At 44.8% G+C, this 57,671-nt stretch carries 51 protein-coding genes and 1 riboswitch (1 of these 52 running past the window's edge); of the genes, 29 read left to right on the top strand and 22 right to left on the bottom strand.

Annotated features, from left to right (window positions below; translation table 11 throughout):
- Positions 1-265, bottom strand: the 5' end (the start) of a protein-coding gene (locus tag VKA52_RS11000; protein ID WP_326315691.1) for a serine hydrolase. Its footprint begins 809 nt before the window's first position; the window shows 265 of its 1,074 coding nt (coding positions 1-265); it begins with the start codon at positions 263-265; its stop codon lies beyond the left edge, outside the window.
- Positions 266-574: 309 nt separating this feature from the next.
- Between VKA52_RS11000 and VKA52_RS10995 the strand changes: the two genes are divergently transcribed.
- The 8 genes from VKA52_RS10995 (at position 575) to VKA52_RS10960 (ending at position 10,516) form a co-directional block, all read left to right on the top strand.
- On the top strand, positions 575-2,086 hold the full coding sequence (locus VKA52_RS10995; protein ID WP_160910553.1) for a malate:quinone oxidoreductase: 1,512 nt from the start codon (positions 575-577) through the stop codon (positions 2,084-2,086).
- A 212-nt stretch (positions 2,087-2,298) separates the two neighbouring features.
- Positions 2,299-2,703: a VOC family protein gene (locus VKA52_RS10990; RefSeq protein ID WP_160910554.1), complete on the top strand. Its 405-nt coding sequence runs from the start codon at positions 2,299-2,301 to the stop codon at positions 2,701-2,703.
- 136 nt (positions 2,704-2,839) lie between these two features.
- The gene (locus tag VKA52_RS10985; protein WP_442788844.1) at positions 2,840-3,037 is read left to right on the top strand and encodes a hypothetical protein; all 198 of its coding nucleotides are present in this window, start codon (positions 2,840-2,842) and stop codon (positions 3,035-3,037) included.
- Positions 3,038-3,198: 161 nt separating this feature from the next.
- Positions 3,199-4,461 (top strand): MFS transporter, encoded by a 1,263-nt coding sequence (locus tag VKA52_RS10980; RefSeq protein WP_326315689.1) that lies wholly within the window; start codon positions 3,199-3,201, stop codon positions 4,459-4,461.
- Positions 4,427-5,038 carry a TetR/AcrR family transcriptional regulator gene (locus tag VKA52_RS10975; protein ID WP_326315688.1) on the top strand — a complete coding sequence of 204 codons (612 nt, stop codon included), beginning with the start codon at positions 4,427-4,429 and terminating at the stop codon, positions 5,036-5,038. The genes VKA52_RS10980 and VKA52_RS10975 overlap by 35 nt, the downstream gene beginning before the upstream one ends.
- Positions 5,039-5,125: 87 nt before the next feature.
- The gene (locus VKA52_RS10970) at positions 5,126-6,112 is read left to right on the top strand and encodes an aldo/keto reductase (RefSeq protein ID WP_160910558.1); all 987 of its coding nucleotides are present in this window, start codon (positions 5,126-5,128) and stop codon (positions 6,110-6,112) included.
- Between the two features lie 369 nt (positions 6,113-6,481).
- The gene (locus tag VKA52_RS10965; protein WP_326315687.1) at positions 6,482-8,320 is read left to right on the top strand and encodes a cell wall-binding repeat-containing protein; all 1,839 of its coding nucleotides are present in this window, start codon (positions 6,482-6,484) and stop codon (positions 8,318-8,320) included.
- A gap of 198 nt (positions 8,321-8,518) precedes the next feature.
- Entirely contained in the window at positions 8,519-10,516 is a 1,998-nt protein-coding gene (locus VKA52_RS10960; RefSeq protein WP_326315686.1) for an acyltransferase family protein, read from the top strand.
- 201 nt (positions 10,517-10,717) lie between these two features.
- On the opposite strand, the gene VKA52_RS10955 is transcribed toward VKA52_RS10960, so the two are convergent.
- The 3 genes from VKA52_RS10955 to ahpC all read right to left on the bottom strand — a co-directional run bounded on the left by VKA52_RS10955 (position 10,718) and on the right by ahpC (position 14,980).
- The gene (locus VKA52_RS10955) at positions 10,718-12,595 is read right to left on the bottom strand and encodes an LTA synthase family protein (protein ID WP_326315685.1); all 1,878 of its coding nucleotides are present in this window, start codon (positions 12,593-12,595) and stop codon (positions 10,718-10,720) included.
- A 271-nt stretch (positions 12,596-12,866) separates the two neighbouring features.
- Complete coding sequence (gene ahpF / locus VKA52_RS10950) at positions 12,867-14,402, bottom strand: alkyl hydroperoxide reductase subunit F (RefSeq protein WP_326315684.1); 1,536 nt, start codon at positions 14,400-14,402, stop codon at positions 12,867-12,869.
- 14 nt (positions 14,403-14,416) lie between these two features.
- Positions 14,417-14,980, bottom strand: coding sequence for an alkyl hydroperoxide reductase subunit C (gene ahpC, locus VKA52_RS10945; RefSeq protein WP_146814671.1), 564 nt, complete (start codon positions 14,978-14,980; stop codon positions 14,417-14,419).
- Positions 14,981-15,366: 386 nt separating this feature from the next.
- Between ahpC and VKA52_RS10940 the strand changes: the two genes are divergently transcribed.
- From VKA52_RS10940 to VKA52_RS10915, 6 genes are all read left to right on the top strand, one after another.
- Positions 15,367-15,597: a hypothetical protein gene (locus VKA52_RS10940; protein ID WP_326315683.1), complete on the top strand. Its 231-nt coding sequence runs from the start codon at positions 15,367-15,369 to the stop codon at positions 15,595-15,597.
- Entirely contained in the window at positions 15,527-16,111 is a 585-nt protein-coding gene (locus VKA52_RS10935; protein ID WP_326315682.1) for a hypothetical protein, read from the top strand. Before VKA52_RS10940 ends, VKA52_RS10935 begins: the two co-directional genes overlap by 71 nt.
- Positions 16,112-16,197: 86 nt before the next feature.
- Positions 16,198-17,028, top strand: coding sequence for a PRD domain-containing protein (locus tag VKA52_RS10930; RefSeq protein ID WP_326315681.1), 831 nt, complete (start codon positions 16,198-16,200; stop codon positions 17,026-17,028).
- A gap of 205 nt (positions 17,029-17,233) precedes the next feature.
- Positions 17,234-18,607, top strand: a complete 1,374-nt coding sequence (locus VKA52_RS10925; RefSeq protein WP_326315680.1) for a sucrose-specific PTS transporter subunit IIBC — start codon at positions 17,234-17,236, stop codon at positions 18,605-18,607.
- Positions 18,608-18,708: 101 nt separating this feature from the next.
- Positions 18,709-19,665: an aminoimidazole riboside kinase gene (locus tag VKA52_RS10920; protein WP_326315679.1), complete on the top strand. Its 957-nt coding sequence runs from the start codon at positions 18,709-18,711 to the stop codon at positions 19,663-19,665.
- 3 nt (positions 19,666-19,668) lie between these two features.
- The gene (locus VKA52_RS10915; RefSeq protein WP_326315678.1) at positions 19,669-21,120 is read left to right on the top strand and encodes a glycoside hydrolase family 32 protein; all 1,452 of its coding nucleotides are present in this window, start codon (positions 19,669-19,671) and stop codon (positions 21,118-21,120) included.
- 76 nt (positions 21,121-21,196) lie between these two features.
- Here the strand turns inward: VKA52_RS10915 and VKA52_RS10910 are convergent, their stop codons facing one another.
- A complete protein-coding gene (locus VKA52_RS10910; protein WP_326315677.1) occupies positions 21,197-22,696 on the bottom strand; it encodes an esterase/lipase family protein in 1,500 nt (499 codons plus the stop codon).
- 196 nt (positions 22,697-22,892) lie between these two features.
- On the opposite strand from VKA52_RS10910, the gene VKA52_RS10905 reads away from it, so the two are divergent.
- Positions 22,893-23,261 carry a hypothetical protein gene (locus tag VKA52_RS10905; RefSeq protein WP_160910569.1) on the top strand — a complete coding sequence of 123 codons (369 nt, stop codon included), beginning with the start codon at positions 22,893-22,895 and terminating at the stop codon, positions 23,259-23,261.
- 55 nt (positions 23,262-23,316) lie between these two features.
- On the opposite strand, the gene VKA52_RS10900 is transcribed toward VKA52_RS10905, so the two are convergent.
- On the bottom strand, positions 23,317-23,658 hold the full coding sequence (locus VKA52_RS10900) for a hypothetical protein (protein WP_160910570.1): 342 nt from the start codon (positions 23,656-23,658) through the stop codon (positions 23,317-23,319).
- A 239-nt stretch (positions 23,659-23,897) separates the two neighbouring features.
- Here VKA52_RS10900 and VKA52_RS10895 point away from each other — a divergent pair, with 239 nt between their 5' ends.
- On the top strand, positions 23,898-24,590 hold the full coding sequence (locus tag VKA52_RS10895) for an LppM family (lipo)protein (protein ID WP_326315676.1): 693 nt from the start codon (positions 23,898-23,900) through the stop codon (positions 24,588-24,590).
- 15 nt (positions 24,591-24,605) lie between these two features.
- On the opposite strand, the gene VKA52_RS10890 is transcribed toward VKA52_RS10895, so the two are convergent.
- Entirely contained in the window at positions 24,606-26,066 is a 1,461-nt protein-coding gene (locus VKA52_RS10890; RefSeq protein ID WP_326315675.1) for a DASH family cryptochrome, read from the bottom strand.
- A gap of 313 nt (positions 26,067-26,379) precedes the next feature.
- On the opposite strand from VKA52_RS10890, the gene VKA52_RS10885 reads away from it, so the two are divergent.
- On the top strand, positions 26,380-27,288 hold the full coding sequence (locus VKA52_RS10885; RefSeq protein WP_326315674.1) for a hypothetical protein: 909 nt from the start codon (positions 26,380-26,382) through the stop codon (positions 27,286-27,288).
- 74 nt (positions 27,289-27,362) lie between these two features.
- Here VKA52_RS10885 and VKA52_RS10880 read toward each other — a convergent pair whose 3' ends face one another.
- From VKA52_RS10880 to VKA52_RS10860, 5 genes are all read right to left on the bottom strand, one after another.
- A complete protein-coding gene (locus VKA52_RS10880) occupies positions 27,363-27,983 on the bottom strand; it encodes an NUDIX hydrolase (protein ID WP_160910574.1) in 621 nt (206 codons plus the stop codon).
- Between the two features lie 61 nt (positions 27,984-28,044).
- Complete coding sequence (locus VKA52_RS10875; RefSeq protein WP_326315673.1) at positions 28,045-29,988, bottom strand: ABC transporter permease; 1,944 nt, start codon at positions 29,986-29,988, stop codon at positions 28,045-28,047.
- Positions 29,978-30,739, bottom strand: a complete 762-nt coding sequence (locus VKA52_RS10870) for an ABC transporter ATP-binding protein (RefSeq protein ID WP_326315672.1) — start codon at positions 30,737-30,739, stop codon at positions 29,978-29,980. The genes VKA52_RS10875 and VKA52_RS10870 overlap by 11 nt, the downstream gene beginning before the upstream one ends.
- A gap of 99 nt (positions 30,740-30,838) precedes the next feature.
- Positions 30,839-31,843: a sensor histidine kinase gene (locus VKA52_RS10865; protein WP_326315671.1), complete on the bottom strand. Its 1,005-nt coding sequence runs from the start codon at positions 31,841-31,843 to the stop codon at positions 30,839-30,841.
- Positions 31,840-32,523, bottom strand: a complete 684-nt coding sequence (locus VKA52_RS10860; RefSeq protein WP_326315670.1) for a response regulator transcription factor — start codon at positions 32,521-32,523, stop codon at positions 31,840-31,842. The genes VKA52_RS10865 and VKA52_RS10860 overlap by 4 nt, the downstream gene beginning before the upstream one ends.
- 190 nt (positions 32,524-32,713) lie before the next feature.
- Between VKA52_RS10860 and VKA52_RS10855 the strand changes: the two genes are divergently transcribed.
- Positions 32,714-33,781, top strand: a complete 1,068-nt coding sequence (locus tag VKA52_RS10855) for a branched-chain amino acid aminotransferase (RefSeq protein ID WP_442788843.1) — start codon at positions 32,714-32,716, stop codon at positions 33,779-33,781.
- Positions 33,782-33,818: 37 nt separating this feature from the next.
- Here VKA52_RS10855 and VKA52_RS10850 read toward each other — a convergent pair whose 3' ends face one another.
- Positions 33,819-34,004 carry a hypothetical protein gene (locus VKA52_RS10850; protein ID WP_160910580.1) on the bottom strand — a complete coding sequence of 62 codons (186 nt, stop codon included), beginning with the start codon at positions 34,002-34,004 and terminating at the stop codon, positions 33,819-33,821.
- Positions 34,005-34,165: 161 nt separating this feature from the next.
- Between VKA52_RS10850 and VKA52_RS10845 the strand changes: the two genes are divergently transcribed.
- The gene (locus tag VKA52_RS10845) at positions 34,166-34,822 is read left to right on the top strand and encodes a sigma factor-like helix-turn-helix DNA-binding protein (RefSeq protein WP_326315668.1); all 657 of its coding nucleotides are present in this window, start codon (positions 34,166-34,168) and stop codon (positions 34,820-34,822) included.
- A 15-nt stretch (positions 34,823-34,837) separates the two neighbouring features.
- Entirely contained in the window at positions 34,838-35,419 is a 582-nt protein-coding gene (clpP, locus tag VKA52_RS10840) for an ATP-dependent Clp endopeptidase proteolytic subunit ClpP (protein ID WP_326315667.1), read from the top strand.
- 28 nt (positions 35,420-35,447) lie between these two features.
- Here the strand turns inward: clpP and dapA are convergent, their stop codons facing one another.
- A complete protein-coding gene (gene dapA / locus VKA52_RS10835; RefSeq protein ID WP_326315666.1) occupies positions 35,448-36,344 on the bottom strand; it encodes a 4-hydroxy-tetrahydrodipicolinate synthase in 897 nt (298 codons plus the stop codon).
- A gap of 120 nt (positions 36,345-36,464) precedes the next feature.
- Positions 36,465-36,643, bottom strand: a riboswitch (Lysine riboswitch).
- A gap of 892 nt (positions 36,644-37,535) precedes the next feature.
- Between dapA and VKA52_RS10830 the strand changes: the two genes are divergently transcribed.
- Both VKA52_RS10830 and VKA52_RS10825 read left to right on the top strand, forming a co-directional pair.
- On the top strand, positions 37,536-37,958 hold the full coding sequence (locus VKA52_RS10830; RefSeq protein ID WP_326315665.1) for a hypothetical protein: 423 nt from the start codon (positions 37,536-37,538) through the stop codon (positions 37,956-37,958).
- 154 nt (positions 37,959-38,112) lie between these two features.
- Positions 38,113-39,372, top strand: a complete 1,260-nt coding sequence (locus VKA52_RS10825; protein WP_326315664.1) for an MFS transporter — start codon at positions 38,113-38,115, stop codon at positions 39,370-39,372.
- A gap of 284 nt (positions 39,373-39,656) precedes the next feature.
- Here the strand turns inward: VKA52_RS10825 and VKA52_RS10820 are convergent, their stop codons facing one another.
- The 3 genes from VKA52_RS10820 to VKA52_RS10810 all read right to left on the bottom strand — a co-directional run bounded on the left by VKA52_RS10820 (position 39,657) and on the right by VKA52_RS10810 (position 42,518).
- The gene (locus VKA52_RS10820) at positions 39,657-40,268 is read right to left on the bottom strand and encodes a response regulator transcription factor (protein ID WP_206946428.1); all 612 of its coding nucleotides are present in this window, start codon (positions 40,266-40,268) and stop codon (positions 39,657-39,659) included.
- A gap of 2 nt (positions 40,269-40,270) precedes the next feature.
- Positions 40,271-41,401, bottom strand: a complete 1,131-nt coding sequence (locus tag VKA52_RS10815; protein ID WP_160910588.1) for a sensor histidine kinase — start codon at positions 41,399-41,401, stop codon at positions 40,271-40,273.
- A gap of 67 nt (positions 41,402-41,468) precedes the next feature.
- Complete coding sequence (locus tag VKA52_RS10810) at positions 41,469-42,518, bottom strand: fatty acid desaturase (protein WP_160910589.1); 1,050 nt, start codon at positions 42,516-42,518, stop codon at positions 41,469-41,471.
- A 255-nt stretch (positions 42,519-42,773) separates the two neighbouring features.
- Here VKA52_RS10810 and VKA52_RS10805 point away from each other — a divergent pair, with 255 nt between their 5' ends.
- Entirely contained in the window at positions 42,774-43,208 is a 435-nt protein-coding gene (locus tag VKA52_RS10805; RefSeq protein WP_160910590.1) for a universal stress protein, read from the top strand.
- Between the two features lie 135 nt (positions 43,209-43,343).
- On the opposite strand, the gene VKA52_RS10800 is transcribed toward VKA52_RS10805, so the two are convergent.
- Complete coding sequence (locus tag VKA52_RS10800; RefSeq protein WP_160910591.1) at positions 43,344-44,042, bottom strand: bacteriorhodopsin; 699 nt, start codon at positions 44,040-44,042, stop codon at positions 43,344-43,346.
- A 351-nt stretch (positions 44,043-44,393) separates the two neighbouring features.
- On the opposite strand from VKA52_RS10800, the gene VKA52_RS10795 reads away from it, so the two are divergent.
- The 3 genes from VKA52_RS10795 to VKA52_RS10785 all read left to right on the top strand — a co-directional run bounded on the left by VKA52_RS10795 (position 44,394) and on the right by VKA52_RS10785 (position 48,360).
- Entirely contained in the window at positions 44,394-45,311 is a 918-nt protein-coding gene (locus VKA52_RS10795) for a proline dehydrogenase (protein ID WP_326315663.1), read from the top strand.
- Positions 45,312-45,343: 32 nt separating this feature from the next.
- Positions 45,344-46,891, top strand: a complete 1,548-nt coding sequence (gene pruA, locus VKA52_RS10790; RefSeq protein ID WP_326315662.1) for an L-glutamate gamma-semialdehyde dehydrogenase — start codon at positions 45,344-45,346, stop codon at positions 46,889-46,891.
- Between the two features lie 161 nt (positions 46,892-47,052).
- Positions 47,053-48,360, top strand: coding sequence for a PucR family transcriptional regulator (locus VKA52_RS10785; protein WP_160910594.1), 1,308 nt, complete (start codon positions 47,053-47,055; stop codon positions 48,358-48,360).
- A gap of 127 nt (positions 48,361-48,487) precedes the next feature.
- Here the strand turns inward: VKA52_RS10785 and VKA52_RS10780 are convergent, their stop codons facing one another.
- Positions 48,488-50,137 carry an FAD-dependent oxidoreductase gene (locus VKA52_RS10780; RefSeq protein WP_326315661.1) on the bottom strand — a complete coding sequence of 550 codons (1,650 nt, stop codon included), beginning with the start codon at positions 50,135-50,137 and terminating at the stop codon, positions 48,488-48,490.
- 199 nt (positions 50,138-50,336) lie between these two features.
- Here VKA52_RS10780 and VKA52_RS10775 point away from each other — a divergent pair, with 199 nt between their 5' ends.
- Positions 50,337-50,687, top strand: coding sequence for a YidH family protein (locus VKA52_RS10775; RefSeq protein WP_160910596.1), 351 nt, complete (start codon positions 50,337-50,339; stop codon positions 50,685-50,687).
- 63 nt (positions 50,688-50,750) lie between these two features.
- Here VKA52_RS10775 and VKA52_RS10770 read toward each other — a convergent pair whose 3' ends face one another.
- From VKA52_RS10770 to VKA52_RS10760, 3 genes are all read right to left on the bottom strand, one after another.
- Positions 50,751-52,145, bottom strand: coding sequence for a DHA2 family efflux MFS transporter permease subunit (locus VKA52_RS10770; protein WP_160910597.1), 1,395 nt, complete (start codon positions 52,143-52,145; stop codon positions 50,751-50,753).
- 163 nt (positions 52,146-52,308) lie between these two features.
- Entirely contained in the window at positions 52,309-53,703 is a 1,395-nt protein-coding gene (locus VKA52_RS10765) for a sodium/glutamate symporter (RefSeq protein ID WP_326315660.1), read from the bottom strand.
- Between the two features lie 495 nt (positions 53,704-54,198).
- Positions 54,199-55,413 carry a dicarboxylate/amino acid:cation symporter gene (locus VKA52_RS10760; RefSeq protein WP_326315659.1) on the bottom strand — a complete coding sequence of 405 codons (1,215 nt, stop codon included), beginning with the start codon at positions 55,411-55,413 and terminating at the stop codon, positions 54,199-54,201.
- Between the two features lie 356 nt (positions 55,414-55,769).
- On the opposite strand from VKA52_RS10760, the gene VKA52_RS10755 reads away from it, so the two are divergent.
- Together VKA52_RS10755 and VKA52_RS10750 are read left to right on the top strand one after the other, a co-directional pair.
- Positions 55,770-57,188 (top strand): NAD(P)H-binding protein, encoded by a 1,419-nt coding sequence (locus VKA52_RS10755; RefSeq protein ID WP_326315658.1) that lies wholly within the window; start codon positions 55,770-55,772, stop codon positions 57,186-57,188.
- Between the two features lie 61 nt (positions 57,189-57,249).
- Positions 57,250-57,417 carry a hypothetical protein gene (locus tag VKA52_RS10750; RefSeq protein ID WP_202412326.1) on the top strand — a complete coding sequence of 56 codons (168 nt, stop codon included), beginning with the start codon at positions 57,250-57,252 and terminating at the stop codon, positions 57,415-57,417.
- Positions 57,418-57,671 lie beyond the last annotated feature (254 nt).

Below are 57,671 nucleotides of genomic sequence, written 5' to 3'. Positions count from 1 at the left end.
TTTCATCAATTGTGTTATCACTCACTTGTTTTGCAAATGCAATAGCGATGATAACTTTCATGGTACTTGCTAACGGTAAAACACTATGTGGATTGATGGAAACGATTGGTTTATCGTTACGTTTGATGATTAGTGAAACGTCTTCTTTTTCTTTCCTTTTCTCTACATAATTCATGACAACTTCCATGTTGTTATAAAAAATTTTCCAAAGAACAATGGCAGTCAGTGCAATGGCTACTCCTGTTGGAACGAATAAGTCGTTCAACGAAATCCCCCCTCTAATGTAGTTTTTCAGTTCGTATATGTAATCTGTTATATGTTTACGTTTGCTTTTGAGATTTGTTTCATTTTTCCACCTTTCAGCAGGGGAGTTAAGTCCAGCTCATATCCTGCTACCATGCCTTCGATCATGAACGTCACGGAGTCCCTTTGAATAGGCTGGTGGTGCAATGTTTTTCAAAACGTCTCCTGGAACTTCACTTTCGGAAGGGCTTCCAAATATTTTAATTTTTCAACAATAATGATACACTGAACATAGATAAAAATATCTGATAATAGGGAGAATGAAAGGGAAATGAGCAAAAAATACTCGAAGACAGACGTGATTTTAATTGGTGCAGGGATCATGAGTGCGACATTGGGATCTTTGCTTAAAGAGTTAGTGCCGGACTGGAATATTCGTGTTTTTGAAAGGCTCGGAAGTGCTGGGGAAGAAAGTTCGAATGTATGGAACAATGCAGGTACAGGCCATGCTGCCCTTTGTGAGCTGAATTACACGAACGAAAAGCCTGACGGATCGATTGATATGACAAAAGCCATTAAAGTAAATGAACAGTTTCAAGTCTCCAAGCAATTTTGGTCTTATCTCGTAAAAAACAACCGAATCAGTAACCCGAATGATTTCATTATGCCATTGCCTCACATGAGTTTCGTTCAGGGAGAGAAAAATGTGGACTTCCTGAGAAAGCGCTTTAACACGATGTCTCAGAACCCGTTGTTCAAGGACATGGAATTTTCTGATGATCCGGATAAACTGGAAGAATGGATTCCGCTAATTATGAAGAACCGCACGATTACTGAACCCATTGCTGCAACGAAGATTGATGCGGGAACAGATGTGAACTTCGGTTCGTTGACGCGGAAGATGTTTGATCATCTTGAAAAAGAAGACCTTGAAATCAACTATAAGCATAGTGTGGAAGATATCAAACGTGCGGAAGACGGTTCTTGGGAAGTGAAAGTACGCGATCTTCAAAACGATAAGATTGAATTTCATAAGTCCAATTTTGTCTTTATCGGTGGCGGGGGCGGAAGTCTGCACTTGCTTCAAAAAACAGGCATTCCAGAATCCAAACAGATCGGCGGATTCCCTGTCAGTGGTTTGTTCATGGTGTGCAACAATCCGGAAGTGATCGCCGAACACCGCGCGAAAGTGTATGGTAAAGCGAAAGTCGGTGCCCCACCGATGTCCGTGCCGCACTTGGATACACGCTTCATAGATGGCAGGGAGAGCTTGCTTTTCGGACCTTTCGCCGGCTTCTCACCGAAGTTTTTGAAAACAGGATCACTGCTTGATTTAATTACATCTGTCCAAAAGGATAATTTAGCGACAATGGTCGCAGCAGGTGTGAAGAACGCTTCCTTGACGAAATATCTAATTGAGCAGGTCATCCAATCTAAGGAAAAACGTTTGGAAGAACTACGTGAATTCATCCCTACAGCGAAAGCAGAGGATTGGGATCTCGTCACCGCAGGTCAACGTGTGCAGGTGATCAAGGATACCGAAGGTGGAGGAAAAGGAACACTTCAATTCGGAACCGAAGTTGTCAGTTCCGCAGACGGCTCCATTGCTGCCCTCCTCGGTGCCTCTCCAGGAGCATCGACAGCTGTTTCAGTCATGCTTGAGCTGATGGGGAGATGTTTCCCAGAGCAGCTGAAGGAATGGGAACCGAAAATCAAAGAGATGATTCCTTCTTACGGGCAGCCACTAGTGGAAAATCCAGAATTAATCCGTGAAATTCATGCGACGACTGAAGATACGCTTGAGCTGACGGAAGAACAGGAAGAGAGTCCTGTGAACATTTAAAGGGAGTTAAAAGTGCCTTTTTCCATCAAAATGGAAAGGCACTTTTTTTATGATCTATTGGTAAATGTCCTAGCATTCTTCAGTCCAAAGTTGTACACAGACTTCATTCTTTCCGCTAATGAGCTTTTCCTTCTGAATCAGTTACGATTGGTTTTAAAAGAGGGCTTTCCAGTTCCTATCAAGGAGTGCTCGTTATAATGGGAGGAAGATGAATGAAATTCACAAGATTTGAAGCATCACAAATAAGAATGGCGAGACCAACGGATCAATTCGAAAAAGTAATCGATTTTTATGAGTCTGGACTGGGGTTAGAGAGACTGACAGACTTTTCAGGGCACCGAGGATACGAGGGAGTGGTTTATGGATTACCTGGTCTTCCCTATCATCTCGAGTTTACTAGACATGAAGCGGGCAGCCCCTGCCCTGCGCCCACGAAAGATAATTTGCTGGTATTTTATATAGAAAATCGTGATGAGGTGTTGAATACAGCTGAACGACTACAGGATATGGGGTACAAGGAAGTAGAATCTGAAAATCCTTATTGGAAGGAAAAAGGGATAACCATTGAGGATCCAGATGGTTGGAGAGTCGTTTTGATGAATACGTTAGGGATTTAAAATGGGAATGAGAGCAAGGATGAAGAAACTGCTATGCTTTCCTCTTTCTTTATTACTGCCCGATAATTCTAGCTTAAATGGATTGTTTTACAAGGGATCGGTTTGAAATAATGAAAATCTGTAAGGAGGGGTGTGCTTGTTATTTTTCATTGTTCTCGCCTGCATGTTATTAGGTTGGTTGATTATGATGACTGGGCCATTAATAGGAGGAATAATCACTTTTGGTATTGTTGTAGGCTGTTTACTCAGGGGATTGTATCTCATTAGTGACATACATAAACAACTAGTCAAAGGTGAAAGAGAAGGAGAATCAGCTGAGAAAAAGACTCCGTAATTTAAATGGGAAGGATAAAGCATGGAAGTGGAAACACTCTATGCTTTTTTGTTGGGCGATTTCCTTCTTTTTTAAAAAGAAGTTGCAAAACGACACCAGTGTCGATATAATGAAATTAACATAACGACATCAGTGTCGTTTAATTGAGAGGGGCCCAACCTATGGAACGCTTATGGAAAAACAAAGGATACATGACCTTGATGTCTGCTCAAGCCATTTCGAGCATTGGCGACTGGCTTAGTATTGTCGCGATTATCACGTTAGTTGGATTGAAGTGGGATGCATCACCTCTTGAAGTATCGTTCATCTTCTTGTGTCTGGCTGTGCCGATGGCCTTGTTTGGGCCGATGGCTGGAATGGTGGCTGACCGCTTCAGCCGGAAAACGCTTATGATTATCTCTGATGTTGTCAGGGCAGCCCTGATTTTAATTTTGACGGTTGCGACATCGCTCTGGATGGTCTATGCAACCCTCCTGACGATTGGGATTTTCTCTGCGGTTTTCGTACCTGCGAAAAATGGGAAACTTAAAGAAGTAGTACCAGAAGAAGATATGAAGGGGGCCATGTCCATTACTTCGATGATTGATTCCTCTACGAAAATCCTCGGTCCTCTCGTCAGTGGATTGCTTGTTGCGATCTTTGGGGCGCAGCAGGTATTCATCATCGACTCGGCCACGTTTGCTGTGTCCGCGGTTATCCTAATGTTTGTTCCGAACGCGATCCAGTTAGACACTAAGGAGAAAGAAAAAGAAGGCACTTCATTCAAAGAAGAGTTCGCCCTTGGTTTTTCATTCATCAAAACCAATCGCTTCATGATTACAGGTTTGGTCCTTGTCGGGCTCAGCCTACTGATTCTTCAATCCGCGGATTCGCAGTTAATCGTCTTAATCCGTGAGCTGACGAACGCTTCTCCGGACCTGTTTGGGTATCTTGTCACAGGTTCAGGACTCGGCATGTTTGCAGCTGGTTTTTTACTAGCGAAGAAAACCGACTACCGCTCTTATCCGCTTATGCTTCTAGGCGTTTGTGGAATAGGCGCCAGCTTCGGTATTATGGGAGTCCTAACCTATTATGACCTCGGTTATTCCATCCTTTGGGGACCCGGACTTGGATTCACGGCTGGTTTCTCGGCAAGTTTGATTTTTGTTCCATTCCAGGCGACGGTCCAGGTGAACACACCTGTTCATATGACAGGCCGCGTGTTTGGGGTTATCAATAGTGTCATGACAACGGCTACGATCATCGGTCCACTTGTCGGAGGGTGGATCGCAACAATAATCGGTGTCATTCCGACGTTTACGATTACGGCAAGTCTCCTTGTCCTAGTATCCATGATTGGATTTGTAACAAAAAGAAAAGTAGAGAGAGGGAATGTGCATGTCTCCGCGAGTGAGCAAGGAACACCTGAAGCAACGCCGAGCTGATATTTTGAAAGCAGCAAGAAACGTCTTCATCGAACATGGCTATGAGCACACGACGATGAAGCACGTTATGGAGGCTGCTGGTGTCAGCCGGGGTGGGCTGTATCAGTATTTTTCAAATAAAGAGGATTTGTTTGAAGCTCTGCTTGAAGAAGGACTCACGGACGAAGCGGGAGCGACAGAGGCTTCTCTTGGGAACGTAGAATCTTACTGGGATTCGCTTATGCAGCTTTTGTTCGGAGAAGACGGAAGTCCCGATACAGAAATGGATCCACTCGCACCAAGTAAGTTAGAGTTTTTTATCACGGGACGGAACGATGAACGCAGGCGTACCTATGGGGAAAAGAGGTATGAAATGGGACTGCGTATGTATGAGGAACTCATTAAAGCAGGACAACGTTCCGGTGAATTTAGTGACCGCTATGAAAGTAATCTGATTGCTCGGTCGATCATCACTTTTGTTGATGGTCTTGCCCTCGACCATGCGATGCTGCCGGAAGATAAGGTGAAGCTGAAAGAGCAGTCGGCTATGTTTGTGGAATATTTGAAAATGGCATTGGATGTATCCTCCTCACGATGAGGGGGATTTTCTATGTTTGTATGCATGTTTGATTTGCAGAATAGTTGGATATACAACTATATGATTCGACCAAAGGAGGAATCACATATGAAATCACTGGAGAATGCATTGAAACATAAAGTAGGGCTCGGCACAGCGCCTTTAGGAAATATGTTCAGGGATGTTCCGGAAGGAGAAGCTCGTGAAACAATCCAAACCGCCTGGAATCAGGGTGTCCGCTATTTTGACACCGCCCCATTCTATGGAGCTGGTTTAGCAGAAATGCGTGTCGGTGACGTGTTATCGAAGTACAACCGTGATGACTATGTGTTAAGCACAAAAGTAGGCCGTTATATGACGGATGAAACAGAAAAGAACGAAGGGCTTTTTGAACATGGGCGGAACAATAAAGTCATTACCGACTATACTGAGGATGCAACGAAGAGGTCCATTGAACAGAGCCTGGAACGATTGAATACCGATCGTTTAGATATGGTCTTCGTACATGACGTTTCTCCTGATTTCCACGGTGACGAATGGGTAGCCAAATTCGAAGAAGCAAGGACAGGAGCATTCCGTGTATTGTCACGTCTTCGCGAAGAAGGCGTCATCCGCTCGTGGGGCCTCGGTGTTAACACGACAGAACCGATTGAACTTGCCATGGAACTTGAGGAAACAAGGCCGGATGTCTGCTTATCCGCAACACAATATACGCTTCTGCAGCACGACCGTGCACTGCAGCGCATGATGACAATGGCTGAAGAGAAGGATGTAGACATCGTAGTGGGCAGTCCTTATAATTCCGGTGCCTTGTTTGGTGGAGAGCACTACAACTATGAAAAAGCCGGAGCCGATATCATTGGACGAGTGAATCAATTGAAAGAGATTGGCGATAAGTACAATGTGCCCTTAAAAGCAGCTGCGCTTCAATTTTCAACTGCTCATCCAGCTGTGAAATCTGTTATTCCTGGGTCGACGCGACCGGATCGGATTAAGGAAGATCTGGAGATGATTCAGCGGGATATTCCGAAAGCGTTTTGGGAGGAACTTGTGGAGAGAGGGTTTGTTTCGACGCTTGCACCTCTGCCTTTCTAATTAAGATAATTTAAAGGAAAATGGAGGCCTTAGCATCTTCTCTCTTTCTTTGGACTTAATTACAAGTTCTGGAGAAGAAGGAACTTCTACAAATGAATATTTGAGTGACGAGCTAAATTTTTAAGATGGAGGCACAATTAAAAGAAGTGCCCACTCATATCCAAAGCATAGTCCCCCTATTTGTAAGGGGGTGACTATGCTTTTTCTTTATTCTCTACCACATCTATAATAGTTTCTTTCTGTACATATTCAACCACGAATGATAGTAATATTATGGGTATTTATAGTATAAATGTCTGGCCTATACTTCCATTTTTAAGTAGAAATGGTAGTATAATAGATGCGTATATTAGCTCAAGGAGGATTTTAATGAAAAAAATAACCGGGTTATTTCTTACACTAACACTTGCGTTTAGTTTATTTCCTTACCAGGCGTTTGCTGCGGTTGGAGACTCTGTAACACTAGCGTCCAATGAAAATTATCCATGTGCGAAAAGTGATGCGGAGGTAACATGCAGTGATATTAATGAGATGTTAACAGAGGGCGCTTTAGAACGTGGCATCCCGCCGGAAGTAGCCAAAGCTGTTGCATTTGCGGAATCTACTTGGAAGCAATGGGTAGATGAGGATCAAACGGAACCGAATATTCAAGACGATGGTGGTATTGGCATCATGCAGGTAACCGACGGCGGATATGATGTAGGGAAATTGAAAAACGATATTCAATACAACATCAACGTTGGTCTTGATATCCTGAATGATAAATGGAATCTTGGTGTCCGTGGTGTAATTCCAACAGTCAACGATAACTCCAAGGACACTATTGAACATTGGTACTTCGCCGTTCTCGCATATAATGGAGTGAAAGAAGTGAACAGTCCGATTAAGCGTGAGGATGGAGAAGTAAACGAGTCCGCTTATCAGGAAAAAGTATTTGGCGTAATTGAGGAATATAATAATGGACTGGAGTTAAAGACGCTCCCTTTAGAAAAAGACGACTTTACATACGACCCGAATGACAAAGATACGACTCTAAACTTCAATAAAATGCTCTATCAAGTGCCGGCCCCTTTAACAGCTTCAAGGCAGATGTATAAAGCCGAAGATAAAGCTTTGACGATTGAAGGAACAATGCTGAGAGATACAAAGAATGGGCAAGGCGGAGAGAAGCTTGAACAACGGGAAGTCGTAGACATTAAAGATGCGACCATTTACTATGATACTTCTGATCAATCACCGGGACGTCACTGGGTTCGCTATCATGTGAAGCTTGAAGACGGACGTGAAGGTTTTGTCGCTTCGGGTGCAATTGAGCCAGTGACTTCACGTTTAAAAGGGGAAACACGAATTGAAACAGCTATCGATATTTCTGAGAAGGGATGGCAGAACGGCGCCGATACGGTTGTGTTAGCCAAAGCCTTCGATTTTCCAGACGCACTGGCTGGTGCTCCGTTAGCCTATAAATATGATGCCCCTATCCTTTTGACACGTACCGGTTCATTGAATCCTTCAACAAAAGAAGAGATTGAAAGACTTCATGCTGATCGAGTAATTATTCTTGGCAGCGTAGGAGCTGTAAGCAAGGACGTAGAAGATGAATTAACAGCAATGAATCTGGATGACGTGACCCGAATTGGTGGAAAAGATCGCTATGAAACGGCACAAATGATTGCAGATAAGCTCGGCTCTGATAAAGGCGAAGTCGTGTTGACTACAGGCCTGAATTATCCGGATGCCCTGGCGGTTGCTCCATATGCTGCTCGTCAAGGTCTTCCAATACTATTGACCCGTCCCCAATCTGCTCCTGCCGCAACGAAGGATGCTCTTAAGGACCAATCCCAAGTATATGTAATTGGTGGGGATGATGTGGTCAGTGATGCTGTCCTTGAAGAATTTAATGGCAGGGTGGACCGGATTTCTGGTCCTACACGTTTTGAAACGGCTGCTGACATCATCGATACCTTTGATCTTGGTAATCAACAGGCGCTTGTGGCAACGGGATACAACTATGCGGATGCTTTAACTGGTTCGGTGCTTGCTGCAAAGAAAAACGCACCACTTTTATTAGTAAGAGAAAATAATATACCTGCCGCAATGGAGAGGACGATTAGTACGAGACAGATTCACAACTATATCCTCCTTGGAGGGTCTGACGTTGTAGACGTGGCCGATCCATTGGCTGAATTAGCTGAAAACATGATGCAGTAATGAAAAAGAACCGGAGCTGACTCCGGTTCTTTTTGTTGAGTAGAAGATTTACAATCCATATGGAATAAATGTAAATTCATTCTAAAAAACTAGTCGGAAAAGCACGAATCTAGTAAATCCATGTTAAGATTGTTCAAGGTACATAAAGAACGCAGGGTCTGAGTCAGTCCCATAGAAAGATAGAAGGAGAGTGTACAAGTGAACGATTTAAGAGCACCTGAAAAAAGATTTCGTCCAGAAATCGAAGGAGTAAGGGCAATTGCAGCACTGTTGGTGGCGGTTTATCATATTTGGCTAGGGTCCGTATCAGGCGGAGTAGATGTCTTTTTCATCGTTTCCGGGTACTTGATTACGACTTCTTTGTTATCGAAGATGGTGAAAGAAGGACGGATTCATATTGGAGAGTATTTATTAGGACTTGGGAGAAGACTCTTCCCTGTAGCGTTTACGGTTATTTTAGTCATTATGGTTGGATCCATTTGGATTATGCCTGAAGCTCAGTGGAAACAGATTATTGCGGAAGGTTTCTCATCTGCTTTCTATTTTCAAAACTGGCAGCTGGCTTTCAGCTCTGTCGATTACTTATCCCAAAATAATCAGGCCAGTCCTTTTCAACACTTTTGGGCTTTGTCTATCCAAGGTCAGTTTTATATCACATGGCCATTGGTGATTATGATTGCCTATTACATAGCCCGGAAGCTTTTGAAAACCCCTGTCCGTAAGACGTTACTCGGGGTACTCGTAGTGATGTTTATGTTTTCTTTCACGTATTCCATATACAAAACCGCTGTTAATCAGCCTTGGGCGTACTTTGATACCTTTGCTAGAGTTTGGGAGTTTAGTCTTGGCGGAATGTTGGCGCTTTTGATTCCTTATCTCTCTTTTAAAAAGACTGTCTCTGTGGTGATGGGCTGGCTGGGGCTTGCGATTATCGTGTTCACTGGAATCGTGTTACCGGTTTCGAGTGTTTTTCCTGGTTATGTAGCGCTTTTGCCAACAACCGGTGTTATTCTAATTATCATTTCGGCCGAGAACAGTGGCGGTTTTGGTGTGGATCGATTGCTTGGCTCAAAACTGCTGCTTAAATTTGGCGGTATATCCTATGGCTTTTATTTATGGCACTGGCCATTGCTTATCTTCTATTATACTTACTTTGACACCGATACAATTACGACGCTGGCGGGACTTAGCATTATTATGATTACTTGTGTTCTCGCTTATTTATCTGTTCGTTTCATTGAAACCCCCGTACGGAGCTTAAGTGTTAAAACATCCAAGAAGCGGATTGGGATGGCTTTGACGGTGTTTATGCTTCCCGTTCTTATTGTCAATTTGGGCTGGGAGGTTTACAGCAGTCAAGTTCAAAGTAAATCGTATGAGGTAGAGGACTATCCTGGGGCGCGTATGATATCTGATAATGTTCAACCGGCTGCTGGAAAAGAACCATTCCCGTCGACGATCCAAGTGCAGGAAGAATTGCCGGCCTTCTATGACACGCGCGATTGCTTCACTTATACGAGCGAGCAAGGTATGAAGACATGTTCCAGGGGGGAAACTGAAAACCCCGACTATACGATTGCCCTTGTTGGGGGTTCACATTCCGGTCACTGGTTCCCAGCGCTAAAGGAAATATCGGATGACTTGAATCTTCAAATCAATATATATAATAAAGATGCTTGCCGCTTCTCGGCGGATGATTTTGATGGTCTTTTAAATGAAACGTGTATGGAGTGGAATGAAGAAGTCTTAAACGACTTAATGGAGGAACCTCCTGATGTGGTATTTACAACATCGACAGTTAATAGTGAACCTTATGTTCCAGAAGGATACATTAAACAGTGGGAAAAACTTGAAGGATTAACTGAAATCCTCGCCGTTCGTGATAATCCACGGATGGAAAAAGACGCGCCCCTTTGCTTGGATGAAAAAGATGATATCGAAGACTGTGCCGTCCCACGAAGTGAAGCTCTATCGGAAGAGATTCCATGGGAGCAAACCGATGGAATTCCGGATCATGTAACATTTGCTGATCTATCTGAATACTTTTGCGGGGAAGACCTTTGTAAACCAGTCGTAGGCAATGTGATAGTCTATCGTGACGAACACCACCTGAGTACAATATATTCAAGAACGCTCGCTCCAGCTGTCGAGGAGCACTTACAAAAGGTATTAGAAAAAGTGGACCAAAAATCATAAATCTTAGACAAGGCGGGTGGAATTTCACCCGCCTTCTTTTATAAAAAAACACGGTTACTCCATTTGTTTTATAATATATGACCTTTCAAGTGTCTTGGGCATTCGCTTCATATCAAGAAGTTTTGTTCTCTTCTAAAATAGAAGGAACTTATGCGTGTGAAAAAAAACAACCCCGCACCTCTAATTGAGGAGCGGGATAAATCATCTTAAACTTTCAAAGTAGGCGTCAGACCACTGAAGGAGTTTAAGAATATCTTTACGTTCACTTTCAAATTGCGAGGATGGGTTCTCAAACTCATTTTCAATCCTCTCATTCGATGTTAAATCAAGTATGCGTTCATCGAAACGACTATTTTTAGCGATAAAGAATGTATCTTTATTAAAGAACGAGCTTGTAGGTACGTAATAGCGCATCCCCAGAAGGTTATCGGAATAATGCCAGAGGTTATGCCCGAAGTAAAGGGTATTCGGCTCAACTCCCAAAAGGTTAAGGAGTGTCGGCATCATATCAATTTGTCCGCCAATATGATCTACAACTCCTGACACTTCCTCTTTTCCTGGCACACCTACGATGAACGGGATATTGAAGCGATTTAATAACGAATAGCGATCACCGATAAAGTCTTCCAGTAAATCCTGATCTTCACTTTTCAGTAATTTTCCGTGTAAACCAGAATGGTCTCCATAAAGGGCTATGACAGAATTATCCCATAACCCTGAATCTTTGAGTTCTTGGAAAAAATCACCCAGGGCTTGATCTGCATAATGGACCGACTGCATGTAGTTTCCGGTCAATGTACCTTCATAAGCGGCAGGAAGATCGAGTCCCTCTTTATCCTTTGGCATTTCGAACGGAGTATGGCTGGTTAAACTCAATACATGAGCATAGAAATTCTTATGATTGGAAGAGATCTCTTTTATAGCATCCATAGATCTTTCGTAAAACAAACCATCCGAAGGACCAAAGCCAACGGTGTCTTTTTCTCCATAAAATTCTTTTGCATAATAGTCATCAAACCCAAGAGCAGGGTACAGTTCGTCACGATTCCAGTAGGTCACATCATCTGCATGCATCGTTACAGAGTGATAACCTTGATTTCCCAGCATACGCGGAAGGGAAGGAAGCTGCATGCCGCCTACCTGCTCCGTAGTTGCTTGATTTCCAAGCGGATACAGGGACGTGTTCATCAAGAATTCCGCATCGGATGTGTTTCCTGAACCAATTTGTTGATACACATCGGTGAAATATAGACTTTCCTCAAGCCATTGATTAATCGTCGGTGTGATTTCCTGGCCATTAATGGATTTTCCAATCACGAAATCCTGAAGAGATTCAATTTGAATCACGATAAGATTACGGTCTTTGGCAATCCCAAAATGTTCGTGTTCCTTCATTGGTACATAATCATTACCTTTCAGTTCCTGGATGCGTTTGAGTGTTACATTTTGTTCTTCACCAGTAAAGGCAAGGGCCGTTTCACTTTTTGAATTCTCATGGTAATACTGAATGAATTGGGTTTGGAAAAATCCATTTTCCTTAGCAAATAAAGCATTATCCAAAACCATTTCACTTTTATTCATCTGGAAATTCACTATGGTCACAATTAAACTCATCACCAGGACACCGGTCATTGCTAATTTTGAGGTTTTAATTGATGGGTAAGACCACTTTCTTGAGAAAAACCATAGAACAACAAGAAGGAGGAAATCTGAAAAGAAAATAAGGTCTGTTTTGTCAAAGAGCATCCACATACTCTCATTTACACTGCCTACCTGATTCAACTGGGATAGATCATAATAGGTAGGGATGGTACTGAAGTATCTTTCATAAATAAGCATACCTACAAACAATGCGGATAAAAGGAAATCAAGGAATATATACAGAACAAGCTTTCCGCGTTTGAAAATTAATTCAAATATAGACATAACGATCAGGATCAGGCTCATTTCAAACCATAAGCTTGCAAAAGGATTGAAGTCGTATAGGAGCCAGTACCTTAGAAGAATAAACTTTAATGTAAGGACAACTGTAAAAAAGAAGAAGTAACTCTTTATAAATCTTTTAAATGATTCTTTCATAGTAGACACACCTCTACACTAGTTTATCTAAATGTTAAGTTTATGTAAATATTTTGTAAAGTTTAACGTTTCGAAAGGAGGAAAGGTGTAGGGGATAAGGGAGATTTAATAAAAGACAGATACAAAAGGAGGTGACCATCGGCCCTCCTTTTGTATCTGTCTTTTATTTTTTAAATGAAAATACTTAGGGAAAATTGAGAATACAAACGTATCTATAATTCCTTAATATAAAAAAAGAGGTAGAGGGTTTCCCTCTACCTCTTTTTTTATATTAATTACGAATCAAGTAATCAAACGCTCCAAGCGCCGCGTTTGCACCATCACCCATAGAGATGATGATTTGATTGTACGGGCTGTCGGTGACGTCACCAGCAGCAAACAAACCAGGCACATTTGTAGCCCCGTTTTTATTTGTGATGATCTCACCAATGCGGTTCTTTTCAACAGATTCGTCCATCCATTCGGTGTTCGGTACAAGTCCGATTTGAACAAAGACACCTTGAAGATCGATGTGCTGCTCTTCCCCGGATTCACGGTCGATGTATGTGATTCCGTTCACATTGTCATCACCGGTGATTTCTTTGGTTTGAGCATTTGTTTTCACTTCAGCATTTGGAAGACTGTTCAAGCGTTCTTGTAAGACTTCATCTGCTTTTAGTGAGTCTGCGAATTCCAGCACAGTTACGTTTTGCACGATACCGGCAAGGTCGATCGCTGCTTCGACACCAGAGTTTCCTCCGCCGATGACGGCAACGTCTTTGCCTTCAAACAATGGTCCGTCACAGTGTGGGCAGTAGGCGACACCTTTGTTCTTGTACTCGTCCTCACCAGGTACGCCTAGTTGACGCCAGCGTGCACCTGTGGAGATGATGACGGTTTTACTTTTCAGCACCCCGCCATTTTCAAGCTCAAGTTCAAACAAGTTGTCGTCGTTCTTCTGCAAGCTTTTCGCACGTTGAAGGTTCATGATATCGATCTCATAATCTTTCACGTGTTCTTCAAGGCTTGCCGCGAACTTCGGACCTTCTGTACTTTTCACACTGATGAAGTTTTCAATTGTCATCGTATCAAGGACTTGTCCGCCGAATCGTTCAGCAACGATTCCGGTACGGATGCCTTTTCGTGCAGAGTAGATCGCTGCACTTGCGCCTGCAGGGCCACCACCGATGACAAGAACCTCATATGGCTCACGGTTAGTGAATTCCTCTGGAGATGGGCCTTCACTGATTTTCGCAACGATTTCTTCAAGCGTCGTGCGTCCACCACTGAAGAATTCTCCGTTAAGGTGTACAGAAGGAACAGCCATGATGTTTTTCTCTTCTGCTTCTTCTTTAAACGCCGCACCATCAATCATCGTGTGCGTAATGTTCGGGTTCAGCACGCTCATGATATTCAGGGCCTGAACAACATCCGGGCAGTTGTGACAGCTCAAGCTGACATATGTTTCGAAATGAAACTCACCGGAAATGTTAGTGATTTGGTCGATCATCGTATCATCGATTTTCGGAGCTCTACCGCTCACTTGCAGCAAAGCAAGAACCAAGGACGTGAATTCATGACCAAGCGGAACACCGGCAAACGTAACGCCTGTTTCTTCTTGAGGGCGGTTCACGCTGAAGCTTGGTGTGCGTTTTAATTCTGTGTTTTGTGCTGTGATTTTCGGTGACATGGATGCAAGCTCATCCGTGAGAGCCAGCATGTCACGGGAGACCTTATCGTCCCCCGCGCTGACTTTCAGTTCGATGTCACCTTCTAAAAGCTTTAGATACTCTTCTAATTGTGCTTTTATTTGTGCATCGAGAACCATTTATTTTCCACTCCTTAAATTTTGCCGACTAGGTCAAGGCTTGGTGTTAGTGTTTCTTCGCCTTCTTCCCATTTTGCTGGGCAAACTTCGCCAGGATTGTTGCGTACATATTGAGCTGCTTTGATTTTGCCGATCAGGCTGCTTGCATCACGGCCGATTCCGCCAGCATTGATTTCTACTGTTTGGATAACGCCATCTGGATCGATGATGAATGTACCGCGCTCAGCTAGTCCATCTTCTTCATTCAGAACGTCAAATTGACGGGAGATCTGCTGAGAAGGGTCACCGATCATGGAGTAAGTGATTTTGTTGATTTTTTCAGAAGCATCGTGCCAGCCTTTGTGTACGAAGTGAGTATCTGTAGAAACAGAGTAAACTTCAGCACCTAGTTCTTTTAGTGCATCATAGTTGTTTTGTAGATCTTCAAGTTCTGTTGGGCAAACGAAAGAGAAGTCAGCTGGGTAGAAGCAGACAACGCTCCATTGTCCTTTGAAGTTTTGTTCTGATACGTCAACGAAATCACCGTTTTTGAATGCTTTCGCCTGGAATGGTTGTACTTCTTTACCGATTAGAGCCATAGTAGAATTCCTCCTGTAAAGTATGTTTGATTAGCTGCTGTGATGTTGCAGCTTTTTATAATAATTCTAATTCAGTAGCTATTATTATATAAAATCGAGTATTTGTCAACAAAGACAAAAATCTGTCGAAATTTAATATCAGCTAGCTGAATGAGAATGATTATACAAAAATTTCTCACGTTTTCTAGTGTAACAAGAAATTGAGAAAGGGTTTAGTAATTAGCCTTCCCGATTTTCATTTAATATAGAATCATATTGAGGAAATAATTTCATGTAAACATCTTTTTTCTTTTGTTCGGGTTATGTAAAGGATGGAAGGGAAATACAGGGGATTGGCAGATGGTGTCGAATCGTATATAAGCAGTCTAATAAAGAGGAGGATGAGAATGACCGAGGATAAGAGAAAGGTAGTGACTTTTGCGCAGCCTTCCAAACAGACGGCTCCTTTTCGTCATGGACAACCGTTAACAGAAGAAGTCGTGGATGCATTTTTGCCTGAGCTATACAATGAATTTGTTTCATTTATAGTGGACAGGGTGGGGGGAAGTGTACCGACCGTTATTGATGGAGTTCGTGGAGGATCACGATCCCCCGGAAGACAAACGCCTCGTGCTTGAGTTGAACTTATTTTGGTGGAGGGTCCTCTATGATGTTTCTGAAAATGAGAGCGTAAGCTTTGTGGAAGATTTTTGTGGTGAACGGAAGCAAGGTTTAAAGCAAAACCCTTTGATGAAATCATGGCTTGGAGAATGGGAGAAAGCGACTCCTAAACTCTACTATATCGGAGAAAAGTTCGGAGCCAATGCTTTTGCAGCTGTGGATATGATGACAGATGAAACGGTGGATGTGGTCCTTATCGATAGAAAGGTGAAGGAGCCTGAACAAGGCAGCATCGCCGTAGGTACGCTCATTCCAATGGGAGATGCTCTCTATTTTCCAGTTACCGGCTTCTATTGTTTTGACCCAGAAGTGAGTAAAGAAATAGCCCGGCCGCTTTTATACCATTATAAAAAGGAGCTGGTAGAATCGCCCGTGCTTGAGGGATTCGTCCATGTCCTCTCCATTGCTTTACAAATGGAACGTATAATTTTAGAAAAAACCACACCTTCTTCTCCTCTTAAGAGCCCCTAATTTTACTCATCACCCATTCCTGTGTCATAGAAGACTCTCTTCGTGGTAGTATTGAAGGAGTAACCATTTGAGCGGAGGAGCTTACTATGCGCATTTTCAGAATTCTGAACAACAACGCGGTCGTTGTTTATGATGGTCCACAGGAGAAGATCGTCATGGGGAAGGGCGTCGCTTTTCAAAAGAAGCGGAATGATATTGTACCGAAAAATAAAATCGAGAAGATCTTCCTCTTACGAGACCAGTCCTCAGAAAAGTTCCAACAACTATTATCCACGTTACCGGAAAAGCATATTGAAGTGGCTGAGCGAATCATCAGTCATGCGGAAGGATATTTAGAAGCCCCTTTAAATGATCATATCCATATCGCGCTCACCGACCATTTGTCGTTTGCGTTGGAACGCCTGGAGCAAGGGTTTCCGATCCAGAACAAATTGACAAATGAAATTAAGTTTTTATATAAGAAAGAATTCGAGGTCGGGATGTGGGCGAAAGAAGAGATTAAGCGCGAGCTTGGTGTAGAAGTTCCAATGGATGAGGTCGCGCACATTGCCCTTCACGTTCATACCGCCAAAATGGATGCGCCGTCGATGAGTGAATCGTTGCAGACGGCGACCATTTTGCGTGATATTGTTGAGCAGGTCGAAGCGATTGCTGGACTTACCATCGAAGAGACGAGCATCAACTATCAACGTTTAATCACCCATCTTCGCTTTGCGTTGAATCGTGTGGAAGAGGGCAGCAACTTCGAACCGATTGATGAAGATATGTTGGAGCTGATTCAAACGAAATATAAGGAAGCTTATGAAACATCAGAGAAGGTGGCAGGCTTTTTAAAGGAAGAGTATGGGGTTGATTTTCCAAATTCTGAAATTGCCTACATTGCTTTGCATATTCAGCGGCTTTTGAATGTAAATTAATTTTATTAAGGGATTGACGATAGCGTTTTCATTGGTTAGAATGAAGTTGTTCAAAGTTGAATAAAGCAGGATTGTTACTGGTAAAGCAGGCAAGACCTAAAATGTGTAGAGTTGGCTAGGTGACTCGTGTATGCGAATGACCTACCCACACTGTGCGCGTTTTAGGTCTTTTTTATTTTCTGAAAAATGACAAGGAGGAAGGATTATGAATCATAAAGAAGTAGCTGAACAATTAGTTTCGTTGCTCGGTGGCAAGGATAATGTAGTCAGCGCCACTCACTGTGCCACACGTTTACGGCTCGTCATTGACGATGAGAGTCAAATCGATAAAGCAGCCATTGAAGAACTCGATGGGGTCAAAGGGGCGTTTTCAAGTTCCGGTCAGTTCCAAATCATTTTTGGTACAGGAACCGTCAACAAAGTATTCACCCATTTCGGTCCAATGGTAGGGGCTTCAGTGGAAGAAGAGGAAAATGATAAATCCGTGTCTCACAAGGATGCGGCGAAAAGTAAAATGAACCCACTGGCGCGTTTTGCCCGGACGCTTTCGAACATATTCGTTCCAATTATCCCGGCGATCGTTGCTGCGGGTATGTTGATGGGTCTGCTCGGCCTGATGAACACATACAACTGGGTGGATCCAGAGAGCGGCATGTTCGTCATGCTTGATATGTTCTCATCTGCCTCCTTCATCATTCTACCGATCTTAATCGGTTTTAGTGCTGCGAAGGAATTTGGAGGGAACACGTATTTAGGTGCCGTTATCGGTGGAATTATGACCCACCCAAACCTTTTGAATCCGTGGGGACTTTCTGATGCTCAGCCGGAAACACTGGATTTCCTAGGCTTTGGTGTAGAAATGCTTGGATATCAAGGGACGGTTATCCCTGTTCTATTGACGGTTTATGTGATGGCGAAAATGGAACAAGCCTTCCGTAAGGTTGTTCCGAATGCCATTGATCTATTGCTTACACCGTTCTTAACGGTTATTTTCACAGGTTTTGTTGCTTTGCTTGTCGTAGGTCCACTTGGTCGTACGCTTGGTAATGGCCTGACTTCCGTGCTCGGCGTGGTGTATGACACGGCTGGTCCGATTGCCGGACTGATCTTCGGTGGTTTATATTCCACGATTGTACTGACAGGGGTGCACCACAGTTTCCACGCCATTGAAGCAGAACTGTTGAATGTTGGCGGAAACTACCTGCTTCCGATTTGGGCGATGGCGAACGTAGCTCAAGGGGGAGCGACGATTGCGGTCTTCTTCAAGACGAAAAGCAAGAAAACGAAAGAGATTGCTCTTCCGGCAGGTATCTCTGCTTTTCTTGGAATTACGGAACCTGCGATTTTCGGTGTGAACTTGAAGTACCGTCGTCCGTTCATCGGAGCGGCCATTGGTGGTGCGCTGGGTGGCGCTTATGTTGTGTTCACAAAAGTGATGGCGAACGGAATCGGTCTGACTGGTTTACCGATGTTCGCGATTGCCCAGGACCCAATTAATTATGGAATCGGCTGTTTAATTGCAATCGGTGGATCCATCATTGCGACGCTTCTGCTCGGATGGAATGAAGATACGAAATAATAGCAGCGGATCCTTACTAGTCTTACGGCTGGTAAGGATTTGTTTTGCATTGGTGAATGAAAGATAATATAGCTAGAGAATATTTTTGAGGAGGATGAATGATGAAAAAAGGTGTCATTTCGCTTGGGGAAGCATTGATCGATTTTATCCCGTTAGATCAAGACAATACGAACTATCAAAAGAGTCCAGGAGGAGCGCCGGCGAACGTTTCTGTCGGTGTCGCGAGACTTGGGGCGACGTCTACATTCTTAGGGAAAGTCGGCGATGACGTGCTCGGTCGATTTATGAAAAAAACGCTGACAGACTATGGGGTGCAGACCCACCGTATGTTTCTGACGCCGGAGGTCAGGACTGGCGTTGTTTTTGTAACGAATGCCGAGGACGGGGAACGAAGCTTTGACTTTTACATCCATCCGAGTGCCGATCAGTTCCTGGAAGCGGGGGAGATCGACGTTTCAGATTTCGATACCCATAAAGTGCTTCACTTCGGTTCGATCTCCATGATTGGTGAGACGGTCAAAGAGGCGACGCGCCATGCGGTTTCCTTGGCGAAAGAAAAAGGGATGGTCGTCTCCTATGATCCGAACTTACGCCTCCCTCTATGGGACTCAGAGGAACAAGCGAGAGAGACGATTCAGTCGATGCTTTCAGAAGCAGACCTTTTGAAAATATCGGAGGAAGAACTGGAATTCATCACAGGCGAAACGGACATTGAGCGTGGGCTTGAAAAGCTTGCGGGTTACGACATTCCTTTGACCCTGATTACGATGGGTGGAGAAGGCAACTATGTGTGCACATCTGATGGAATACAGCATGTCCCTGCAATGAAAGTGAAAGCGGTCGATACGACAGGCGCTGGCGATGCGTTTGTTTCGGGTATGTTGTACTCCTTGAATGAGTATGAAGGCGATATCGCTGCCATCACACTACCGGAAGCAGTGAAGATGGCGAGATTCGCAAGCGTATCCGGGGCGCTCGCGGCATCGACGAAAGGTGCGATGACGGCCCTTCCAACAAAGGAAGAAGTGATGAAACACCTTGAAGAGGCAGGCGAGTAAGTGATGAGTAAAGATCAGGAATTGCGCCGGTCCGCCTTTGAAGAAGTGGAAAAGTACCAGAACCTTGTGAAATCGGACCCTTATCGTCTGCACTATCACATCATGCCACCCGTCGGTTTGTTGAATGATCCAAACGGCTGGATTCAGTGGAACGGGACCTATCATTTGTTTTATCAGTGGATGCCTTTCAAAACCGGTCATGGGGCAAAGTACTGGGGTCATTATTCGTCCGAGGATCTCGTCAACTGGAAACATGAAGATATTGCTCTTACGCCCTCTGAATGGTTTGAGAAAAATGGCTGTTATTCAGGATCTGCGATTGAGCATAATGGCGAGCTTTATGCTTTTTACACAGGGAATGTGAAGGATGAGGAAGGCAATCGCGAGTCGTATCAATGCCTTGCTGTGTCCAAGGACGGCATTCATTTTGATAAAAAAGGGCCGGTTGTACACCTGCCGGAAGGGTACACGGCACATTTCCGGGACCCGAAAGTGTGGGGGCAGGATGGTTCTTACTTTATGGTCGTCGGCGCTCAGACGGAAGATTTAAAAGGGGCAGTTGCCCTGCTTCGAAGTGAGGATTTACGTGAGTGGACCCATATGGGTGTCTTAGCCGGCGGGGGAGAAGGACGTCTTGCCCAGTTCGGCTATATGTTCGAATGCCCGGATTTGTTTGAGCTGGACGGAGGGGATGTCCTTGTTTTTTCACCTCAAGGGCTGGAACCTGAAGGGATGAAATATCAGAACGTCTATCAGGCAGGATATGTGGTCGGAACGTTTGAGTCTCAGAATGGAGCTTATGAGCATGGTGATTTTTATGAGCTGGATCACGGTTTTGACTTTTATGCACCGCAGACGACGGAAGATGAACACGGCCGCCGGATGATGTTCGGCTGGATGAGCGTGCCGGACCAGGATGAACAGGAGCACCCAACCATAAAGCATCAGTGGCTCCATAATATGACCCTTCCGCGTGAGATGAAGCTCGTGGATGGACGAGTCTATCAAACACCGGTAGCGGAACTTGAGGAATTGCGTAATGGTGGTGTGGTGGAACATGAAGTTCAGATTAACCAGGAGACGCTTGTGGTGGACGGTGTCAAAGGTAAAGCCGTAGAGCTTAAACTTGAAGATATCGATGTTTCTGAAGGTTGGTTCGCCCTTGAAGCCGGAGGTGCTGCACGTCTCGTTTATTCCCGTGAGCAAAGAATTTTCACATTGGAACGAGAAAGTTACGTCAATGGTGTCGTTGAGAAGCGACAGACAGAAGTTGCTGACTTGAAGGACATGCACGTCTTTATCGATACATCATCTGTAGAAGTGTTTGTTAACGGAGGCGCCCAGGTCTTTACCGCCCGCTTCTACCCAGCACCCAACAACGACAGGATCCAATTCACTGCATCAGGCAAAACATCCCTCAACCTCAAAAAATGGGATTTAGGGAAAGTGTTTTAACTTCCATTATCTGTATGACCTGGTACACCAATAAAAGTAAAAAGACGGCCCGCGATATGTGGGCCGTCTTTTTTGGTTATGGGGTGTACAGTTTTCCTTTGTCGTCGATATAAACGGACTGGATGATGGTGCGTTCGAGAGGAGTACCATCGTAGGTTCCTTTCACGTCAATGGTCATGTTATAGACCCCTTCCCCAAGACTTGGAATCTTAAAGTCTTTCCCATTCTTCTTGGCCTGCATCTTCTTCTCTTTCAACTTCCCATTTTTATCATAGTACTCGATGATCATATCGGTGTTGACGTTCAGCTTTTTGTTTGCTTTCACCTTCATTTGGTTTCCTTCCACTTCACTACTTAGCATGGCATCAACGGGACTTTCGAAGGCTGTGTTCAGGAGGTAGCTTTCTTTTTGGTCGGCTTTTGTTTCGAGTGTCCATTTCCCGGATTCCGGATTTTTAAGGGTGATGCTATGGTGATACGCCCCGTCGAAAAATTCCGTATCGTCTGCCGTTACATCGAAGGCGGCATACGTTTTATTACTCGGTGATTGGAGTGTTAAGGAGGTATCTTTATGGTCACTGATCCAGTCGAAAGTGACCGATGACACTCCTTTTTCAACCGCAATCCTTTCCTTGTGTGTCCCCACATATTCCCCACCGGTAACGTAATGCCCGGCAGAAGTCTCCACTTCTTCCGTGGCGGCAGCTGTCTCGAAGCTTGCTATAGAAGGCGAATAGGCCATACTTTCATTCAGATAATCTTTAAAGAGGTTAAAGGTGGACGACCCTTCTTTGATGGTCGTGTGATCCCATCTTCCTACACTAATTTCAGTAGCATAAGGAAGGCGGGAGCTTTGGACAGTGACAGCGCCGTCATTACTTCCATAGGAGCTTAAATAAAGACCACCCCAATAGAGAGCGCTTCCGAAACTGCCCCATTTCGTGCCACCGAATGTGTAAAAAGGAGTATTGTACACATTGGCCTGATTATCGGTAACGGAGCGGTAATAATCCATATAGCCGGTTTGGAGCGAGTAGGTCCCATCATTTTTACTTCCTATGATGCCGGCAAGCCACCCCGCCCAGCTGCTGTAAGCAAGGTCTGCAAGTTGTGAGCCCCGATGAGGGGAAGATAATGTAATGACACGTTCGATATACGGATCGGCACCGTAATGGACGAGGGCAGATTGGGTATCCACCCCGCCTTTACTATGGGCGACGACGACAACTTTTTCACCGAAGTAATTATAAATCTCCTTGACCTTTTCTGCTAAAAGGGCGCCGTTATCCCACATGCTCTTGCCAGCATTAAGGTCGATGAAAGCTGTTTCGTACCCGTTTTGGTAGGCGGTTGTGTACATATTATTGTTCACATACCAAGTGTCTGAGGAGCTGTTCAATCCGTGTACAAAAAGAATGGGGTGTGAGTTAGCAGCGATTGTAGAGGGAGTTTCTCCGACATACCATTCACCTGGGTTACCCGAGGTACCATCCTTAATCGACCCAGCTAAACTGACAGATGGTACGGAGAGAAAAAAGGCTGTGAAAACGATGAACCACTTCTTAAAATTAAGCATTGATTGTCTCCTTTAAAAAGTTTTTGGGAGTCGTGAACGTGATCTGTGAGGTGTCTCCTTTTATACCATTCGGTGCTGGAAGTTCATTTCCTCCATTTGGAAAATGGGAAGTTTTGTTGAAATATGTTTCTTAGACCTTCCGCTTTCTAGTTGGCTCACATAGGATATACCATGAGTAAATGGGGGAGGAATGAGGATGTCCCACAGAATCACTTCAGGAAACCGTCTTCTTTTCGTCACAGAACCAGGCGGGCAGGTCGTCGAGGAAGGACAAACGGTCGATTTGACGGAAGAATATCCGGCGGGCATCGATGTCAGCCCTTTTTATACGATCCGGGTGGCTGGAGGAAACCGGGTGGTCTCAGAGGGAGCCGTCACGTTCAAGTTACTTATGAAAGTCAATCAGGTCAGTTTTTTGACCCTCGATCAGATTACGGTTTATCCGGGAGAAAGGTTCAACCGTACCTATAATGTTCCGGGGATCGGCCTTGGAATTAAAGCGGAAGCAGAAAACGGCTCTGGCGTAGATGCCGTTGACTTAGTGGTGATCGGGTTTAAATTTTAGAATACAAAGAACGACCTGAAAAAAGGACGCCTCTACTAAAAGACGTCCTTTTGCTTTATTCTTTTTCAATGGTGTAAGTCCCTCGTGAGGTTTCCAAAGTGAAGCGGTCGTTCAAATACTGGTATCGAGTCGAATCCTCCAGGGGAATTTCATAATAGGCGGATGGTAGCGGCTGGGCGCTTTGCGCATCGGTTTCTGTTTGACCTTGGCCATGTAAGTATAGGGCATGCATGGGGGTGTAATCGTCCAGCCGGCGTGTGTGGGTCTCATATGAGATATGATCAAGGTTCATGGTGATGGTATCTTCATCACGTAGTTCGTGTTTCTGTATGCGTATGTCTTCTCCCTGCCATTGTTGCAAGCGCTGATTGAATTCCTCAATAGTTAAATCGTTCATGATGATCCCTCCTGCGTTTATCTTTTCCACCAGGGTTGTAAACATGCAGGTGATACTTTCTATATCATGGTAAAATGAAGGCAGACCAGTCATACCAGTTCAGATATTCCCCCATTTTGAGGATATCTCCATTCAACAGAGAATATATCAATAAAAGGCAGGAACGTATAGCTGCATTTGGAATTTACCAATGAAAGAACGTTTGCTTACATATCATTCAGATGAAGGAGGCGTCCACCTTGAGGAAAACAGGACATGTTTTAGCCGTGATCCTTTTGCTCACTTTTCTAACGGCGTGCGTGGAAGGGGATCTGAAATTGAAGATCGATAAAGATGGAAGCGGCGAACATACGATTACGGCAGGCGTCGAAGAAGAAACGTTGAGTCGCTTCGGAGACCGTGCTGAAAATATGATGGATTCCGTTACTGAGGAGCTTGAGTCAAAAGGTTACGAAGTGGAATCCTATAAGAAGAATGGCTTCACTGGTTTTCGGGCCAAAAAGCACTTTGAGGATGTACAGGAGATGGAAGTACTGCCTGTGTCCACTGGTATGAAAGAAGCAGGTGTTTCGCCTGCAATCGGCGATGTTCCTGTTGAAATGACGACAGAAGGCGGGATTTTCACTAAGACCTATAAAGTAGAGGCAGCGCTTGACCTGTCCAATTCAGGTGTCATCGGAGGCATGCAGTCACTCGTGGCCGATCAGTTGGATCTTACGTTCACCCTTGACCTTCCTATAAAACCGAAGTCACATAATGCGGATCGTGTGGATGGCGACGTTTTGCAATGGGACATCCGGGCAGCCGGAGAAACGAACATGATGGTGGAGATGGTTGTGCCGAATGTGAAAAATATCATCATTGCAGCGGTTGCAGCAATCATCGTCTTAGGTCTGGTCTTCTTTCTCATTCGAAAACAACGCCGCAAATAGAAAAAAACTCCCGGATTAACGGGAGTTTTTTTGTGCTTGGGCAAATTCTTGTTTTCTTTTTTTCATGGATTCGTACAAATCTACAACGGGCAGCGGATAGTCTTCTCCCAGAATAACTCCGTACTGTTCCTGTTCAATCATCCCCATCTCTCTAGGCTGATGGATCCATGGTGCTGAAAGCTCCCTTAATTCAGGCACCCAGTGGTGCAAATAGGAACCATCTGAATCGTAGTCGAGGGACTGCTTTTCTACATTGAACGCTCGGAAAGGCACAGCATCATTTCCTACTCCTGCGATATAAAGCCAGTTTCCGTAGTTGCTGGCAACATCATAATCCACCAGTTGCGATTCAAACCACGCCGCCCCGATGCGCCAATCCAATCCGAGATTTTTTGTGAAAAAGCTGGCGGCGTTCTGCCTTGCGCGGTTGGACATAAATCCTGTTTTCTTCAGTTCTCTCATAGCGGCGTCGACGAGTGGGTACCCAGTCGTGCCATCCATCCAGCGGACCAGAAGCTCTTGGTCGTCATGCCAGGGAATACGTGCTTTTTTAATCCCCGCAGCATGGAAAATTTGATCGCCATATTTACGGTGCACCAGATGAAAGTAATCACGCCATAACAGTTCAAAGTAAAGCATGTACGTGGACTCATTTTTTCCGTATTTCTTTTCATAGGTGCGAATCTGGTCAAGGACGACCTTTGGGGACAGACATCCGTTCGCAAGGTAGGGGGAAAATTTAGAGGAGTCATCTTCCCTCAGCATCCCATTCCTCGTCTTCTTGTAGACCCTCAGCCGGTCGGCATTGAAAATATAATGAAGCAGACGTTCTTTGGCTTTAGACGATCCTCCAGGGTAACGAGGAGGCCGGTCCAACTCCCCTAAACCAAGCTCCCGCAAAGTAGGAATCTCCCCTTCAGGAAAATCCGAAGGCAAAGTTACACCACGCACAGATGCCGGTATGGATATTTCTGTAAGACCTGGTACACCACTTTTTTCTAAAACCTTACGAAATTGTGAAAAGGTGTCTGGGAGTTCGCTGGTGTTAAAGGGCAGGTCTTTTGGTGGATAGAGGTTATGGCCGTGGTCAACGGTAAAGGTGGTATGCGGAAGTCGTTCACGGACTTCTCGCTCAACGGAAATTTCTTCACTGCCGATCTCTTCATGGAGGAACACCTGTTGTATATTGAAACTCTTTGATATGGATGTGAAAACTTCTTCAGGAGCGCCATGCCTCACGAGGAGGGGCACACCTAATTGAATTAAGTTCCGCCGCAAGTCTGCCACACTTTCCCTGATGAATTGAGCACGGTGTCTACCGGTTTTCGGAAATCCATAGGGAAGCTTTCGGTATAAGGTTTGATCAAATACGTAAACAGCGAGAACCGGAAGTCCTTGGGCAGAGGCGCGTAACAATGGGCGGTGGTCGTGCACGCGTAAATCGTTACGGAACCAGACGATGACGCAGGATTCCATTCAATCGCCTCCTTTTTTGTCTAGTGTACCCCCTCTGTGATGGAGCGATAAACTTATAATCGGCTCCAACAACCGCCAAATGTACGCCATGTGGAAACGAATAACATAGAGTGACACCTTCCCTTAGTGGTCCCTTTCTCATTGAGAATTTTGAAAAGTTTGTAAAAGATTAAGTTATCGCTTTCCTTTATTCGACAATAACATTATAGTAAAAATAGATAAGAGCAGCGTAGACGAAGCTTTTCCAGAATCCTGTCACATCCCCGGCGTCTACATTGAGAACCCGCAGCAAAACAGTCATGGAGGGTACACAATGTTCAAGTGGTTGAAGAAAAAGAAGAAGAAATCGATGACCATGATGACAGTATTGTCTCTTTTCATCTTAGGGGCTTGTACTGTTGGACCAGGAGGGGTAGAGGCGAAAAGCTGGAAGCACGAGCTGAAGCAGGCGGAGGATTTGAAGTATTCAGAAGAGGTCACAAACGGCCTTTATAAACAGCTTCGTAAAAAGGCAGAAGGACCGCTTCCTTTTTCGGATGCTTTAGTTAAGATTCAATCATTGAGTAAAGTCGAGGCTATGGATTTATACTTAGATCGTAACAACAAAAAAGTGAGACCGAGTGAAATCCGTGCGATCGTCGATGGTGTGTTCGGCATTGACCTTGAAGCGGTTTCTGAACTGGGTGTTGGAAAACAGACAAGTACCTACTCTGATGACGTGCTTCAAAGAGTAAGAGAAGCGCTGGAGGAGCAAGTCAGTGACGAAGCGATCATTGATATGGCAAAGGTAGAGGTGATGGACTTATACTGGGAGACCTATAATGGGAGAATGACCGGAGAGGAGATGCGCACGATGATTAATGCCATTTTTGGAATTAATTTATCGGGCATATCGGGACTTGAAGGTACAGGAGTTGCTCTTTTCTCGAAAAATCAGTGGATTTCACGTTATGAGCATGATTTGTTTGTCGTCCATACAGGAGCAGATGATGTAGATGTTTGGATTTATCCGACAGATTATTATAAAAATCAGACAGGCATGGAGGAGATCCCTCAGGAATTGGAAACATCCCTGACCGCTTTAGGCTTTGGCTATAGTGAGGAGAAAGACGCGCTGTATTATGCGAACCCTAAAGGGGAGTCGGTACCTGACAACTTCAAAGGGAAGACCATGGGAACGGTTATAGGTTTCATTAAAATGAATGATGAAGATTTCCGGTAATGAAAAAGCTCTGCGTCATGACGCAGAGCTTTTTTTTACTGCCTGTTTTTCTGTAGATAAACAGGCTGAAGGATTTATTTTTTCAGAATATCCACGAAATGGGAAAGGATTCTTGCTGTCATCCCCCAAATCACTTTATCACCGTATATATAAAAGTATTCCTCAAGCTGACGCGTCCGCCAGTTGTATTCTTCTCCGCCGGGAATCAAATCGAATGGGAAATTCGCTTCCGGCTGTGCTTCGAAGTGGACGTAGTGAATGCGCGGCCCATTTTCCATGAAAAAGGAAAGCGGCACGGTAAACACTTCACGGACTTCATCAGGGTTACGGACAAGGTCACCTTCGCTCACATTCAAATATCCTGCAAATGTGTAGACGATCATACCGAAAGGTGAAATCAGGTAGTCGAGCGGATGGACTTCTGTGAACTGCCCTGATTTCACGCCTAATTCTTCTTCCGTTTCACGGATTGCCGCTTCTTCTGCAGAAGGGTCCTCGGGGTCAATTTTTCCACCTGGAAAACAAATCTCCCCCGGTTGTCTTCTCAGCTGATGGGAACGCACTTCGAATACGACATGAAGCTCATTGTTTTTTTCGATAATTGGTAAAAGGACAGCGAACTTACGGAACTGTTCGTGTCCAAGAACAGAGGGCTTGTGTTTTTTCACTGTCTCAAAAATGGTTTTTGCGTCCATAGTTTTCACCTCGTCTTTTTACTATACCAGAACATTCTTCGGAATAGAAAAGAGGCACTCATCAGAGCGCCTCTTTAATGATTTTTTTGTAATAAAGCACAGACAGCATTCCGAAAATGGAATAGAAAGCGGTGTAAAGCCCCATGACAATCAGCATCGGTGTCCATAATTCGGTCCCGAAAAAGAACCAGCCCGACTTGACGGCAAAGTAGCTGTGCAAGAGTCCAATCAATAAAGGGATACCGAAGTTAAATAACTGTTTCCCTTGAATTCCTCGTAAAAGGTCGCCACGGGTAAATCCGAGTTTTCTTAAAATCGTATAGCTGCCCTTTTCGTCTTCGCCTTCATCCATCTGTTTGAAGTAAAGCACACAACCGGATGTAATCAGGAAGGTGAGCCCGAGGAAGCCGACGATGAACATGACGAGCCCCATGTTTTGTTTCTGCGACATCGCACTATGCCACTGAGAGCCATTTTCTCTTCCTTCATCCAGCCCCATATCAGCAAATATTTCGTAAGCCTCTTCTTGTTTACTGGAATCTTCGAGGTTCACTCCTGTATAGAGCGTGGATTTTGTCTGGATTTCAGGGTTGTAGTTCTGACTCAGCTCTTCAAATAATGCCTCATCAACGACTCCGATTGGAAGGCCGCCTGCAACGTAATAGGAAGAGAGCAAGTATTCTTCTTCGAGCCCTCGATATTCCAGTTCGCGCCAGTTTCCGTCCAATAAGATTTGTACATTTCCTTCATCATGAAGAGAGATAAAGGACTGCATCAAATCCGTGTAACCGGTGAGTTTCATTTCCCCTTCATCGAGTTCGATTCCGTCTGTATGGACTTCACTGATGACGGAGAAGGTCGTCTGTTCGGTGTTGAAGTTCAACTCTTCCAAATTTGCATCGAGGATGTCTTTGACGTTGAATTCTGCTTCGTATACGGGAATTGGTTTTTCTGTGTAGGCAATCCCTTCTCCTTCCAGACGGTCCATAAAGGCATCCGCCTTTTCAGGTTCAATGATGGAAAAATCATCCGGCACGGTCGTCTCAGCCAGTTTCTCTGCCGAATAGTAGGAGATATACATAAGCGAAAGTAAACTGATTGCTAGTGCGGACACCGTCGTAATTACTGTGAGCAAAAAGGCGTTTGACTTCATCCGGAACATGACGGACGACAAGGACAGGACTTCGTTGATGTTCAAGTAGCCGTTTTTATTTTTTCGTATCAAATTGGAGACGAAGCGGACCGATCCTTTATACAAAAAATACGTTCCTATGATGACGGACCCTAGAATATAAAGCATCGCCAGGTAAAATCCGTTGATCGTTGTAATGCTTCCCTCGAACAGCTGGGAGGATAGATAATACCCGGATGCAATCAACCCGATGCCGAGTATGCCCATTAGATGTTCCCAGACCGACAGCTTTTTCACTTTTCCTTGTGCGCTTGAAGTTACACGGAAAAGAGAAAGGATCGATTGTCTGTGAATGAACAGATAGTTCGTCGCCATGATGACGAGATAGATTCCGGCAAAAACGATCAGCGTCTGGAAAAAGGCCTGGGTGGAAAAATTGAGCTCAGCGATTTCATTCACACCGACGACACGAAAGAAACTCATCAGGATCAATTTGGATATGGCAAAACCGATAAAAATCCCGACGGCCAGCGATCCGAAATATATGATCAAGTTCTCGATGCCTAAAATACGGGCGATGCGGTTTTTCGTCATGCCGATCAGCTGGAACAAGCCGATTTCCTGACTTCTTCGTTTAATGAACAACGCATTGGCATACAGTAGAAAGATAGCCACGATCGCAATCAGCAGAATAGAGGCGACTCTGACTGCCGCTTCACCTTTGACCGATCCATCCTGACTCATGGAGGGGTCATACTGTAAGGTGACGAATGAAAAGTACAACGCGACACTGAATATGAGTGCAAATACATAGAGATAATAGTTTTTCAGGTTCTTTTTCAAGTTGCGGAAAATCAGTTGATTAATGGTCATATTGAACACCGCCGAGGACGCCCTGGGTCTTCATAATGTCCTTCAGGAACGTCTGTCTCGTCTGGTCGCCTTTATTGAGCTGCGTATAGATCTGTCCGTCTCTGATAAAAATGACACGGCTGCTGTAGCTGGCGGCGACAGGGTCGTGGGTGACCATCGCGATCGTTGCTTGACGCTTCACATTCATTTCACTCAGTTTATCTAAAAGGTCGGAGGCCGACTTGGAATCGAGTGCTCCCGTCGGCTCATCAGCGAAGATGATGCTTGGTTCATGGATGAAGGCCCGTGCAGCCGAGGTCCGCTGCTTCTGCCCACCTGAGATTTCATTCGGGTATTTATTCTGGATGTCTTCAATGCCCAGTTCCTTCGCTACCGCCTCAAATTTCGCCTGCGCCTCCTTTTTGGACACTTTGGAAATCGATAGAGGCAGAAGGATGTTCTCTTTGACCGTAAGAGTATCCAACAGATTGTACTCTTGAAAAATAAAGCCGAGATGATGTTTTCGGAATTCAGCGAGTTTCTTATCCTTTTGCCCTGTGATCTCCTGTCCATCTATGGAAATTGTTCCGTGACTGACGCGGTCAATGGAGGATAAAACGTTAAGGAGCGTTGTTTTCCCTGATCCCGATGCGCCCATGATCGTGACGAACTCCCCGCGTTGGATGGAAAGATCAATACCCTCCAAGACATGTTGTTTCATAAATTTGTTTCCGTAACTTTTATGAATCTTTCGTGCGACTAGTAAACTCATTTCGTTACCCCCTTCATGCTATGACTTTATTGTAGAACCACTCGAAATTTTTTTCCTTCGATTCATCTAACAAAATGACGGAAGCATGTGACAGTTTTGTCACATGCTTCTGAGCTTCGTAAATTCATTCGGTTCCGGGAACAGGAGGATGAATGTTGTTCCTCTTCCGAGTTCGGATTGCACATCAATGTCGATCTTCAACGCTTTCCTGATCTGGTCCGTCAGATAGAGCCCCATACCAGTCGCCGCTTGATCCTGGTGGGCTGTCGTTGAAGTGAACCCTTTTTCAAAGATGCGTGAGAGATCCCTCGGATCGATACCGCGCCCCTCATCCTGAATGATAAGCTTCACGCGCCCGACTTCTTCTGTACTTGAGATGGTAATTTCCGATTCCTCGCTGTATTTAATCGCATTCGTCATCAGTTGTCTGCATATGAATGCGAGCCATTTCGCATCCGTCAGCACCGTTTCCGCTTGAAGATCAATTTCAAAGCCGATCCCTTTTTGCATACACCATGACCGGAGCGATTTAATTTCATTAAACAACAGTGGTTCAAGCTCCACTTCTTCAATATAAAGGTCGTTTTCGATAAAAGGGATCCGTTTCTGATGCAGCTGCTGATCAAGGAGCAGGTGGATACGCATCCATTCAAAAGTCAGCTGGGACTTCAGTTTGAAATCGTCGATGCGATCGATGATCAACCGCATCGCCGTCATCGGTGTTTTCACTTCATGGATCCATGATAAAAGCTCGTCCTTTTCCTGTTCGAGTAAACTCTGGTTACGGGATGATTCCTGCTTCAACTGTTCCATTTGATCACGTACATTTGTCTCGATGACCGCTTCGAAAGGGCTATCAGCTTCAGGGAATGTCGTCAAATCGAGGTCATTGTCCCGCTCCTCGATTTCAGTATAAAATCGAGTTTCTTTACGGTAGCGGATGAAAAGGAAAAGAACGACCAGAAGTCCTGATAACAATATGTAGTAGAGCATGGAAGAGAGCGGTACGGTCTGATCAACGAACGCAACGAACAGGGCGAGCAGTTGAAGGGTGACGATGAGAAGAATCCAGCTGATTCGTTCGATCAGGAATTTTCGGATCATGAATCATCCCTCGCCACATACCCTTGGCCGACCTTCGTCTCAATGGCATCACCAAGACCGAGATCTGCAAGCTTTTTACGCAGGCGATTGACGTTGACAGTAAGCGTGTTGTCACTGACAAATCGTTCGTCTTCCCACAAACGCTGGATGATTTCTTCACGGCTGACAATTTTGCTTTTTTTCTCAATCAGCTGTTTTAAGATGAGCATTTCATTTTTTGTGAGGTCAACCGTGCCGCCATCATTCGAGATGCGGTTCCGTTCATAATCTATGGTGGCACCAAGCCACGTTTTCAATTCATTCTGATCGGTGTTGTAGTTATAAACCCGACGTAGAATCGCCTGTATTTTTGCGACCAGCACATCAAAGTGGAACGGCTTTTGTATGAAGTCGTCCGCACCCAGGTTCATCGACATCACCATGTCTGTCGGGTGATCCCTGGAAGAAAGGAAGATGATGGGGACGTTGGAATGTTCCCGGATCATCCGGCACCAGTGGAAACCGTCAAACTTCGGGAGCTGAATGTCGATGATGACAAGATGGGGATCTACATGCGTAAATACATCCATCACCCGGCTGAAATCAGGGATACCATGAACATCATAGGACCACTGAGACAAACGCTCGACCATTTCATGAAAAAGCGTATGGTCATCTTCAATTAACAGCAATTTGAACAATAGGGACACCACCTTTCCGTATTTTACCTTTTCATAGTATAGCAAAAGATGAGTGGTCCGCGCATTTTACTACAAGAAAGCGGCAGTGTGGTAAAAAATTTTTGATCATTCCGTCAAAGGCCCTTTAAAAAAGAAGAGGATGGGCGTAGAATGGATACTAATATTCGAAGACCACCAAAGAAAAGGAGTCATGAAAATGTCATTGAACATCGTCGAAGCAACCCATAAAAAAACCAAACCAGAAAGTGAAAAGATTCCTTTTGGACGAACCTTCACGGATCATATGTTTGTGATGGATTATGAAGAGGATAAAGGATGGCATGAACCACGAATCGTACCTTATGAACCGCTAACGCTCGATCCTGCAGCTATGATCTTCCATTATGGACAGACCGTTTTTGAAGGATTGAAAGCCTACCGCACGGATGATAACCGCGTGCTTCTTTTCCGGCCTGAAAAAAACTTTGAGCGCTTGAATTTATCCAGTGACCGTTTGAGCATCCCACCGGTCGATGAAGAAGAAGTGCTCGGTTACTTGAAAGAATTGGTTCAGCTCGAAAAAGACTGGGTCCCTTCTTTTGAAGGAACGTCGTTGTACATACGACCATTTATTATTGCGACAGAACCAAGCCTTGCCGTGGCTCCGTCCAAATCATATAAACTGATGGTGATCTTATCACCGGTCGGGCCGTATTTCTCAGGTGGCATCAAACCGGTAACGATCAACGTGGAAGACAAATTCACACGTGCGGTCAAAGGCGGTACCGGTATGGCGAAAACTGCCGGCAACTATTCTTCTGGCTATCAGGCTCAAGCGAAAGCCGTAGAGGAAGGAAACAACGATGTCCTTTGGCTTGATGGGGTGGAAAAACGCTACATCGAAGAAGTCGGAAGTATGAATATCTTTTTCAAAATTGATGGAGAAATCGTGACTCCAGCATTGAGTGGAAGCATTCTTCAGGGAATTACGCGTACGTCAATTCTTGAGCTTTTACGAAAATGGGAAATTCCTGTAACCGAACGCAGGATTTCCATTGATGAACTGTATCAGGCCTATGAAGATGGGAAACTTGAGGAAGCATTCGGAACAGGTACCGCAGCCGTCATTTCGCCGGTCGGGGAGTTGAATTGGCTCGGTAAGAAGATGGTCATCAACAACCATGAAATCGGTGCCCTCTCGCAGGAGCTTTATGATACCATCACAGGGATTCAGCGGGGAAGAAAAGAAGATCGTTATGGTTGGACAGTGGAAGTATAAAAGGGAAGCCTCAGGTTTGTTAATACCTGAGGCTTTTTTAATGGTCATTTGTCTCTTGATTCAGGAAAGTGATCAGGGACATTAAGATGAAGTAGAGAAGGAAAACGATCGCAAGGCTCACAAACCAACCGAATGCTTCATGTAGAAAAGGACTAAGCATGATGACAGCGAGAAGAAAAAGGAAGCGGGCCATGTCTTTTTTCTGATTCTTCCGAGTGGACACATTATCCCTCCTTTTTCCAACCTTTAACCCAAAATGGATAACCTTAACCTTTTTTAACCAAAGGTGTTTAGATGAGCACAGTAGAATAAAAGTAGAAGTACCCATATCTTTTTCATGGATTTTTCCGTTATAGCTGTGAGAGGTCGAAAGGAGTGTGAAAAGTGGAACTGGATACGAGTCAACTCAATTGGAAGCTCTGGCTTGAGGATATCGAGGAGAACTATGAGAAATTATTACGCTATTGTCATTTCTTAACGGGCGATGGATGGGACGGAAAAGATCTTGCCCAGGAGTCGGTGGCAAGGGCGTATGAGCATTATGATGCGGATGATATACAACCAGCCCTTCTTAAGAAAATCGCCTACCATGTCTGGGTAGATCAAAAGCGCAAGGAAAAAATGGTACCCTTGGTGAAAAGCGCATCGGCTGATTGTGTAATAAAAGAAGAAACTGTCGATGAAACATTGGTTCAGCTTCTGTTAGAGAAATTAACGGTGAAGCAGATGCTTACCTTTATTTTGAAGGTAGCTTTTCATTATAAGATTTCTGAAATAGCAGAACTGCTCCAAATGAAAGAAACAGGGGTGAAGGCATTATTGAAGCGCTCGCGTGACAATCTGAGCAGGTGTGCAGAGGTGGAAAGGCTTCAAATCATGCGTACCCGCTCAGAGGACGATCTTCTTTACCAAACCTTGGTTAGAACGCTAACCATACAGGATCCAGCTGTATTGATTGAAAAGATCCCCATCCTCCTTAAACCAGCTTCCAGAAATCAGCTTCCAGCATCACCTTTAAACGATCTCTCCTTAGCAGCATAAAAGGAGGAAAATCTGATGAATACGATTCCTTATGTCATTGAACAGACGAGCAGAGGAGAGAGGTCCTACGACATCTACTCCCGGCTTTTGAAAGACCGAATCGTTATGGTAAGTGAAGAAATCAATGACCACATGGCCAACAGCATTGTCGCCCAGCTTTTATACCTGGCAGCGGATGACCCGGAAAAAGATATTTCCTTGTATATCAACAGCCCCGGTGGGTCGACGACTGCAGGGTTTTCTATCCTGGATACGATGCAGTATATCCAGCCGAATGTACGAACGACCTGTACCGGAATAGCGGCTTCTTTTGGGGCGATGCTTTTGGTGGCAGGGACAAAAGGAAAGCGGTATGCTCTGCCGAATAGTGAAATCATGATTCACCAGCCGCTTGGAGGAGCACGCGGCCAGGCAGCTGATATAGAGATTTCCGCGAAAAGAATCATTAAATTAAGGCAGCATATCAATGAAATCATCGCCGAACGCACGGGGCAGCCTGTAGAAAAGGTGGCAGAAGATACCGATCGTGATTATTTTATGAGTGCGGAAGAAGCGAAGGAATACGGGATCATCGATGAGATTGTCCACAAAAAATGAAAAAACCGCCCATGATGGGCGGTTTTTCTTATGAAGCCTTTACCGCTTCTTTTGGTTGTACTTTTTCAAGTTCACCGAGTACATGCTTTTGTTCTTCTTCTGTAAGCGGCAGGAGCGGAAGACGGACCCCGCCGACCTCTACACCTTTAGCATTCAGCGCTGCTTTCACAGGGGACGGGCTTGGGGCAGAAAAGATGGCATGCATGACAGGTACAAGCTTTTGGTGAAAGCGGGCGGCATAAGCAAAGTCACCTTCGCGAAAACTTTGGATCATCTGCTGCATTTCATTTCCAATCACATGGGAGGAGACGGATACGATTCCTGTACCTCCGATAGAGATGAATGGAAGTGTATTGGAGTCCTCCCCACTGTAAACGGCAAAATCATCGGATGTTTCACGAATAATTGCCGTTGCTGCATCAAGGTCACCGCTAGCTTCCTTAATCGCCACAATATTTTTGATTTGAGATAAGCGAATGACGGTATCCGGCTCCATATTGATGACGCTTCTTCCTGGAATGTTGTAGAGCATCACCGGAAGTGATGTGGATCTTGCAATTGTAGAGAAGTGCTGGTAAAGACCTTCCTGAGTTGGCTTGTTGTAATAAGGGGTCACGAGCATGACAGCGTCGACGCCGATTTCCTCGGCTTTTTCAGTTAAATGGATGGACGCTCTCGTGTTATTGGATCCGGTCCCTGCAATGACAGGAACTCTTCCGTCAACCACTTTGACAACGAACTTGAAGAGACTCACTTTCTCTTCTGTCGTTAATGTCGGTGATTCACCGGTTGTACCTGCAATGACAAGGCCGTCCGAACCATTTTCGATCAAGTGGTTGACTAACGTCCGGGTTGCATCAAAATCAATGTTCTCTTCTCTGTCAAATGGGGTCACCATTGCTGTTAATACCTGGCCGAAATTCATAACCTCACACCTTTGTTTAGAATTTTGAATACGTTCGAGGTTGTGAGGGCTAGGGCAGTCAAAATAAAAACGGCAGCAACGAGGGCTTCGTTGCTGCCGTAGAAACTTTTAACCGTTCCTGCGTAAGATAGCCCTCCATATAGTTTCCTATATGACAGTTCTGTACTTGTTCAGCAGCAGAACCAGCATCAGGGATATGAGATCCCTTTCGCTTCGGCAATTTCCCCTTTCCACCTTCATCACAGGAGCTCATTCTCCTCCGACAAGTGTACTCATGTCATTGCACCTCTATCCTTACTTCAAAATCATTTGAAATAAGAAAATATTTAGTTAGTTAAAAGACTATCAAAAAAGTATCCATCTTACAAGTGGTAAGACAAGGGAACAAACGATTCGACAAAATTTTTGAGGTTCTTATCCTAATCTATATAGCAGGATTGTGGAAGACTCAGTTTCGAGACTATCTAGGGTTCGTTGCCCGGGTTGAGCGTCAGGGGTGGCTGGGAAGCTACTCGCTTGTGGCGAGCTTCCTCGGGCTACGCCCTGCGGGATCTCGCCGATCTCCTTTCTCACACGGGAGTCTCGCAGCTTCCCAACCACGCCATACAATAACGGTGAGAAACGGCCCCCTTTGCCTGGTATGAGTGTCTTTCACAAATCCTGAATCTATAATGATAAAGCGCTCTGTAACAGGCTTTATCATTATAGATGCGCTTGAAGAATCCATGTTGCTTCACTTTCCTGGAAGTGGTTTCGAGATACTTATATGGCAAAGGGGCGGAGGGGAATGGCGAGACTCCTACCTTAAGTGTGCAGGCGCCTGGATCAGCGGCGTATGGACTGGACTGAGCTGTCGGGGATAAAGGAAACACGAAGAACGAAGTGATTCGATGTTGACTTATCGTACAGAAGCGAGGGAAGTCTCACTAGCCGCTAGGCGCCGGAACCGGATATCTACGAGGAAAAAATGCTTGGTGAGATTCCACAGGACGCAGTCCGAGGAGGCTCACCGCACTCCCGCGGAAAGCGAGCTATTCCCCGAAGCCCCTATCTACCCAAAAAAAGTCTCGAAGCTGAGTCTTCAACTAAAGGGAGCGTTTCTTCATTAAGGAGAAATGGTGAGGATAGGCACGATTTGTGGGTTGGGTTCTTAATATAGGGTGTATGATTTTTTTAGAAAGGGCGGATCAAATGAATCAATATCCAAGTAATTATAGTTTCGGAGATCAGAACCGGGTCGTGTTCGGTGGGGGTGGGATGTTTAACCCGGGTGCTGGAGGAGGTTTTGGAGGAATGCTTCCCCCAGGCATGTGGGGTGGTGGAACGGGCGGACAGTGGCAGCAGCCGTTTCCGTGGGGAGGTTCAGGTGGTGGAGGCTGGCAACCGCAGCCGTCTTCTCCTGGGCAGTGGGTAGGTCCTGGTGGTCTGCCTCCTGGATACAACGGAGGTTTCCAACCCGGAGGTTCGTGGGGAGGAGCGTTTCCACCATCAGGCCAAAGCCAGCACGATCTGTACCGAACATGCATCAACAATTGTGCCGCACAGTTTGGATCCAATGACCAAGCGTATTTTAATTGTATTAATCGCTGCCGTAGTCAATACATGGGTGGCTGATATCCAAGAGGTTTGCAAAGGCAAACCTCTTTTTACATAGACGGGGAGAATTTCAGCCTCGAGGCGGATGAAGACTCATTCCCGGGCACATCGCTGAAGCTATGAACCTTTTATATAATAAAATCAACCAATAACAAACGAAGGTGTGATTCAAATGACAGTTCATGAAATGGCGATGCAACAATCAGAAACAGAATCGAAAGAGATTCCATCCATATTTAAGAATCGAAACTTTTTGCTGCTCTGGGGAGCGGCACTTTTATCAAGCTTCGGTATTTCCTTTTTCCTTTTTTCGCAGAGCTGGTATGTCGTAAACGTATTAGGTTTAGAGGCTTCGCTTGGCATTCTATATATTGCTGTCAGTATTCCACGGGTAGTATTTATGATTATCAGTGGAACGGTGGCGGATCGCTTTGATAAGACGAAAATCATGTTTTTGTCAGATTTCATCCGTGGTCTGCTCCTGATTGGTCTTGTCGTCTGGTTTATGTTTGGAGGGATTACGTTATGGACGTTTGTGACGTTCGCCTTTTTCTTCGGCATTCTGGATGCTTTCTTCTGGGCAGCAGAAAGTGCTGTCATTCCTTCGATCATTCATAAAGATAACTTGACGAGAGGCAATTCCATTATTCAAATGACCAACCAGACCTCCTTCATCCTTGCTCCTATGCTTGCCGGAGTCATCATTGCCTTTGGAAACTATGAAATTGTGTTTGCGACAACAGCGGTCATGCTCATCGTGGCGAGTGCTCTCATTTTCTTTATGCGTGTACCAAGACTGAAAGGAGAGTCGGAGGAACAAAAAAGGTTTTGGGATGACTTTAAGGAAGGTTTGCTATACGTGAAAAATTCCCGTGTGATTTCACTTGTCGTTCTGACGACAATTTTTATGAATCTATTCTTAGTCGGTCCTTTGACAATGGGGCTTCCGTTATTTGTGAAGACCATTTTAGAAGGGACAGCCATGGATTTCAGCTTTCTTGAAGCAGGTTTGGCCGTGGGGATGCTGCTTGGTTCGATCGTGGTGGGTGTGTTGAATGTGAAAAAGAACCGAGGGAAAATTGGTATTTTGTCTCTAGTCATAGCGGGAACGGCGTTTACAGGACTCAGCTTCACAACGGAACTTTGGATGAGTATTCTTTGTCTCGGAATCTTCGGGTTCGCCTTATCGGGTTCCAATATTCCATTCGTTGCTGCGATTCAGAGTTTAATTGAAGAGAAGATGCTTGGGAGGGTAATGGGGCTCATTTCGCTTGCTTCTATGGGACTCATCCCTGTCAGTTATGCCATAACATCAGGGGTTTTAGCTTTCGGCATTTCCATCCATCATATTATGGCGGTCGGTGCAATCTTAGTAACTTTGTATTCTGTGTTTATTTTCTTTAAATTTAAAGAGCTGAGAGACATCCAATAAAAAACCAGGAGCTAAGAAGGTTTCAGGTTCCTCTTTCGAGATAAGAACCGGCTGAAGACCTATAAAACTTTGCTGACCTATTAAACGAACAAGTCCGCCGTTTCAAGCTTCAAATATAGAAACCTCACCTAAGCGGCGAGGTTTTTTCACGTTCCTATGGAATGCAATTGTAGGCAGGTGGACGTGTTAGTGTGTGCGTGTGGGTAAGTTTCTTGGAACGAACAGTCTAAGGGGAGGGAGTTGTCCTCCAAGGTATCACCTTCTAGAGAGAGTTCCTGAAACAATCAACGGCGGGATTTTTTGTACCAGCCTTTTTCTTTAAACCTTGATATAGCTTCGATACGGTTGCTGACTTCTAATTTCTCCAAAATGACAGAAACGTAGTTACGCACGGTTCCAGGGGTGATGAACAACTCCTGTGAGATGTCTTTAGTGTTTTTTCCATCTGCCATCAGTTGGATGACTTCACGCTCACGTTCTGTTAAGGGATTTTGCTGGGTAAACGCCAGGTCGACGAGTTCTGGATCAAAGATACGTTGTCCATTGGTAATTTTACGAATGGCTGTGGCAAGCTCTTCACTAGGGCTGTCTTTTAGCAAGTATCCACTGACACCGGCGCGACGAGCGCGGTCGAAGTAGCCAGGGCGGGCGAATGTTGTTAAAATGATCACTTTGCACGGCTCTTCATATAATTCTTCAGCAGCATCCAGTCCATCCTTCACCGGCATTTCAATATCCATAATGCACACATCCGGTTTTAATTTTCTTACTAGCTCACAGGCTTCTTCACCGTTTTGAGCCTGACCCACAACCTCCATGCCGTCTTCTAAATCAAGAAGTGCTCCAAGGGCCCCAAGAAGCATGCGCTGGTCTTCGGCAATCACAATCCGGATCATGCTTATCCCTCCTTTTCTTTGTTTTTGATGACGTTAGGAACGTGGAACTGTAGTTTCGTTCCATTTCTCGATTCAATTTCAAGCTTTCCGTTCACAAATTCGAGGCGTTCGCGCATGCCTTGTAATCCATTGCCACGAAAGGGCTCCAGCGAGGCGGGGAGGCCTTTTCCATTATCTTCAATACTGATGAGTATTTCAGTTGGGGACTGTTCTATAGTGACAAGGCAGGTCGTTGCTTTGCTGTGTTTTACAATATTTGTCGCAGCTTCCTTCAAGCACATGCTGAGTACATTTTCCACGAGCAGGGGAGTGTTGGTGACGTTTGGGTCTCCTTCAAACTGAAAGTGCATTTCTGCCGCTTCGATAATCTGCTGGACGCGGACGATTTCATCTTCGAGCTTCGTCCCTTTCATATTCGATACCATCTCCCTGACTTCCTTCAAAGCTGTCCTGGCTGTGTTGCGGATATCTTCCACTTCTTTATTAGCCTTTTCCGGTTGGGCCGTCATTAACTTGCGGGCGAGGTCACTTTTTAAACCAATCATCGAAAGCTTTTGTCCAAGTGTATCGTGGAGGTCTCTCGCAATTCTTTCGCGCTCTTCAATGACCATGAGTTGCGAAATTCGTTCATTTGCATCTTCCAATTCCCCTTCGAGTTTTTGTTGCTGGTTCCGGTATCGGACAGTAAATGGAAGGAGAATAACCCCGATCACGGTCACGATAATGAAAGGAAGGTTCGGGAAAAGAGAATCAATTTGGTAAATGAATGTCGTTGTAATCGCAATCAGTGTAGACGTCAAATGGACGATATATAAAGATAAAAAACCGCCCAGATGTTTGATGTTTCCAATGAAATAGGCGATGAAGAGAGCGAAATAGATGTACCCGAACAGAGCCGTCATGACGATACTGATGGCCATCTCCACACTTACCCATAAATAGACGAATCGGCTGTTGGATATGAATGACAACCGGTAGGCAAGGAAGAAGATCAGCGTCATCAGAATGCCGAACAGCATTTCGTACATGGATGAAGAACGGAAAATAAAGAAAAAGGGCAGGAGACAAAAAATAATCCAGACGTATATGCTCAGCCCTGTATTTTTCGGGATAATTTGATACCAGTTCTGCATGCGGGTGCACCTCCTTTTTCTTAGCATAAAGGAAAAGCCCATTCGAGGGAATGGACTTTCAACTTCTTTATTCATCCTGTAAGCTTGGCTGCCTTTGGTCTAGCATGGCTAGGCGCTTCTTTTTTAGGAGTGGTTTCACTTCCTTGAAGGATACGAATGTTTTATTTTCTGTGTCATATAGTCGGAATCGGATGGATTCAAAGCTGGTAGCCAGCGTTATCGTTGTTGCATGTTTTAAAGGAGGTGTCTTTTCGTGTGCTTCTTCCAATGCATAGTTCGGGACCCTCGGAGCTAGATGGTGCACGTGGTGGAAGCCGATATTGCCGGATACCCACTGAAGCACTTTAGGAAGCTTGTAATAGGAGCTGCCATCGACGGCTGCTTTTACAAAATCCCATTCTGACTCGTCTTCGAAGTAAGAATCTTCGAATTGGTGCTGTACATAAAACAACCAGATGCCCAGTACGCCTGAAACATAAAGGACCGGGATTTGAATGATTAAGAAAGCTTCCCAGCCAATCGCAAAAATAATCATGCTGTACAGGGCGACTACAGCAGCGTTGGTCACATACGTATTCATGCGTTCTTTCTTTTTGGCGCCTTTTCGATTGAAACGATTGGAGACAAGGAACAAGTATAGTGGTCCAATACCAAACATGACAATGGGGTTACGGTAAAGGCGGTAGGCGAGTCTTTCTTTCCACGATGCTTTAATATACTCGTCCACGGTCATGACCCAGATGTCACCCGTGCCGCGTTTATCTAAGTTCCCGCTTGTTGCATGGTGAATCGAATGGCTTCGTTTCCACTTATCAAAAGGAAACAACGTAAGAATGCCTGTGATCGTTCCTATGATGCGGTTGGCCTTTTGGCTTTTCAAGAACGACTGATGCGTACAGTCGTGGAAGATGATGAAAAGACGAATGACAAATCCACCAGCAATCATAGCGACAGGAACGGCAAGCCATACAGAGACGGACAGGCTTGCATAGGCCAATACCCACAATAAAACGAATGGAATGACTGTATTGATCAACTGGCGGATGCCTGCTTTAGTATCAGGTTTCGCAAAGGCTGAAACGCTTTTCTTCAGCTCTCGTTGTTTATCCTTGTTCATAATAACGACTCCTTCATATTTCTTCATGTTACTTATGATAGGAAAAACCTCTTCATTTTATAAGACATAAACGTCAGGACATTTATATGACACTTGTCATGGGTGTTTGTCTTTTCTTGGGAGGTGAGTGGTTGAGGGTTATGAATAATTTTGTTGGTCCCTGCTCATCAATTGCTGAGATTACCATTAAGATAACGCTTACAATGTGATATAATGGAAGTGAACATTGATACTCTATCATTGGAGGGTTACCCTATGACCAAACGAATTCTCGTTGCGTACGATGGGAGTGACATGAGTAGAGAAGCGGTGTGGGAAGCAAGGAACCAGGCGTGTGAAACTCCCAATAGGGAAATTCATATCGTAGCTGTTGTAAAACCTACAGGACCAGCAACAAACGCTGCAGTCTCTCATAGTATCGGAGACGAAATGGCAGAGAATTTTGCTTCAGAAATGGATGCCCTGAAGGAAGAAATGGCTACATCTGAAGTAGGTGTTGTCACAGAGGTCATCATTAGTGAGGTACAAGAAAACCCTGGAATTAGTATCTGTAAATATGCGGATGAGAAAGCGGTAGACTTGATCATTGTCGGTAACCGTGGACTTGGGAAAGTGAAAAAAATGCTATTGGGTAGCGTGAGCAATAACGTTGTACAGCATGCCACCTGCCCTGTATTAGTCATGAAATAGAAAAAAGAAAGCCCGAAGGAGTTCCTTCGGGCTTTCTTTTTTTTATGGTCGTAGTATTTTTGGATGGTATCGCGAGTTCTTCCATAATCTGGATGGCCCGGTCATACAAATATTTCCAATCACCCCATGTATGAATCACTCATCCACGCCAGGAAGGTTGAGACGCCTGAGCCCTCCCACGTCGAGAAGACTGAATCCCACTTTGGATAAGATGGGAAGGATGATGAATGCCGTAATTTCTGTGGCCTGCTGTGTCCATCCGACTCCAGAGGGGCCTATGATCCAGGCTGTCGGATAACAAACCCAAAATGCAGTTAAGTAAGCGGCGGTCCGCTGGTAATGTTTCTTGAGCTCCACTCCACCTTTAATGGCAATCTTCCTTAACGGATACCAGATAATATAAAGGATAATGACTAGGGCGACTACACCGAGAACATACCAAATGTATTTAATGGTCTCAGAGGAGAAGTCGGCGATCAAGCCCGTCAGAATCATAAATACATCAGCCGCTATCAAAGCTGCAATCAAGGCTTTGTCTTTCTTCTTTTCATAAAACATGGCGGTCAAAGCAAGTGCAAGCAAAAGGAGTGGCGTTGTTACCACCCAGTCCAGGTAACGGGCAAAGTAAACAGTTTTATCCGGCTGTTCAAGCAATCCTTGTCCTAAAGCAATCGATAAGTAAGCGGCCCCCGACCATGATGGAATAATGATCGCTATTACGTACTCATATTTCGGTACACCGCGTGGATTCCTGCTTAAATATAAAAATGTCAAAGCACCTGCCAACATTACGAACGTATAGATCCAATGCAGAGAAACAATATAATCACTCATCGTGTCACCTCAACCTTCAATCTCATTCCCTCTCATTCTAGTCAAAAGAACAGATAGCTAGACATTTACAAATTCTGGTGTACCAGGTCTTACATAAATACCCATAAAAACCCATAAAAACCAAATTGAAAGGAAGGTGTGTTCCCGTCGGCGGTCTTTCATAAACGAAGTTTGGCCGCTTTTGTGTTTAAACTATAAAACTGGAGCCTTATCTTTGTGTTTGCTACACGTTGCTGAATGTAAGCGCTATTCGTTACAATTTTCTTAACAGTTCAAACATTATTACTTCCATTCCACCTAACGAGCCCACTTGGTGAATCAATAGGAGAATGATGAAAGGGTGTGGTGATCTTGGAAGCCATCAGTAAGAACTTTTTCTTATACCTTTCCAACAATAAGTTGTTAGATCGCTTTGCTAAGCGCTTTGGCAGTAAATTTGGGGCTGACAAGATAGTAGGGGGAGAAACGTTCTCCCAGGCAATTCCATTAATACAGCAATTGAACCATGAGGGTTTGGTCGTTACGGTTGACCATTTAGGAGAGTTTGTAGACTGTGAGGAAGAATCCAGAGACCGCGCGGGTGAATGCATCCGTTGTATTCAACAGATTGCGAGCAACCAGCTGCAGTCGGAGGTATCTCTTAAACTAACATCGCTTGGACTGGACATCAGTCGCGAGTTGGTTATGGAAAATATGGAACTTATTATGAAGGAAGCCCAGAAGCATGACATAACGGTCACCATTGATATGGAAGACTCGTCACGTTGCGGGGCTACCCTGGATATTTACCAGGAATTGAAAAAGGACTACCCGAACCTGGGTACGGTCGTGCAGTCTTATCTATATCGAACCGATGAGGATCTTGATCGACTGAATGAGTGCCAACCTTACTTGCGTCTTGTAAAAGGGGCCTATAAGGAGTCTGGCAAAGTCGCTTTTCCTGAGAAGCACCTCGTCGACGATAATTTGAAGCATCTGATCAAGAAGAACTTGTTGAACGGCAACTACACAGCCATCGCAAGCCACGACGATGCGATTGTCGATTATACGAAGAAGCTTGTGGAAGAACACACCATTCCGAAAGACTGCTTTGAATTTCAAATGCTTTATGGAATGAGAAATCAAATGCAGAAAGATCTTCTCAAAGAAGGTTACAAAGTGAGAGTGTATCTTCCTTATGGAGAAGATTGGTACGGGTACTTCATGAGAAGGCTCGCCGAAAGGCCGGCGAACATCGCCTTTGCTTTAAAAGGTGTTTTCAGTAAATAAAACTTCTACACATTAGAAAGGGGAATTTTATCATGGTCCAGCCTTATAAACACGAACCATTCACAGACTTTACAATTGAAGAAAACAAGAAAGCTTTCGAGGAAGCATTGAAGCAAGTGAAAGAAGAATTAGGGCAGCATCATGATCTTCTTATCGATGGCGATCGCATTCGCACAGACAATACGATTACTTCTACAAACCCAGCGGACACGAAGCAGGTCGTAGGTACCGTCTCGAAAGCGAACCAGGATTTAGCCGAAAAAGCCGTCCAATCAGCAGCGACAGCTTTTGAAGACTGGAGAAAGTGGGATCCGCGTGCTCGCGCTGAGCTATTGTTCCGTGCCGCTCACATTATCCGTCGTCGTAAGCATGAATTTTCCGCTTATCTCGTGTACGAAGTAGGAAAGCCATGGAAAGAAGCCGATGCTGATACAGCAGAAGCGATTGATTTCCTTGAGTATTATGGACGTCAGATGATCGAACTGAAGGAAGGAAAGCCAGTTGAGAGCCGTCCTGGTGAGCAAAACCGCTACATCTATACTTCTACAGGTGTTGCCGTTGTTATCCCGCCTTGGAACCTTGCATTCGCCATCATGGCAGGTACAACGGTCGCTCCACTGGTTACAGGAAGCACAGTCGTCATGAAGCCGGCAAGTAACAGCCCGGTCATTGCCGCGAAATTCGTAGAAGTACTGGAAGAAGCAGGTCTACCGAAAGGTGTCTTGAACTTCGTACCAGGAAGCGGTGGCGAAGTCGGTGACTATCTTGTGGATCACCCGAAAACGGCCTTGATTTCCTTTACAGGTTCCCGTGATGTCGGAACACGCATCATCAAGCGTGCGGCAGAAATTCAAGAAGGGCAGAATCACCTGAAGCAAGTCATTGCTGAAATGGGTGGTAAAGACACAGTCGTCGTCGATAAGGAAGCCAATATCGAGACAGCGGTCGATGCCATCATCGTCTCTGCCTTCGGATTCTCCGGTCAAAAATGTTCTTCCGGTTCCCGCGCCGTCGTTCACGAAGAGGTGTATGACGAAGTGTTGGAAAAAGTAAAAGAACGTGCCGAGAAGCTGACTGTTGGAAATGCATCGGAAGAGAATGTCTATATGGGGCCAGTCGTTGACCAGGGCGCTTATGATAAGATCATGAGCTACATGGAAATCGGCAAAGAAGAAGGACGCCTTGTCACAGGTGGTAAAGGGGACGACTCGAAAGGATACTTCATCGAGCCGACGGTCTTTGCAGATCTTGCTCCAGACTCCCGCATGCAGCAGGAAGAAATTTTCGGACCGGTCGTCTGCTTTACTAAAGCGAAAAACTTCGATGAAGCCATCGACATTGCCAACAATACAGAATACGGCCTGACAGGGGCGGTCATCTCTGATAACCGTGACCACCTGGAAAAAGCGAAATATGACTTCCACGTTGGGAACTTGTATTTCAACCGTAACTGTACAGGCGCCATCGTCGGTTATCAGCCATTCGGCGGATTCAAGATGAGTGGTACAGACTCCAAAGCCGGAGGACCTGACTACCTTGCTCTACACATGCAAGCGAAGACGATCTCTGAAATGTTTTAAAAAAGCCTGAGGCTCTCCCAAACTTGGGGGAGCTTTTTTTCTTAGACGAACACCGTTTTCTTTTAATTAAAGAAAGGAACAGGATGAGAGTTATTCACAATGCCTTAGATATATTTCTTTTTCTTTCCAGCCACAACCGATATAATGGAGGGTAACGATACATGACATTCAACCTACTCGGAAAGGTCAGGATTCCTATGGAAGTCAAAGAATTGATCCTTCAGGCAGAAGATATTCATAAAGCGACAGAGCTGATCAGTTCGAAGTTGAAGAAGCCTGTCATTATTGAAAATAAAAATTTCGAATTGATTGCCTATAGTTCAACGTTTGATGATTTTGATCAGACCCAGCAGAAAACGATCCTTTCGAAAAAATGTCCCATTTTCATTATCGACCGTTTAAAGAAAGAAGGCATCGTCACTCGTCTGGAAAAACAGTCAGATCCTATTCGCGTCCATCCTATGGAAGACCTTGGGTTCCAACAGCGTGTCGTCATTGCCGCGAAACATCTTGGCCATACACTGGGGTACGTGTGGGTTCAGGAGTCAGAGCAAGCATTGGACACGGAGGAAATGGAATTTTTAGAAGAAATTAACGCCCATCTTGGGAAACTAATTTATGACCAATTTATGAAAGAGAACGCCAAAGAGGGTCGTAAAGAAGAGCTTCTCTGGCAACTGCTTCACCATGAGTATGCCAGCGAAAGCCAGTTTCGTCATGATGCTTCTCTCGCTCAACTTAAAATCCCGGATCGCTTTTCGATCGTCGTCTTTTCTGTGACTGCTCCTCAATACAAGTCGATGCTGGATGACTTGGAGAGCACAGTCAATCGTTTCCGCACAAACCGTCACCTGTATTACTTGAAAACCGAATTTCAGCTGATTCTGTTTATTGAGGGAAGAGAAGCCGACCGCTTTTCATCCAGAGATATCGCGCGTGACCTCATTGATGTCGTCAAAGTGGAAACAGGCGAGGATGATTTCTATCATTTCCTCATTGGTGTCGGAAAAGAATACACGAAGATTTATTATATGCGAAAAAGCTTTCTTGAAGCGTTGGAAGTCATTGAGACCGCCAACTTCATCGGCCCTCGTCCTGAAACGATGCCGCGCGAGTTTTCCAAGCTTGGCTTATACCGATACTTAGCTGCATTGTACGAAAAAAACAGTTCGGAGGATTACTACAGTGAAGATTTGCTGACCTTGATTAAAAATGACACAGCAAAGCAGACGGAACTCCTTTTTACATTGGAAGCTTATCTTGCGAATAACGGGAAAGGAAAGCAGACAGCCAATGAACTGTTCATCCATCCCAATACGTTGAATTACCGAATCAAACAAATCCAGGAGCTTACGAACATCGATTTCTCTGATTTTAATATGAAGGCCTATTTATACACTGAGTTATTGTTGTTGAATAATGTAGATAGCTATTATGAACGATACGAAGCAGCGGTGCAAAACAAATGACGTGGGTACCTGTCAAAGTATCGGTCGGTTTTGCAGGCTGGTTGTTGGAGCATCCGTTGTAACGAAATTTACTAATATCATGGCTGAAATAAAAGGAGGGGACATATTCTATGTCCCCTCCTTTTCCTTATGCTTGGACGGCGCTTTCGTAAGTTTTGTAACCACCGCTCAAGTTCTTAGCTTGATAGCCGTTATGGGTAAGGATTCTGGTAGCCAGATAGCCTCTTAAACCAACCTGGCAGTGCACATAAACAGGACGATCATGAGGCAGTTCACTCAATCGGTCTCTTAACTCTCCTAAAGGAATATGGATGGACCCTTCAATGACTCCGTTTTCCCTCTCCTTCTGCTCTCTGACATCTACAATGATTTCCCCTTCTGCAAGGAGGTCCGATACTTCATGGTAGTGAAATACAGAGACTTCACCATCGATCACATTGGAAGCTACGTAACCTGCCATGTTCACAGGGTCTTTTGCTGATGAGTACGGAGGCGCATACGCCAACTCCAAATCTGCAAGGTCAGCAGCCTTCAAATCCCCTTTAATGGCTGTTGCAATTACATCAATTCTTTTCTCTACACCTTTCACACCGACACCTTGGGCCCCCAGTATTCTCCCAGTGGTCGGATTGAACAGCAACTTCAGGGATACCGGGCTTCCGCCAGGATAATAGGATGCATTTGATAGCGGATGAATATGAATGGCCTCATAATCTTTTTGAAGAGCTTGCAAAAGTTTTTCGTTATTTCCGGTAGTCGCAACGGTGAGGTCGAAAATTTTTGCTACGGATGTTCCCAATGAACCTGAATAGGACACGGTTTTGCCATGGATATGGTCAGCAACAAGGCGCCCTTGACGGTTAGCCGGCCAGGCAAGTGGAATCATCGTCGGAGTTTGCTGGATATAGTCTTTGACTTCAATCGCATCTCCGATGGCGTAAATGTGCTCATCCTTTGTTTGGAGATGTTCATTTACCACGATGCCGCCACGATCTCCGATTTCCAGGTCCGCTTTTTTAGCAAGGTCGTTTTCAGGTCGGACACCAATGGACAAGATGGTTAAATCGCTCGCAATGGAACGGCCGCTCTCTAAAAGGATTTTTCTTCCCCGGTCTTCAAATGACTTTACTCCGTCATTAAAAATCAAGTTCACTCCGTGTTTTTTCAACTCTTTATGGACCATGGCTGCCATTTCGTAATCGAGCGGGGCCATCACTTGGTTGCCAAGTTCAACAATCGTCACTTTTACGCCACGATGAACGAGGTTTTCTGCCATTTCCAGGCCAATAAACCCGCCACCAATAATGACCGCATGCTCTGGTGTTTGATCGTCCACCCATCCTTTAATTTTATCCGTATCAGGAACTGTTCGTAGTGTGAACAAGTTTTCAGCTTCTTCCACGCCTTTAAAAGGTGGAATAATTGGCTTCGCTCCAGGGGATAAGATGAGGGTATCGTATGTTTCCTCATAGGTTTCACCAGTATCCACTTTTCGAATGGTGAGCGTTTTTCTTTCCCGGTCAATCTCTGTGGCTTCACTAAGGTTGCGAATATCGAGATTGAATTTCTTGGACATGCCTTCAACAGTTTGGACAAGGAGCCGGTCCCGGTCTTTAATCACTTCTCCAATATAATAGGGCAAACCACAGTTTGCGAATGAAATATAAGGCCCTTTTTCCAACATAATGATTTCATTTTCTTCACTCAGGCGTCTTAATCTGGCTGCAGCCGTTGCACCACCGGCCACACCGCCCACAATGATAATTTTTTTAGCCATCGTAATCCTCCCCTTTAGCTCTTAATGTGAAATATGTCACATTGAGTCTTATCTACAGTTTACTCTCAGGTTCTAAAGAAATCAATATACCCCTATGTGTATATTTTGTGACGGAATTTTTCTATTAAAAAGAGGATTCGTGCATGATGGAGTACTTACGTTGTAAGATATAGATAGTGGAAAAAGGAGATGGTGTTCAATGGTCGATGAAAGAAAGCTTATTCAGCAGCATTTAGCTAATGAGCGTACCTATTTAGCTTGGATTCGGACGAGTATTGCCCTTGTCGGAATCGGGTTTTTAGCTACGACACTCCATGTTTCAGCGCTTCCGATGGCTGGGGATGTGGCGAATAGTCTGGCCATGCTCGTCAGCATTTCCTCATTGTTTCTTGGCGTGATGACAATTATTGGTGCGACCGTGAATTATTATCAAACGCGGAAGAACATCAATGAAAACCGCTTTGTATCATCCCACCGTATTATTGTCTATATGACGTCGGTGGCCTTTTTACTATTTATTTTGGTGACCACGTATTTATTTTTTGTGTAATTCCTTCTATAAAGTAAAAGCCTCGCTGTCCTGTCAGCGAGGCTTTCTTATATGACCATTTCTTTAAGCGTTACTGAATTCCCCTTCATGACGGGATTTTTTAATGAAAAATGCCATGATGAAACCGGCAACGGCGAAAATTCCAGCAACAATAAAGGAGACGTTCACTCCATGAATCAGACCTGTCACTCCTTCAGAAGGAATGGTTTGGCTTGTCATTACAGACACGAGCATGGCTGTACCCACGGCACCGGAAACTTGGCGCATGGTATTGTTCATGGCCGTTCCGTGCGGCATCAAGTGCTGGGGCAGCTGGTTAAGTCCTGCTGTTGTGACAGGCATCATCACCATGGCAATCCCGAACATACGGACACAATTGACGAGAGCCAAATATAGGAACGTTGTTGATGGATCAAGGTTTGTAAACAGAAATGTAGAGACCGAGAGCAGTCCGAGACCGATGATGGCAAGCCAGCGTGCACCGAATTTATCAAAGAGACGACCAGTGATTGGGTTCATGATTCCCATTAACAATGCGCCAGGCAATAACATTAAGCCTGACTCAAAGGCTGTGAATCCAAGCATGTCCTGCATGAGAATCGGTAAAATAACCGCACCGCCGATCATGGAGATAAAAACAATCATGCCGAGGGCAGTTGTCAGAGTGAAGACTTTGTATTTGAAAATACGGAATTCCAAAATCGGTTTTTCCAATTTCATTTGTCGGGTGATGAACAGCGTCAACGTGACAGCTCCGACAGCTAGAGAAAGGAGGACCTCGCTACTTAAAAAGCTGGCACTTCCGGCAACACTGAACCCATATAAAATACCTCCGAAGCCGAACGTAGACAGGATGATGGAGATTGGGTCGACTTTAGGGAACGTTTGCTTCGTTACATTTTTCAAGATGAAGTAAGCGACGATCAAGTCTGCAATTGCAATCGGCAGAATCACGAAGAACAGACTTCTCCACGGGAACTGCTCGACGAGCCAGCCGGACAATGTCGGTCCGATGGCCGGTGCGAAGGCAATGACGAGTCCGAACATGCCCATCGCAGATCCTCTTTTTTCAATAGGGAAAACGAGGAACATAATCGTCTGCATTAATGGCAGAATAATGCCGGCACCAGAGGCCTGCAGGACTCTTCCTGTGAGAAGAATCGAAAAGTTAGGGGCTATTCCGCAGATAAGTGTACCAAAAGCGAATAATCCCACCGCTGTCATAAACAGTCCTCTTGTAGAAAAACGTTCGATTAAAAAAGCTGTAATAGGAATCATAATTCCATTTACTAACATAAAGATTGACTGCAACCATTGCGCTGTATTCGCATCCAGATTCAAATCGGCCATGATGTGAGGCAGGGCAGTAGCTAATAGGGTCTGATTTAATATGGCCACAAAGGCGCCTGATATAAGCACAATCATCAAAGGGACACGGTTAATTTCTTGAGATGACATGATTTAACCTTCTTTCTAAAATACTTAGGCAACTAATTAAATATCATACCATATGAAACGTTTTTTGTTCAGTATTCAGCATATAATTCTTCATTAAAAATTAGGAACCTAAGATTTAGTCAGCAAAAAAACAACGCCTGCTAAGGGCAGACGTTGTTGTTGCTTAGGCTGCTTTCTTTTTTCCAAAGTAAAAGAGCCCGAAAAAGATACCGATTGCTGTCATGGCGACCGCTACAATCAGTGTCGGCCATGGCCCGAATTGAGCAATGAACGGAACGGATAAGGCTGTCACAAACCCTCCACCTAGGAAGGGTTCATAAAAGAGCTGTTTGTACCCGAAGGCTTCAAAAGCGGGGGACTCATTGTCTGGATCGACGACGCGCATTAACAGTAAGCCTGTTGCGGTAACACCCATCGATTGACCAAAGTCTCCAATACCACGCTCAAACCAGTACTGTGGAATCATTCGGGGAGCAAGCACGAGAAATCCGAATAAGTTCCAGGCAATCCCTGCAGCCGCCAGAATGACAAAGGGGACGAGATATTCGCCGATGACATCCAGCGAAACTGTAGAAATAGCCGTCAAAATAAGGATATCAAGTGCAAGTCCCTGGATTCGGTTAATCATTCTCCGGTCAACAAGATTGTACTTGTCCTTTTTGCTGAAAAAGATTTGAAGAGCGATTCCGCCGATCATCGCAAGCGGGAATAGTGGGATATAGCTCATAAAATCAGATCCGATGGTGATAGATTCAAGACCAATTAACCCTTGCAACAATAACCAACCGAGTAAAATAGCGATAAATACAATGGATATATGGAAAGATAACGGTTCGATTGATTCAGGACGTAAGGTCATTTTACCCGCTGGTTCGCGGTTTTGATATTCCATCACTCCACGCTTTCTCAAATCAGAAAAGTCTTCCACATCTTCAATCACTTTCGTCTTCTTATTACGAACCCCCCAGTTGATGAGGATGATGCCAAAAATAACACCGGACAATACACCGATGGTCGCAAGGCCGATCGCTAAATCGAAAGCTTCAGCAAAGCCGAGCTCCTCGAAAGTACTTGCCATACCGGCTGCCGTCCCGTGACCACCTTCAAAAGCAACTTCAATCAAGGCTCCTGACATGGCAGGGAGATCAAAGAATGGGACTAAAATGAGGACGGCAAGGGTGATTCCGACCACATACTGCCCCCAGCCTACCGACCATCCAAGCGCCAGCTGAGGACCAGCGTAAAACCAAATATCTTTTAACTTTGGAATGGCAGCTCCAAGGAAAAGAGCAGCAAATACTACATTGATCATGAGTCCGGGTAGGGCAGACCATACTTCTATAATGGATTCCGTCATAATACCGTTGGAGAAGAAAGTGTCTTCCGGCATGAATTTCCCGAGTACCTGCGGGCCAAGGAAGAGTGCAATAAACCCTCCGATAATGGATGAGGGTAAGAATAAATTTTGTAGTAACGTCCATTTGACACGGATGATTTTACCGATCAAAAGGAAGACACCGATGTAAAGAAGGGCGAAACCTATTTCATTCGGAGTCATATGGTCACCTCTTTCTTAAAAGGGGATGTTTTCCCATTTGTATAGTTTTAACATTTACTCACTTTCCCTTGTCATTGTTTTCTTGAAACTACATTTTCACTAAAAACTTTGTCGATAAATAAATTTTTCATTTCTTCCACTAAAGCTCCCTATACTTGAAGACTCAGTTTCGAGATGTTCGTGTGATTCTAGGGGCTCCGGGAAAAGGTTCGCTTTCCATGGGGCGGGCGGTGAGCCTCCTCAGGCTACGCCTTCCGGGGTCTCACCTGTCCCACACGCCCCATAGGAGTCTCATCGTTTCCCTCCGCCCCTTGACCTTATAAGTGTCTCGAAACCACTTCTAAAAGGGTCAGCTTAAATGGTTGAGGGAAGTGGGGAAAGCGAGTCATTCCCCGCAGCCTCATCCACTCAACAAAAGTCTCGAAACTAAGACCTCCACAATACTGCCATATAGCAAAAAAACCCTCCGTCTGTATAGGACGGAGGGTTTCGGATTTAGGATTGTTTTTTTTCTGTTTTGTTAATGAGTGAAGTTCCGACAAGATCGCCGGTTACGTTTAGGGCTGTGGCCCCCATACCGATCAGAACATCAACAGATGCAAGAAGGGCCACTGCTTCCATAGGCAGTCCGACTTGAGAGAACACAGTCGCAATCATGATGATTCCGGCACCTGGAACTCCGGCTGTTCCGACAGAAGCGAGTGTTCCAACAAGCACGATCTGAAGGATGGATACAAAGCTTAATGGATCCCCGATAATATTGGCAGCGAAGACGGCAGATACTGCAATACGAATGGCTGCACCATCCATATTGATCGTCGCTCCTAGTGGAAGGCTGAAGCCATACAAGCTTTTATTCAATCCCAGGTTTTTCGCAGCATTTAATGTGACTGGAAGCGTCCCAGAACTGCTTTGTGTAACAAAGGCTGTTAGCATAGCCGTTCGAGCCTCTTTGAAAAAAGCAGTCGGCTTTCGTTTACTTACAAATAGGAAAACAAGATAAATAGCTAATTGTACAAGTAAACCTATATAAAGGACGCCGACGAAGCTGCCTAATTCCAGCAGTGTGTTCGCCCCTTGTGTACCGATCACTTCAGCGATGATTGCAAAAATACCGACGGGGACATATTGGAGGATCCCCTTCATAACGATTAACGTCGCCTCATTCAAACCATCTATGACTTTGTATAAGTGGCCTCCCAAGCTTTGATAAGCGTTGGTAGAACGCATATAAGAAAGTGCTAAACCAAAGACAATCGCAGTGAAAATGATCCCAAGCAAGTTCATTTCTGTTAACGCTGTAAGAATATTTTCAGGAACGATGTTTAAGAGTACGCTCGTGAAGCCGGGGTTTTCAGGAACCTCAACGGTTTCATTACCAAGACTCATCCCTGTACCAGGATTAAACAAAGTAGCCACGGATACGCCTACTAAAATAGCAAGAGCAGAAGTCCCCAGATAATAGAGGAAGACCTTTCCTCCCATGCGTCCTAATGAACCAATGTTCGTCTGATTAATTCCGACAATTAGGGTGAACAGGATCAATGGGACAATGATAAATTTCAAGAGACGGAGCAATAGGTCACCAAAAGGGGCCAGGACAGCTGCGTCTTCTCCGAAGAGGAGACCGACGGATACACCGAGTATCAAGGCTACGGTGATTTTTTTAATCAATGATGTTTGTGTATAGATTCTCCACAACTTACTCATGGTGAACCCCTCCTTTTCCTTCATATTTTAAACAGCATAATGCTGATTGGATTACTGAGGTTTACTAAGGTACGATAATTCATGTGGACAAGGATGTCAACGGTATTGCTTACCAGTTACTCACTCTTAATCAAAGTCTTCCACAAATCCCTTAATTTATCTTCCATATTGTAAAGGGGGATAGTTACTCACATTCCTTGAATGGAAGGGCAGCCTTCTATAGCAAAGAACTCAGTTATCTTGAAATCGAGCCTTCTACAATCCTGCCATATCGGAAAGTATTACTCAAAGGATAGGTGTTACATACGAAGAGGCTGAGGGTACTAGGTTTAAAAAGCGAAAAGGAAGTGGCGGATGTGAGGAAAAAAACTGTCGTCGCTCTTGCTGGGGCGAGTGGATATATAGGACAAAACTTGATGGAAAAGCTGAAAGACCATTCTGACATCATCGCTTTATCGAGAAATGGAGATGAAAAGGAAAATAGTGAACAAGTGACCTGGCGATCGTGCGATTTATACTCAATGGCTGATGCGGAAAAAGGACTGGATGGTGCAGATATCGCTGTATATCTTGTACACTCCATGATGCCCTCGGCTAAGTTGACCCAGGGAACTTTTGAAGATATGGATGTCATCCTTGCTGATAATTTCGCACAGGCGGCTAAAAAAAGGGGTGTTAAGCAAATCGTTTATTTGAGTGGAATTATTCCTGAAGACGAACCAGGACTTTCCCGTCATTTGAAGAGCCGTCTTGAAGTAGAACAGATTCTAGGGGCTTATGGAGTGCCTGTGACAACGATCCGGGCAGGACTTATTGTCGGCCCGAGAGGGTCTTCCTTTCCGATATTGAAGAAGTTAGTCAAGCGTCTTCCTTTTATGGTTCTCCCGCAATGGACGAAAACAAAAACGCAGCCAATAGCCTTACCGGATGTAATCGGATCGCTTGATCAAAGCATCGGTGATGAGAGCTTAAAAGGGCGTTCGATAGACGTTGGAGGGCCGGATGTAATGACTTATGAAGAAATGATGGAAAAAGTCGCGGGCGCTATGGGGAGGAAACCTTTTATGATCCATGTCCCTTTTTTGACTATTGATTTGTCTAAATTATGGGTAAGGCTCGTGACGGGTGCACCAAAAGAAATGGTATACCCACTCATTGAAAGCCTTATTCACCCAATGGTTACCCATTCCCAAAATAAAGTGGCAGGAATCAGTGAAGGAAAAACCCGCTTCGAGGAAGCGGCAGAGTGGGCACTTAAAGAGGAAAAAAAACAAACCAAAGGGAAACCGAAAAGACCTAACCTTCCTGCAATGCAGGATGATGTCCGCTCTGTTCAGCGTATTCCGATCCCTCAGGGCCATTCTGCAGACTGGATTGGGAAGTATTATGTGAAATGGCTTGAAAAGGTATTGAATCCGTGGGTGAAAGCGACCGTAGACGAAACCCATTGTTGCCAAATAGGGGTGGTTTTTAACGATATACCGCTTCTTGAATTCACATACTCTGCAGAGAGAAGTACATCGGACCGTGCCTTATATTATATATCTGGTGGACGATTGACCAACAAAGAGAAAAACGTAAGGGGAAGACTTGAATTCAGGAAAATTCCTGGGAAAAATGAAGCCATTGTAGCTATTCATGACTATATGCCCTCATTGCCGTGGTTCTTATACAAATACACCCAGGCTAAAGCTCATTTAGTCATCATGGCCTTATTCCGCAGGCATTTAGAGAAATGGGGGACACACGAACCCTCTTTTCAAGTTCATGAATAAATTTTAGAGTTCGAAACATAATAACCGTGTAAGACATTATGTTTTACACGAGGTGATTAGGATGGGCAACAAGGAAAAAAAGCCGGATCGTCAGTTCAAGGAAAGAAAGAGCCATGGCGAGCACCGGAATGGCCGGAAAGCTCAATTCAAAAACCACAGTACACATTTCGGAGAAGTTCCGAATGAGTACATCGACCGTGAGCGTTTGGGATACAACGCTGACGCGTAACCAAATCCCCTATGCAGCTTTCATGCTGTATGGGGGATTTTCTTCTTATTGGAAACCCATGCACTTCAACTATATGGCAGGATTGTGGAAGACTCAGTTTCGAGATGTTTTCAGGTTTCGTTACCTTATTGGGCGTCGGGGATGGCTGGGAAGCTACTCGCTTTCCTGTGGGGGAGTGGCGAGCTTCCTCGGGCTACGCCCTGCGGGATCTCGCCGATCTCCTTTCTCCCACGGGAGTCTCGCAGCTTCCCAAC

The organism is Halobacillus sp. HZG1 (genome assembly GCF_035818575.1).
GTDB classification, from domain to species: Bacteria; Bacillota; Bacilli; order Bacillales; family Halobacillaceae; genus Halobacillus; species Halobacillus litoralis.
Note: the sequence above shows the minus strand (reverse complement) of the source record. Positions and strands in the feature narration are given on the sequence as shown.

Coding starts and splice junctions, on each gene's coding strand:
- VKA52_RS10990 (WP_160910554.1), top strand. CDS start 2,299: ATGAAATTCACAAGATTTGAAGCATCACAAATAAGAATGGCGAGACCA.
- ahpC (WP_146814671.1), bottom strand. CDS start 14,980: ATGGCTCTAATCGGTAAAGAAGTACAACCATTCCAGGCGAAAGCATTC.
- VKA52_RS10875 (WP_326315673.1), bottom strand. CDS start 29,988: ATGACCATTAATCAACTGATTTTCCGCAACTTGAAAAAGAACCTGAAA.
- VKA52_RS10920 (WP_326315679.1), top strand. CDS start 18,709: ATGAAAAAAGGTGTCATTTCGCTTGGGGAAGCATTGATCGATTTTATC.
- VKA52_RS10870 (WP_326315672.1), bottom strand. CDS start 30,739: ATGAGTTTACTAGTCGCACGAAAGATTCATAAAAGTTACGGAAACAAA.
- VKA52_RS10770 (WP_160910597.1), bottom strand. CDS start 52,145: ATGTCATCTCAAGAAATTAACCGTGTCCCTTTGATGATTGTGCTTATA.
- VKA52_RS10815 (WP_160910588.1), bottom strand. CDS start 41,401: ATGCAGAACTGGTATCAAATTATCCCGAAAAATACAGGGCTGAGCATA.
- VKA52_RS10750 (WP_202412326.1), top strand. CDS start 57,250: ATGGGCAACAAGGAAAAAAAGCCGGATCGTCAGTTCAAGGAAAGAAAG.
- VKA52_RS10940 (WP_326315683.1), top strand. CDS start 15,367: ATGACCGAGGATAAGAGAAAGGTAGTGACTTTTGCGCAGCCTTCCAAA.
- VKA52_RS10915 (WP_326315678.1), top strand. CDS start 19,669: ATGAGTAAAGATCAGGAATTGCGCCGGTCCGCCTTTGAAGAAGTGGAA.
- VKA52_RS10775 (WP_160910596.1), top strand. CDS start 50,337: ATGGTCGATGAAAGAAAGCTTATTCAGCAGCATTTAGCTAATGAGCGT.
- VKA52_RS10995 (WP_160910553.1), top strand. CDS start 575: ATGAGCAAAAAATACTCGAAGACAGACGTGATTTTAATTGGTGCAGGG.
- VKA52_RS10780 (WP_326315661.1), bottom strand. CDS start 50,137: ATGGCTAAAAAAATTATCATTGTGGGCGGTGTGGCCGGTGGTGCAACG.
- VKA52_RS10785 (WP_160910594.1), top strand. CDS start 47,053: ATGACATTCAACCTACTCGGAAAGGTCAGGATTCCTATGGAAGTCAAA.
- VKA52_RS10980 (WP_326315689.1), top strand. CDS start 3,199: ATGGAACGCTTATGGAAAAACAAAGGATACATGACCTTGATGTCTGCT.
- VKA52_RS10880 (WP_160910574.1), bottom strand. CDS start 27,983: ATGGACGCAAAAACCATTTTTGAGACAGTGAAAAAACACAAGCCCTCT.
- VKA52_RS10930 (WP_326315681.1), top strand. CDS start 16,198: ATGCGCATTTTCAGAATTCTGAACAACAACGCGGTCGTTGTTTATGAT.
- VKA52_RS10760 (WP_326315659.1), bottom strand. CDS start 55,413: ATGAGTAAGTTGTGGAGAATCTATACACAAACATCATTGATTAAAAAA.
- VKA52_RS10865 (WP_326315671.1), bottom strand. CDS start 31,843: ATGATCCGAAAATTCCTGATCGAACGAATCAGCTGGATTCTTCTCATC.
- VKA52_RS10890 (WP_326315675.1), bottom strand. CDS start 26,066: ATGGAATCCTGCGTCATCGTCTGGTTCCGTAACGATTTACGCGTGCAC.
- pruA (WP_326315662.1), top strand. CDS start 45,344: ATGGTCCAGCCTTATAAACACGAACCATTCACAGACTTTACAATTGAA.
- VKA52_RS10885 (WP_326315674.1), top strand. CDS start 26,380: ATGTTCAAGTGGTTGAAGAAAAAGAAGAAGAAATCGATGACCATGATG.
- VKA52_RS10900 (WP_160910570.1), bottom strand. CDS start 23,658: ATGAACGATTTAACTATTGAGGAATTCAATCAGCGCTTGCAACAATGG.
- ahpF (WP_326315684.1), bottom strand. CDS start 14,402: ATGGTTCTCGATGCACAAATAAAAGCACAATTAGAAGAGTATCTAAAG.
- VKA52_RS10925 (WP_326315680.1), top strand. CDS start 17,234: ATGAATCATAAAGAAGTAGCTGAACAATTAGTTTCGTTGCTCGGTGGC.
- VKA52_RS10765 (WP_326315660.1), bottom strand. CDS start 53,703: ATGACTCCGAATGAAATAGGTTTCGCCCTTCTTTACATCGGTGTCTTC.
- VKA52_RS10825 (WP_326315664.1), top strand. CDS start 38,113: ATGACAGTTCATGAAATGGCGATGCAACAATCAGAAACAGAATCGAAA.
- VKA52_RS10810 (WP_160910589.1), bottom strand. CDS start 42,518: ATGAACAAGGATAAACAACGAGAGCTGAAGAAAAGCGTTTCAGCCTTT.
- VKA52_RS10800 (WP_160910591.1), bottom strand. CDS start 44,042: ATGAGTGATTATATTGTTTCTCTGCATTGGATCTATACGTTCGTAATG.
- VKA52_RS10910 (WP_326315677.1), bottom strand. CDS start 22,696: ATGCTTAATTTTAAGAAGTGGTTCATCGTTTTCACAGCCTTTTTTCTC.
- dapA (WP_326315666.1), bottom strand. CDS start 36,344: ATGAATTTCGGCCAGGTATTAACAGCAATGGTGACCCCATTTGACAGA.
- clpP (WP_326315667.1), top strand. CDS start 34,838: ATGAATACGATTCCTTATGTCATTGAACAGACGAGCAGAGGAGAGAGG.
- VKA52_RS10855 (WP_442788843.1), top strand. CDS start 32,714: ATGAAAATGTCATTGAACATCGTCGAAGCAACCCATAAAAAAACCAAA.
- VKA52_RS10965 (WP_326315687.1), top strand. CDS start 6,482: ATGAAAAAAATAACCGGGTTATTTCTTACACTAACACTTGCGTTTAGT.
- VKA52_RS10970 (WP_160910558.1), top strand. CDS start 5,126: ATGAAATCACTGGAGAATGCATTGAAACATAAAGTAGGGCTCGGCACA.
- VKA52_RS10905 (WP_160910569.1), top strand. CDS start 22,893: ATGTCCCACAGAATCACTTCAGGAAACCGTCTTCTTTTCGTCACAGAA.
- VKA52_RS10955 (WP_326315685.1), bottom strand. CDS start 12,595: ATGAAAGAATCATTTAAAAGATTTATAAAGAGTTACTTCTTCTTTTTT.
- VKA52_RS10830 (WP_326315665.1), top strand. CDS start 37,536: ATGAATCAATATCCAAGTAATTATAGTTTCGGAGATCAGAACCGGGTC.
- VKA52_RS10820 (WP_206946428.1), bottom strand. CDS start 40,268: ATGATCCGGATTGTGATTGCCGAAGACCAGCGCATGCTTCTTGGGGCC.
- VKA52_RS10805 (WP_160910590.1), top strand. CDS start 42,774: ATGACCAAACGAATTCTCGTTGCGTACGATGGGAGTGACATGAGTAGA.